The organism is Streptomyces sp. NPDC051909 (assembly GCF_040681095.1).
Classification (GTDB): Bacteria; Actinomycetota; Actinomycetes; order Streptomycetales; family Streptomycetaceae; genus Streptomyces.
The window spans coordinates 54,284-108,666 of record NZ_JBFAYA010000001.1; the positions used below are offsets into that span (position 1 = coordinate 54,284).

59 protein-coding genes (2 of these 59 running past the window's edge) are annotated in these 54,383 nt (G+C 73.0%); 31 read left to right on the plus strand and 28 right to left on the minus strand.

Annotated features, from left to right (window positions below; genetic code table 11):
• Together AB0M18_RS00300 and AB0M18_RS00305 are read right to left on the minus strand one after the other, a co-directional pair.
• Positions 1–812, minus strand: the start of a protein-coding gene (locus tag AB0M18_RS00300) for a DNA repair helicase XPB (protein WP_365754221.1). It extends 835 nt beyond the left edge of the window; the window shows 812 of its 1,647 coding nt (coding positions 1–812); it begins with the start codon at positions 810–812; the stop codon falls past the left edge of the window.
• A 147-nt stretch (positions 813–959) separates the two neighbouring features.
• Positions 960–1,700: a GntR family transcriptional regulator gene (locus tag AB0M18_RS00305; protein ID WP_365755002.1), complete on the minus strand. Its 741-nt coding sequence runs from the start codon at positions 1,698–1,700 to the stop codon at positions 960–962.
• 218 nt (positions 1,701–1,918) lie between these two features.
• Between AB0M18_RS00305 and AB0M18_RS00310 the strand changes: the two genes are divergently transcribed.
• The 6 genes from AB0M18_RS00310 (at position 1,919) to AB0M18_RS00335 (ending at position 8,105) form a co-directional block, all read left to right on the plus strand.
• Positions 1,919–3,079 carry an extracellular solute-binding protein gene (locus tag AB0M18_RS00310; RefSeq protein ID WP_365754223.1) on the plus strand — a complete coding sequence of 387 codons (1,161 nt, stop codon included), beginning with the start codon at positions 1,919–1,921 and terminating at the stop codon, positions 3,077–3,079.
• The gene (locus tag AB0M18_RS00315) at positions 3,076–3,978 is read left to right on the plus strand and encodes an ABC transporter permease subunit (RefSeq protein ID WP_365754225.1); all 903 of its coding nucleotides are present in this window, start codon (positions 3,076–3,078) and stop codon (positions 3,976–3,978) included. The genes AB0M18_RS00310 and AB0M18_RS00315 overlap by 4 nt, the downstream gene beginning before the upstream one ends.
• Positions 3,966–4,817 carry an ABC transporter permease subunit gene (locus AB0M18_RS00320; protein ID WP_365754226.1) on the plus strand — a complete coding sequence of 284 codons (852 nt, stop codon included), beginning with the start codon at positions 3,966–3,968 and terminating at the stop codon, positions 4,815–4,817. Before AB0M18_RS00315 ends, AB0M18_RS00320 begins: the two co-directional genes overlap by 13 nt.
• 2 nt (positions 4,818–4,819) lie before the next feature.
• Entirely contained in the window at positions 4,820–5,899 is a 1,080-nt protein-coding gene (locus tag AB0M18_RS00325) for an ABC transporter ATP-binding protein (RefSeq protein WP_365754227.1), read from the plus strand.
• 35 nt (positions 5,900–5,934) lie between these two features.
• The gene (locus AB0M18_RS00330; protein WP_365754229.1) at positions 5,935–7,425 is read left to right on the plus strand and encodes an HAD-IA family hydrolase; all 1,491 of its coding nucleotides are present in this window, start codon (positions 5,935–5,937) and stop codon (positions 7,423–7,425) included.
• Positions 7,426–7,526: 101 nt separating this feature from the next.
• A complete protein-coding gene (locus AB0M18_RS00335) occupies positions 7,527–8,105 on the plus strand; it encodes a Uma2 family endonuclease (protein ID WP_365754230.1) in 579 nt (192 codons plus the stop codon).
• Between the two features lie 18 nt (positions 8,106–8,123).
• On the opposite strand, the gene AB0M18_RS00340 is transcribed toward AB0M18_RS00335, so the two are convergent.
• The gene (locus AB0M18_RS00340; RefSeq protein WP_365754232.1) at positions 8,124–10,637 is read right to left on the minus strand and encodes a helicase C-terminal domain-containing protein; all 2,514 of its coding nucleotides are present in this window, start codon (positions 10,635–10,637) and stop codon (positions 8,124–8,126) included.
• Positions 10,638–10,724: 87 nt separating this feature from the next.
• Here AB0M18_RS00340 and AB0M18_RS00345 point away from each other — a divergent pair, with 87 nt between their 5' ends.
• The gene (locus tag AB0M18_RS00345; protein WP_365754233.1) at positions 10,725–11,549 is read left to right on the plus strand and encodes a hypothetical protein; all 825 of its coding nucleotides are present in this window, start codon (positions 10,725–10,727) and stop codon (positions 11,547–11,549) included.
• Between the two features lie 331 nt (positions 11,550–11,880).
• Here AB0M18_RS00345 and AB0M18_RS00350 read toward each other — a convergent pair whose 3' ends face one another.
• The 3 genes from AB0M18_RS00350 to AB0M18_RS00360 are packed head-to-tail and all read right to left on the minus strand — an operon-like array spanning position 11,881 to position 14,803.
• Positions 11,881–12,711 (minus strand): ABC transporter ATP-binding protein, encoded by an 831-nt coding sequence (locus AB0M18_RS00350; protein ID WP_365754235.1) that lies wholly within the window; start codon positions 12,709–12,711, stop codon positions 11,881–11,883.
• A complete protein-coding gene (locus AB0M18_RS00355) occupies positions 12,708–13,793 on the minus strand; it encodes an iron chelate uptake ABC transporter family permease subunit (RefSeq protein WP_365754237.1) in 1,086 nt (361 codons plus the stop codon). The genes AB0M18_RS00350 and AB0M18_RS00355 overlap by 4 nt, the downstream gene beginning before the upstream one ends.
• Positions 13,790–14,803 (minus strand): iron ABC transporter permease, encoded by a 1,014-nt coding sequence (locus tag AB0M18_RS00360; protein ID WP_365754239.1) that lies wholly within the window; start codon positions 14,801–14,803, stop codon positions 13,790–13,792. The genes AB0M18_RS00355 and AB0M18_RS00360 overlap by 4 nt, the downstream gene beginning before the upstream one ends.
• A gap of 91 nt (positions 14,804–14,894) precedes the next feature.
• Here AB0M18_RS00360 and AB0M18_RS00365 point away from each other — a divergent pair, with 91 nt between their 5' ends.
• Complete coding sequence (locus tag AB0M18_RS00365; RefSeq protein WP_365754241.1) at positions 14,895–15,539, plus strand: HAD family hydrolase; 645 nt, start codon at positions 14,895–14,897, stop codon at positions 15,537–15,539.
• A 9-nt stretch (positions 15,540–15,548) separates the two neighbouring features.
• Here the strand turns inward: AB0M18_RS00365 and AB0M18_RS00370 are convergent, their stop codons facing one another.
• Positions 15,549–15,827, minus strand: a complete 279-nt coding sequence (locus tag AB0M18_RS00370) for a hypothetical protein (protein ID WP_365754242.1) — start codon at positions 15,825–15,827, stop codon at positions 15,549–15,551.
• Positions 15,828–15,938: 111 nt separating this feature from the next.
• Between AB0M18_RS00370 and AB0M18_RS00375 the strand changes: the two genes are divergently transcribed.
• Entirely contained in the window at positions 15,939–16,589 is a 651-nt protein-coding gene (locus AB0M18_RS00375; RefSeq protein WP_365754243.1) for a recombinase family protein, read from the plus strand.
• An 80-nt stretch (positions 16,590–16,669) separates the two neighbouring features.
• On the opposite strand, the gene AB0M18_RS00380 is transcribed toward AB0M18_RS00375, so the two are convergent.
• Positions 16,670–16,849 carry a hypothetical protein gene (locus AB0M18_RS00380; RefSeq protein ID WP_365754245.1) on the minus strand — a complete coding sequence of 60 codons (180 nt, stop codon included), beginning with the start codon at positions 16,847–16,849 and terminating at the stop codon, positions 16,670–16,672.
• Between the two features lie 108 nt (positions 16,850–16,957).
• Between AB0M18_RS00380 and AB0M18_RS00385 the strand changes: the two genes are divergently transcribed.
• From AB0M18_RS00385 to AB0M18_RS00395, 3 genes are all read left to right on the plus strand, one after another.
• Positions 16,958–17,185, plus strand: coding sequence for a DUF6415 family natural product biosynthesis protein (locus AB0M18_RS00385; RefSeq protein WP_365754247.1), 228 nt, complete (start codon positions 16,958–16,960; stop codon positions 17,183–17,185).
• The gene (locus AB0M18_RS00390; RefSeq protein WP_365754249.1) at positions 17,182–17,379 is read left to right on the plus strand and encodes a hypothetical protein; all 198 of its coding nucleotides are present in this window, start codon (positions 17,182–17,184) and stop codon (positions 17,377–17,379) included. Before AB0M18_RS00385 ends, AB0M18_RS00390 begins: the two co-directional genes overlap by 4 nt.
• 116 nt (positions 17,380–17,495) lie before the next feature.
• Positions 17,496–17,879 carry a cold-shock protein gene (locus AB0M18_RS00395; RefSeq protein WP_365754251.1) on the plus strand — a complete coding sequence of 128 codons (384 nt, stop codon included), beginning with the start codon at positions 17,496–17,498 and terminating at the stop codon, positions 17,877–17,879.
• Positions 17,880–17,886: 7 nt separating this feature from the next.
• On the opposite strand, the gene AB0M18_RS00400 is transcribed toward AB0M18_RS00395, so the two are convergent.
• From AB0M18_RS00400 to AB0M18_RS00415, 4 genes are all read right to left on the minus strand, one after another.
• On the minus strand, positions 17,887–18,768 hold the full coding sequence (locus tag AB0M18_RS00400) for a 1,4-dihydroxy-6-naphthoate synthase (RefSeq protein ID WP_365754253.1): 882 nt from the start codon (positions 18,766–18,768) through the stop codon (positions 17,887–17,889).
• Entirely contained in the window at positions 18,756–19,568 is an 813-nt protein-coding gene (locus AB0M18_RS00405; protein ID WP_365754254.1) for a futalosine hydrolase, read from the minus strand. The genes AB0M18_RS00400 and AB0M18_RS00405 overlap by 13 nt, the downstream gene beginning before the upstream one ends.
• Before the next feature lie 7 nt (positions 19,569–19,575).
• Entirely contained in the window at positions 19,576–20,058 is a 483-nt protein-coding gene (locus tag AB0M18_RS00410) for a DUF2771 domain-containing protein (RefSeq protein WP_365754256.1), read from the minus strand.
• Between the two features lie 268 nt (positions 20,059–20,326).
• The gene (locus AB0M18_RS00415; protein ID WP_365754258.1) at positions 20,327–21,724 is read right to left on the minus strand and encodes an MFS transporter; all 1,398 of its coding nucleotides are present in this window, start codon (positions 21,722–21,724) and stop codon (positions 20,327–20,329) included.
• 384 nt (positions 21,725–22,108) lie between these two features.
• Between AB0M18_RS00415 and AB0M18_RS00420 the strand changes: the two genes are divergently transcribed.
• Together AB0M18_RS00420 and AB0M18_RS00425 are read left to right on the plus strand one after the other, a co-directional pair.
• On the plus strand, positions 22,109–23,047 hold the full coding sequence (locus tag AB0M18_RS00420; RefSeq protein ID WP_365754260.1) for a DUF3027 domain-containing protein: 939 nt from the start codon (positions 22,109–22,111) through the stop codon (positions 23,045–23,047).
• A gap of 174 nt (positions 23,048–23,221) precedes the next feature.
• Positions 23,222–26,380, plus strand: coding sequence for a molecular chaperone Hsp90 (locus AB0M18_RS00425; protein ID WP_365754261.1), 3,159 nt, complete (start codon positions 23,222–23,224; stop codon positions 26,378–26,380).
• A 14-nt stretch (positions 26,381–26,394) separates the two neighbouring features.
• Here the strand turns inward: AB0M18_RS00425 and AB0M18_RS00430 are convergent, their stop codons facing one another.
• Positions 26,395–27,282, minus strand: coding sequence for an LPXTG cell wall anchor domain-containing protein (locus AB0M18_RS00430; RefSeq protein WP_365754262.1), 888 nt, complete (start codon positions 27,280–27,282; stop codon positions 26,395–26,397).
• Positions 27,283–27,483: 201 nt separating this feature from the next.
• Between AB0M18_RS00430 and AB0M18_RS00435 the strand changes: the two genes are divergently transcribed.
• Complete coding sequence (locus AB0M18_RS00435) at positions 27,484–27,900, plus strand: SRPBCC family protein (RefSeq protein WP_365754263.1); 417 nt, start codon at positions 27,484–27,486, stop codon at positions 27,898–27,900.
• A complete protein-coding gene (locus tag AB0M18_RS00440) occupies positions 27,900–28,331 on the plus strand; it encodes a MarR family transcriptional regulator (protein WP_365754265.1) in 432 nt (143 codons plus the stop codon). The genes AB0M18_RS00435 and AB0M18_RS00440 overlap by 1 nt, the downstream gene beginning before the upstream one ends.
• A gap of 112 nt (positions 28,332–28,443) precedes the next feature.
• Here the strand turns inward: AB0M18_RS00440 and AB0M18_RS00445 are convergent, their stop codons facing one another.
• The 3 genes from AB0M18_RS00445 to AB0M18_RS00455 all read right to left on the minus strand — a co-directional run bounded on the left by AB0M18_RS00445 (position 28,444) and on the right by AB0M18_RS00455 (position 31,556).
• Positions 28,444–28,746, minus strand: coding sequence for a hypothetical protein (locus AB0M18_RS00445; RefSeq protein WP_365754267.1), 303 nt, complete (start codon positions 28,744–28,746; stop codon positions 28,444–28,446).
• 22 nt (positions 28,747–28,768) lie between these two features.
• A complete protein-coding gene (locus tag AB0M18_RS00450; RefSeq protein WP_365754269.1) occupies positions 28,769–31,198 on the minus strand; it encodes a cation-translocating P-type ATPase in 2,430 nt (809 codons plus the stop codon).
• 88 nt (positions 31,199–31,286) lie between these two features.
• Entirely contained in the window at positions 31,287–31,556 is a 270-nt protein-coding gene (locus AB0M18_RS00455; protein ID WP_365754271.1) for a DUF2530 domain-containing protein, read from the minus strand.
• A gap of 141 nt (positions 31,557–31,697) precedes the next feature.
• On the opposite strand from AB0M18_RS00455, the gene AB0M18_RS00460 reads away from it, so the two are divergent.
• Positions 31,698–33,155 carry an NCS2 family permease gene (locus tag AB0M18_RS00460; protein WP_365754272.1) on the plus strand — a complete coding sequence of 486 codons (1,458 nt, stop codon included), beginning with the start codon at positions 31,698–31,700 and terminating at the stop codon, positions 33,153–33,155.
• On the opposite strand, the gene AB0M18_RS00465 is transcribed toward AB0M18_RS00460, so the two are convergent.
• Positions 33,125–33,349, minus strand: coding sequence for a ribbon-helix-helix protein, CopG family (locus AB0M18_RS00465; protein ID WP_362523300.1), 225 nt, complete (start codon positions 33,347–33,349; stop codon positions 33,125–33,127). The two genes, AB0M18_RS00460 and AB0M18_RS00465, sit on opposite strands and share 31 nt — an antisense overlap.
• A gap of 131 nt (positions 33,350–33,480) precedes the next feature.
• Between AB0M18_RS00465 and AB0M18_RS00470 the strand changes: the two genes are divergently transcribed.
• From AB0M18_RS00470 to AB0M18_RS00480, 3 genes are all read left to right on the plus strand, one after another.
• Positions 33,481–33,924, plus strand: coding sequence for a MarR family transcriptional regulator (locus AB0M18_RS00470; RefSeq protein WP_365754274.1), 444 nt, complete (start codon positions 33,481–33,483; stop codon positions 33,922–33,924).
• Between the two features lie 32 nt (positions 33,925–33,956).
• Positions 33,957–35,312 (plus strand): MFS transporter, encoded by a 1,356-nt coding sequence (locus AB0M18_RS00475; RefSeq protein WP_365754276.1) that lies wholly within the window; start codon positions 33,957–33,959, stop codon positions 35,310–35,312.
• Between the two features lie 168 nt (positions 35,313–35,480).
• Positions 35,481–35,978 (plus strand): lamin tail domain-containing protein, encoded by a 498-nt coding sequence (locus AB0M18_RS00480; protein ID WP_365754278.1) that lies wholly within the window; start codon positions 35,481–35,483, stop codon positions 35,976–35,978.
• A 27-nt stretch (positions 35,979–36,005) separates the two neighbouring features.
• Here AB0M18_RS00480 and AB0M18_RS00485 read toward each other — a convergent pair whose 3' ends face one another.
• A complete protein-coding gene (locus AB0M18_RS00485; RefSeq protein ID WP_365754280.1) occupies positions 36,006–36,518 on the minus strand; it encodes a GNAT family N-acetyltransferase in 513 nt (170 codons plus the stop codon).
• 33 nt (positions 36,519–36,551) lie between these two features.
• Here AB0M18_RS00485 and thpR point away from each other — a divergent pair, with 33 nt between their 5' ends.
• Together thpR and AB0M18_RS00495 are read left to right on the plus strand one after the other, a co-directional pair.
• Positions 36,552–37,136 (plus strand): RNA 2',3'-cyclic phosphodiesterase, encoded by a 585-nt coding sequence (gene thpR, locus AB0M18_RS00490; protein ID WP_365754281.1) that lies wholly within the window; start codon positions 36,552–36,554, stop codon positions 37,134–37,136.
• Positions 37,137–37,303: 167 nt separating this feature from the next.
• Entirely contained in the window at positions 37,304–38,296 is a 993-nt protein-coding gene (locus AB0M18_RS00495; RefSeq protein WP_365754283.1) for an aldo/keto reductase, read from the plus strand.
• 31 nt (positions 38,297–38,327) lie between these two features.
• Here AB0M18_RS00495 and AB0M18_RS00500 read toward each other — a convergent pair whose 3' ends face one another.
• Positions 38,328–38,873, minus strand: a complete 546-nt coding sequence (locus AB0M18_RS00500) for a MarR family winged helix-turn-helix transcriptional regulator (RefSeq protein ID WP_365754284.1) — start codon at positions 38,871–38,873, stop codon at positions 38,328–38,330.
• Positions 38,874–38,903: 30 nt separating this feature from the next.
• Here AB0M18_RS00500 and AB0M18_RS00505 point away from each other — a divergent pair, with 30 nt between their 5' ends.
• Positions 38,904–39,329 (plus strand): carboxymuconolactone decarboxylase family protein, encoded by a 426-nt coding sequence (locus AB0M18_RS00505; RefSeq protein ID WP_365754286.1) that lies wholly within the window; start codon positions 38,904–38,906, stop codon positions 39,327–39,329.
• 7 nt (positions 39,330–39,336) lie between these two features.
• Here AB0M18_RS00505 and AB0M18_RS00510 read toward each other — a convergent pair whose 3' ends face one another.
• From AB0M18_RS00510 to AB0M18_RS00525, 4 genes are all read right to left on the minus strand, one after another.
• Positions 39,337–40,029 (minus strand): GDSL-type esterase/lipase family protein, encoded by a 693-nt coding sequence (locus tag AB0M18_RS00510; protein ID WP_365754287.1) that lies wholly within the window; start codon positions 40,027–40,029, stop codon positions 39,337–39,339.
• Positions 40,030–40,103: 74 nt separating this feature from the next.
• A complete protein-coding gene (locus AB0M18_RS00515) occupies positions 40,104–40,550 on the minus strand; it encodes an ankyrin repeat domain-containing protein (RefSeq protein ID WP_365754289.1) in 447 nt (148 codons plus the stop codon).
• Between the two features lie 22 nt (positions 40,551–40,572).
• On the minus strand, positions 40,573–40,758 hold the full coding sequence (locus tag AB0M18_RS00520; RefSeq protein ID WP_365754291.1) for a DUF397 domain-containing protein: 186 nt from the start codon (positions 40,756–40,758) through the stop codon (positions 40,573–40,575).
• Positions 40,755–41,564, minus strand: coding sequence for a helix-turn-helix transcriptional regulator (locus tag AB0M18_RS00525; RefSeq protein ID WP_365754292.1), 810 nt, complete (start codon positions 41,562–41,564; stop codon positions 40,755–40,757). The genes AB0M18_RS00520 and AB0M18_RS00525 overlap by 4 nt, the downstream gene beginning before the upstream one ends.
• Before the next feature lie 151 nt (positions 41,565–41,715).
• Between AB0M18_RS00525 and AB0M18_RS00530 the strand changes: the two genes are divergently transcribed.
• Entirely contained in the window at positions 41,716–42,705 is a 990-nt protein-coding gene (locus AB0M18_RS00530; protein WP_365754294.1) for a WD40 repeat domain-containing protein, read from the plus strand.
• A gap of 66 nt (positions 42,706–42,771) precedes the next feature.
• Here AB0M18_RS00530 and serC read toward each other — a convergent pair whose 3' ends face one another.
• Entirely contained in the window at positions 42,772–43,890 is a 1,119-nt protein-coding gene (serC, locus tag AB0M18_RS00535) for a phosphoserine transaminase (RefSeq protein WP_365754295.1), read from the minus strand.
• A gap of 51 nt (positions 43,891–43,941) precedes the next feature.
• Between serC and AB0M18_RS00540 the strand changes: the two genes are divergently transcribed.
• Complete coding sequence (locus AB0M18_RS00540; protein WP_365754296.1) at positions 43,942–46,779, plus strand: FAD-binding and (Fe-S)-binding domain-containing protein; 2,838 nt, start codon at positions 43,942–43,944, stop codon at positions 46,777–46,779.
• Positions 46,780–46,793: 14 nt separating this feature from the next.
• On the opposite strand, the gene AB0M18_RS00545 is transcribed toward AB0M18_RS00540, so the two are convergent.
• Genes AB0M18_RS00545 through AB0M18_RS00555 form a run of 3 tightly spaced genes read right to left on the minus strand, consistent with a single transcriptional unit; the run spans position 46,794 to position 49,294 of the window.
• Positions 46,794–47,591, minus strand: a complete 798-nt coding sequence (locus tag AB0M18_RS00545; protein ID WP_365754298.1) for an ABC transporter permease — start codon at positions 47,589–47,591, stop codon at positions 46,794–46,796.
• Positions 47,588–48,592, minus strand: a complete 1,005-nt coding sequence (locus tag AB0M18_RS00550) for an ATP-binding cassette domain-containing protein (protein WP_365754300.1) — start codon at positions 48,590–48,592, stop codon at positions 47,588–47,590. The genes AB0M18_RS00545 and AB0M18_RS00550 overlap by 4 nt, the downstream gene beginning before the upstream one ends.
• Positions 48,593–48,622: 30 nt before the next feature.
• Entirely contained in the window at positions 48,623–49,294 is a 672-nt protein-coding gene (locus tag AB0M18_RS00555; protein ID WP_365754301.1) for a DUF4097 family beta strand repeat-containing protein, read from the minus strand.
• 286 nt (positions 49,295–49,580) lie between these two features.
• On the opposite strand from AB0M18_RS00555, the gene AB0M18_RS00560 reads away from it, so the two are divergent.
• Positions 49,581–50,324, plus strand: coding sequence for a helix-turn-helix domain-containing protein (locus AB0M18_RS00560; protein WP_365754302.1), 744 nt, complete (start codon positions 49,581–49,583; stop codon positions 50,322–50,324).
• 98 nt (positions 50,325–50,422) lie between these two features.
• On the opposite strand, the gene AB0M18_RS00565 is transcribed toward AB0M18_RS00560, so the two are convergent.
• The gene (locus tag AB0M18_RS00565) at positions 50,423–51,322 is read right to left on the minus strand and encodes a LysR family transcriptional regulator (RefSeq protein ID WP_365754304.1); all 900 of its coding nucleotides are present in this window, start codon (positions 51,320–51,322) and stop codon (positions 50,423–50,425) included.
• A gap of 210 nt (positions 51,323–51,532) precedes the next feature.
• On the opposite strand from AB0M18_RS00565, the gene AB0M18_RS00570 reads away from it, so the two are divergent.
• The 5 genes from AB0M18_RS00570 to AB0M18_RS00590 form a co-directional block, all read left to right on the plus strand.
• Positions 51,533–52,426 carry an EamA family transporter gene (locus tag AB0M18_RS00570; protein WP_365755004.1) on the plus strand — a complete coding sequence of 298 codons (894 nt, stop codon included), beginning with the start codon at positions 51,533–51,535 and terminating at the stop codon, positions 52,424–52,426.
• 45 nt (positions 52,427–52,471) lie between these two features.
• A complete protein-coding gene (locus AB0M18_RS00575; RefSeq protein WP_365754305.1) occupies positions 52,472–52,654 on the plus strand; it encodes a DUF1272 domain-containing protein in 183 nt (60 codons plus the stop codon).
• Positions 52,655–52,728: 74 nt separating this feature from the next.
• Entirely contained in the window at positions 52,729–53,310 is a 582-nt protein-coding gene (locus AB0M18_RS00580; protein WP_365754307.1) for a DinB family protein, read from the plus strand.
• A 240-nt stretch (positions 53,311–53,550) separates the two neighbouring features.
• A complete protein-coding gene (locus tag AB0M18_RS00585; RefSeq protein WP_365754308.1) occupies positions 53,551–54,366 on the plus strand; it encodes a TIGR03084 family metal-binding protein in 816 nt (271 codons plus the stop codon).
• On the plus strand, positions 54,363–54,383 hold the 5' end (the start) of the coding sequence (locus tag AB0M18_RS00590; RefSeq protein WP_365754309.1) for an acyclic terpene utilization AtuA family protein. The gene runs 1,689 nt beyond the window's last position; 21 of the gene's 1,710 nt are visible here — the first part of the coding sequence; its start codon is at positions 54,363–54,365; its stop codon lies off the right edge, out of view. Before AB0M18_RS00585 ends, AB0M18_RS00590 begins: the two co-directional genes overlap by 4 nt.

The following is a 54,383-nucleotide window of genomic DNA, read 5'->3' on the forward strand; positions in this document are numbered from 1 at the left end:
ACCTGGTAGGTGGCGATGGTGACCGGCCGGATCTCCTTCTTCGTGCCGCTGTACTCGCCGATCTCGTCCTCGGTCAGCGAGGTGCGTTTGACCAGCTCGTGCTTCCACTGGCGGGCGGAGACGGTGTTGGTGACGAGGATCAGCGTGGTCGCCTTGGCCTGGGCCATCGCCCCGGCGCCGACCAGCGTCTTTCCGGCGCCGCAGGGCAGCACGACGACGCCGGAGCCGCCGTGCCAGAAGCCCTCGACGGCCTGCTGCTGGTACGGGCGCAGGCTCCAGCCGTCCTCGGCGAGGTCGATCGGGTGCGCCTCGCCGTCCACGTAACCGGCGAGGTCCTCGGCCGGCCAGCCCAGCTTCAGCAGGGTCTGCTTGATCTGGCCGCGCTCGGAGGGGTGCACGGCGACGGTGTCGGGGTCGATGCGGGCCCCGACCAGCGGCTGGACCTTCTTCGAGCGGAGGATCTCCTCCAGGACCGGCCGGTCGGTGGTGGTGAGGACAAGCCCGTGGGTGGGGTGCTTGCTGAGCGTGAGCCGCCCGTAGCGCGCCATGGTCTCGGCGACGTCCACGAGCAGCGCGTGCGGCACCGGGTACCGCGAGAACTCCACGAGCGCGTCCACGACCTGCTCGGCGTCGTGCCCGGCCGCCCGCGCGTTCCACAGCCCGAGCGGCGTCACCCGGTACGTGTGGATGTGCTCGGGCGCCCGCTCCAGCTCGGCGAACGCCGCGATGGCCCGCCGGCAGGCGTCGGCCTGCGGGTGGTCGACCTCCAGGAGGAGCGTCTTGTCGCTCTGGACGATGAGTGGACCGTTCACGTTGCGTTGCATCCCCTTCCGCGCGGCCGGACTACCAGGCCGGGTAGCCAGGCCAAACATCCAGTCTGCCTGATGCGCGGAGAAGTGGCCCTACCCCCGCCGTCGTCACCCCGCCGTCGTCACCCCGCTGTCGTCACCCCGCTGTCGTCACCCCGCTGTCGTCCGCATCAGCGGGTTGTGGCCGATCGCGTTGTGGACGGTGAAGCTGACCGCGTCGGGGCGGTAGCGGTCGTCGGACCACTCGACCGGGCGGCCGTCGTGGGTCGTGGTCACGCGGCGGACGCGGAGCAGGGGGCTGGTGCGGCGGACGGCGAGCAGGGCGGCGTCGCGGGCGCCGGCGGAGATGGCGTCGATGACGTGCTCGCCGTGGGCGAAGACCAGGCCGGTGTCCTCGTAGAGGCGCTGGGTGACGGAGGCGCAGTCGGGGTCGATGGCCTCGACGGCGGGGGAGATCCAGTCGGCGTAGACGGTGCGCTCGACGAGCACGGGCTCGCCGTCGAGGCCGCGCAGGCGCAGCACGTTGAGCAGGGGGGTGCCCTGGGGGAGGTGGAGGCGGGCGGCGTCCTCGGCGGTGGCCGGGCGGTACTCCTGGGCGACCACCCTGCCGGTGGCGGTACGGCCCATGGCCTGGGCCCACTGGGCGAAGCTGCGCAGCTCGGCGAAGCTCTGGCTGCGGCGCGGGGCCAGGACGACCCGGCGGGCGCCCTGGCGGGAGCCGATGAGGCCCTCGGCGGCGAGGGCGGCGACGGCCTGGCGGACGGTGCCGCGCGAGACGCCGTACCGCGCGGCGAGCTCGGTCTCGGCGGGCAGGTGCGCGCCGACCGGGTACTCCTCGCGGTGGATCGCCCGCCGGAGCTCCGCGGCGATCTGCTCGTGGCGCGCGGTCATCATTCCCCCAGGTCACGTCGGATGTCGCTGCCGCTGTGTGCAGTTCGTTCAGCGTAGACCAGCTCTGAAGTGGCTGGAAACGATCCCGAACAGGCTTGATTGTGCAGGGAATGGCGGGGATCCGTTCCGTCTCCGTTCACCTTCAAGTCATCAGCGCCCGGCGTACTGAGGCCGACTTGTTCAGACAAGTTCTCGCCCCCGAAGCTCCTGGAGAAGCCGTGCCCGTCCCCGCGACCCTCCCGAGAAACGCCGTCCTCGGCGGCTCCCTCGCCGTCCTCGCCGCGCTCGCCCTCACCGCCTGCGGTGCCGCGCCCGAGGGCACCACCACCGCCGACGGCAAGAACGCCGCCACCGCCACCTCCGCCGCCGACTTCGGCGGCCTGGACGCCCTCGCCGCGGCGGCCAAGAAGGAGGGCACGCTGCACGCCATCGCGCTGCCGCGCGACTGGGCCAACTACGGCGCCCTCATCGACGGTTTCCAGAAGAAGTACGGCATCAAGGTGGAGGTCGAGAACCCCGACGCCTCCAGCCAGGACGAGATCAACGCCGTCACCTCCCGCAAGGGCCAGGACCGCGCCCCCGACGTCCTCGACCTCGGCAGCTCCTTCGCGCTTCAAGGCGCCCAGCAGGGCCTGTTCGCCCCGTACAAGGTGACCGCCTGGAACGACATCCCCGAGGGCCAGAAGGACCCGAAGGCCCGCTGGTACAACGACTACGGCGGCTACGTCTCCATCGGCTGCGACGCCAAGCGGGTCAAGAACTGCCCCACCACCTTCGCGGACCTCCTCAAGCCCGAGTACAAGGGCCAGGTCGCCCTCAACGGCAACCCCACCAAGTCCGGCTCCGCCTTCGGCGGCGTCTACGCGGCGGCCCTCGCCAAGGGCGGCTCCTTCGACGACATCCAGCCCGGCCTGGACTTCTTCGCCGAGCTGAAGAAGAACGGCAACTACACGCCCGTCGAGTCCACCCCGGCCACCGTCGAGAAGGGCGAGACGCCCATCTCCATCGACTGGGACTACCTGAACGCCGGCTACGCCGAGGAGTTCAGGTCCAAGGGCCTCGACTGGAAGGTCGCCGTCCCCACCGACGGCCGCTACGCCCAGTACTACTCGCAGGCGATCAACAAGGACGCGCCGCACCCGGCCGCCGCCCGCCTCTGGCAGGAGTACGTCTACAGCGCCGAGGGCCAGAACCTGTGGCTCAAGGGCTTCGCCCGCCCCGTCCTGATGCCCGCCATGGACAAGGCCGGCACCCTCGACAAGGACGCCGCCCTCAAGCTGCCCGCCGTCTCCGGCGTCCCGGCCTTCCCGACCGAGGCCCAGCAGGCCAAGGCCAAGACGACGCTGGCCCAGGGCTGGGGCAAGGCCGTCTCCGGATGACCGCCTCCGCAACCGTCGTCGTCGTCGCCGCCGAGCCAGCCCGGGCCCGGCGGCGGCGCCGCCGCGCCCCCGCCTGGCTCGCCGCCGTCCCGCTGCTCGCCTTCACCGCGATCGCCTTCGGCGTCCCGGCCGTGGCCATGCTCGGCGGCGCCCTCACCGTCGACGACCCGGCGACCGGCATCAGCTCGTACGGTACGGAGAACCTGACCGCCTCCCTCCAGGGCGCCTACCTCACCGCCCTGCTCGGCAGCGTCAAGCTCTCCGCGACCGCCGCCGGGCTCGCCGCCCTGCTCGGGCTGCCGCTCGCCCAGGCGATCGTGTCCTCCGGCTCCCGCGCCCTGCGCGAGGCCGTGCTCACCGCCTCCGGCGTGCTCGCCAACTTCGGCGGCGTCCCGCTCGCCTTCGCGTTCGTCGCCACCCTCGGCAACTCCGGCGTGCTCACCCGGCACCTCGGCCTCGCCGAGAAGGGCTGGAGCCTCTACAGCTTCTGGGGCCTGGTCCTCGTCTACCTGTACTTCCTGATCCCGCTGATGGTGCTCACCATCACCCCCGCCCTCGACGGACTGCGCACCCAGTGGCGCGAGGCCGCCCGCAACAACGGCGCCACCGCCGTCCAGTACTGGCGGCACGTGGCCCTGCCCGTACTGCTGCCGAGCCTGCTCGGCGGGCTCGTGCTGCTCTTCGGCAGCGCGTTCGCCGCGTACGCCACGGCCGCCGCGATGGTCGGCAGTGCCGTCCCGCTCGTCACCCTGCAGATCTCCGACGCCATCTCCGGCAACGTCCTGGTCGGCCAGGAGAACGTGGCGCTCGCCCTCAGCCTCGACATGGTCGTCGTCGCCGGGCTCGTCATGGCGGTCTATCTGCCCCTGCAACGCCGGAGTTCGCGATGGCTCGCCTGATCCGTACGGACAACACCTGGCGCTGGGCGGTGCTCGGGCTCGCCGGGCTCTACTTCCTGGTGCCGCTCGCCGCCTCCGTGATCTTCACCGTCGACGTGCCCGGCCAGGGCCTCACCGTCGACGCGTACACGAAGATCATCGGTACCGAGGGCTTCACCACCAGCCTGCTGCTCTCGCTCGGCCTGGCCGCCGTCACCATCGCCGTCGTCCTGCTGCTCATGGTGCCCGCGCTCGTCGCCCTGCGGCTCGGCGCGCCCCGCCTGAAGCCCCTCGTCGAGGCGGTCTGCTCGCTGCCGCTGGTCGTGCCGCCCATCGCGTTCGTCGCCGGCATCGGCACCGTCCTGAAGTGGGGCCCCGAGCACCTCGCCCGCACGCCCCTCTTCCAGACCTTCGTCGCCCTGCAGAACCCGGCCTTCCCCGTCGTCCTCGTCCTCGCGTACGTGGTGATGGCGCTGCCCTTCACCTACCGCGCCCTCGACGCGGGCCTCCAGGCCGTCGACGTCCGCACCCTCGTCGAGGCCGCCCGCAGCTGCGGCGCCAACGGGACCCAGGCGCTGGTCAGGGCCGTCCTGCCCAATCTGCGCGGCGCGCTGATGAACGCGGCCTTCCTCACCCTGGCCCTGGTCCTCGGCGAGTACACGGTCGCCCAGCTGCTCGGCTTCCGGCCCTTCGCCGTCTGGATCGTGAACATCTCCGGCTCCCAGGCCCAGATGTCCGTGGCCGTCTCCGTCCTCAGCCTCCTCGTCACCTGGGTGCTGCTGCTGGCCCTCTCCGGGGCCGGTGGACGGGCCCCCGGCGCCGCCCGCCGTACTCGTATCTCCAAGGCTTCCAAGGGATGACCATGACCGTGACCGCCCCCCTCGCACCGCGTACGGACACGGACGCCGCAACCGTCGAATTCCGCGGGCTGCGCAGGCAGTTCGGCGCCACCACCGCCCTCGACGGGCTCGACCTGACCGTGGCCCCGGGCGAACTTCTCGCCCTGCTCGGCCCGTCCGGCTGCGGCAAGACCACCGCGCTGCGGATGCTCGCCGGTTTCGAGCAGCCCGACTCGGGCGCGGTCCTCGTCGACGGCGCCGACATCACGCACGTGCCCGCGCACCGGCGCGACGCGGGCATGGTCTTCCAGTCGTACAGCCTCTTCCCCCACCTCGACTGCCTCGACAACGTCGCCTTCGGCCTGCGCATGCGCAAGGTCGCCAAGGCCGCGCGCAAGGCGCAGGCCGCCGAGCTGCTCGACCTCGTCGGCCTCGGCGACAAGGGCGGCCGCTACCCCCACCAGCTGTCCGGCGGCCAGCAGCAGCGCGTCGCGCTCGCCCGCGCCCTCGCCCTGCGCCCCCGCGTCCTGCTGCTCGACGAGCCGCTGTCCGCGCTCGACGCCAAGGTGCGGCTCAGCCTCCGCGAGGAGATCCGCCGCATCCAGCGCGAACTCGGCATCACCACCCTCTTCGTGACGCACGATCAGGAAGAGGCGCTGTCCATGGCCGACCGGGTCGCCGTGATGCGCGCCGGCCGCCTTGAGCAGTGCGCGCCGCCCGCCGAGCTGTACGGGCGGCCCGCGACCGCGTTCGTCGCGGAGTTCGTCGGGACGATGAGCCGGATCCCCGGGGACCTCGACGGCAGCACCGTCGAGGTACTCGGCCTGCGACTGCCGGTGGACGGCGAGGCGCCCGCGAGTGGTCCGGTCGACGTGCTCGTGCGACCCGAGGACGTGCGGGTCTCGACGGACGGTGCCTGCTCGGCCCGGGTCGTCGCGACGGCCTTCCTCGGCGCGACCACCCGGCTCACCGTGCGGCTCGCCGACACCACCGAGGTCAAGGCCGATCTGGCCACGCACGAGGCGGCCGCCTTCGCCGCGGGGGATGCTGTGACGGTGACCCTGCGGGAGCGTCCGGTCCTCGTCGCCGAACGCCGCCCGTAGCCGCGCGGCGCCCGAAAAAACGGAAAGTGACGTACGTGAACCCCGAACGCCCGCTCCACGCCGTCCTGTTCGACATGGACGGCACGCTCGTCGACACCGAGGGACTGTGGTGGGAGGCGGTGGAGCAGGTCGCGGGCCGACCGCTGACCGACGCCGACCGGCCCGACGTCCTCGGCCGGCCGGTCGAGCACACGGCCGCCTGGCTCGCCGCCGAGGACGGCGGTGGGGGCGGGCGTGGCGCCGAGGTGCTGGCGGCCGAGCTGCACCGGGAGTTCGCCGACCGGGTCCGGGCGGGCGTCGTGCCCCGGCCCGGGGCGCTCGACCTGCTGACCGCGCTGGCCGGCGAGGGCGTCCCCACCGCCCTCGTCACCGCCTCGCCCCGGGCCGTCGCCGACACCGTCGTGGCGGCGCTCACGGCCCTCGGCGCGCCCGGGTTCACGGTCACGGTCACCGCGGACGACACGGCCACGACCAAGCCCGAGCCGGAGCCGTACCTCGCCGCCTGCGCCGCCCTCGGCGTCGAGCCCGCGCGCTGCGTGGCCGTCGAGGACACGCCCACCGGCGTCGCCTCGGCGGAGGCGGCGGGCTGCGCGGTGCTCGCGGTCCCGTCCGTCACCCCGATCGCCCCGGCGCCCGGTCGCACCGTGCGGGACGGACTCACGGGCGTCACGCCGGAGTTCCTGACGGGTCTGACGCAGCGCCAACTCACCGTCATGAGCTGGAACCTGTGGCTCGGCGGCGGCCTCGTCGAGGACTACCGGGCCAAGCAGCTCGCCGTCCTCCGTACCTCCGGCGCCGACGTCGTCGGCTTCCAGGAGACGGGGCGGCTCGCCACCCAGGAGCTGGCCGCCGAACTCGGCTGGCACCACCACACGGCGGGCGAGAACCTCGGCATCCTCAGCCGCCACCCCGTCGTCGCCCGGCTCGGCGACCCCGAGGTCGGCTTCTACGGGGCGGCCGGCGTCCGCATCCGGATCGACGAGACCGGTCGTGAGGTCGACGTCTGGACGGCGCACCTCCACTACACCCCGTACGGGCCGTACGAGTCCGCCTTCGACGGGCTCCCGGCGGAGGAGCTGATCGCCCACGAGGAGATCCGGCTCGCCCAGATCCAGGACACGCTGGCCCGTATCGCCAAGGAGGCGGGCGAGGGCGGCCGGTCGGTCGTCCTGGTCGGCGACTTCAACGCCCCCTCCCACCTGGACCGGCCCGACGTCCCCTGGCCGGTGACCAAGGCCGCCGAGGCCGCCGGCCTGCGCGACTCCTACCGCGAGGCCCACCCCGACCCCGTCCGGGACCCCGGCCACACCTGGTCCCCGATCCACCCCGTCCACCCGGAGGAGGGCCCCCACGCGGGCGCCCCCGAACCCCAGGACCGCATCGACTTCGTCCTCCACAACGCCCACGGCCTGCGCACCCTCACCTCCCGCACCCTGGTCACGGGCACCCCGTCCCCGTGGCCGGACTTCGCGGCGAACGAGTGGCCGTCGGACCACGCGGCGGTGGTGACGACCTTCGCGCTGTGAGACGGCGCTGGGCAGGCCCCGCCCGGCCTGTGGATAACCGCCCGGTGTCGGCGGGTTCTGCCAGACTGGACGGGACGGACAGCCGAGAGGGAGGTGGCGAGATGAGCGTCGCACACGATCCGCACTTTGGGCCCTGGACGATAGAGCAGGTCCTGGCTCTGGGGGAGGACCGCGGTGAACGTCGTGAATTGATGGGGGAAGCTCTCTTGATGTCTCCGGCTCCGGGTTTCAAGCACCAGCGGGCGTCGTTCCGGCTGGCCACCCTGCTGGATGCCGCGATCCAGGCCTCAGGCGTGTCGGCCGAGGTGCTCGAAGCGGTGAATGTCGTGCTGCCCGACGGGCTCTTCATCCCCGACATCGTGGTGGTCGAGGGCGCCGCCGCGGCCGAAGACCCGATCACGGTCGACGCCGAGGCGGTCCTGCTCGTCGTCGAGATCGTCTCGCCCTCGTCGTCCGGCCGCCGCACCGACCGGCTCCTGAAGCCGCCGTACTACGCGGACGCGAACATCGAGCACCTGTGGCGCCTTGAGCTGGAGCCGACACCCGCGCTGGTTGTCTCGGAGCTGGTCGAAGGCCGCTATGTGGAGCGCACCGTGGCCGAGGCGGGCCGGGAGACGTCGATCGACGCCCCGTTCCCGCTGAAGGTCGACCCGGGCCGTCTCGTCAGCCCGCGCACGTAGGCCCGGTCCAGACCGGCTCTAGCCCTCCTCCTCCACCAGCTCCGCCACGCCCGTGATCCGGTGCAGCGGGTACGTCCGCACCTCGTCGGCCGTGTGGTCGTAGCCCGTCACGAAGCCGCCCTCCACCCGCACCGGGGCGATGACCCGCTGGCTGGCCGCGCCCTCGGCGTTGACGTAGCCGATCCAGACCGCCGAGCCGGTGAGGGCGGCGGCCTGGACGGTGGCCAGGGTGTCGGCGGGGGAGGTGCGGGGAAGTTCGCCGGCCGTGAGGGGGGTCGCGGTCGCCGGCTCCTTCCGGACCGCCGTCGCCGCGTGGTCGCCGGCGCGGATGGCCCGTACCGCCGCCTTGAGGAGGGTGGCGTCGGGGGCCGGGGGGCCGTCGGGGACGGGGGCCGGGGCGGTACGGGGCGGGGTGCGGTAGGCGTCGGCGCGGGTGACGAGGACATCGCCCTCCGCGGACTCGGCGGCCGGGGCGTAACCCATCGCCCGCAGGCCCTCCAGGAGCGAGGCCGGGTCGGCCTGGGCGGCGAGGACGGTCGGGGCGAGGCGGCGCAGACGGAGGGCCGCCGCGCGCCGGTCGGCGAGGATCTCGCCGAGCACGGTGTCGTCGTCGCAGCGCACGTACGCGGACGCGGCCCCCACCCGCAGGTGCCCGTGGCGGCGGGCCACGTCGTCGATGAGATACGAGAGGGGCTGCGGCACCGGGGTGCGCGAGTGGGCGGTGAGGAAGTCCTTCAGGTCGGAGGCACTGCGCCCGGCGTCGAGCGCCCGCCGTACGGAGCCGGGCGTGAAGCGGTAGACGGTCGCGCCGCCCTTCGACTCGACGTCCGCGAGCACGGCGAGGGTGTCGGCGAGCGGCCGGCGCAGCGGCCCCGGCGCGACGGCCGTCAGGTCGGCCTGGAGCAGGACGTGGTCCACGGCCTCGGGGAGCAGCGGCGCGAGCAGGGTCGCCGCGCGGGAGGCGGCGACGGACGGCTCGCAGTCGTGCCCCTGGAACGCGTCGTCCGCGGCCGCCTCGGCCAGCGGCAGGTTGAGCAGTGCGCGGGCGGGCGTGGCGAGGGCGCCGCGGCCGGTGACGCCGAGGAGTTCGGCCTCGTCGAGGGTCCAGGCGGCGAGCTGTTCGCGCAGGTCGGCGAGCGGCCCGCCGCTGCGCAGCGGCCGGTCCCAGCGCAGCCGGGCGAGCAGTGCCTCCCGGTCGGCGGCGGCGCCCGGCGGCAGCGCGGCCTGCAGGGCGAGCACCCGGCGGCGCACCTCCGGGGCCTGCGCCCGGTCCAGGCCGGGGCCGAGCGCGGACAGGGTGCGGCCCTTGGCGTCCTGGCCGCCGACCACGCCCGGGGTGCGGGTCGCGGCCAGCCAGGTGACGGCGAGCGCGGCCCAGCGCTCGGCGGGCGGCAGGTCGAGCCAGTCGTCGTAGGCGGGGGTCGGCGCGTACCGCTCGTCGGCCTCGCCGTCGGAGGCGAGCAGCCCGGCCCCGTGGACGAGCTCCAGCCAGAACGCGGCGGCGGGTTCCGAGACGTCGAGCGCGGCGGCGGTGCGCTTGAGGTCCCGTACGGACAGACCGCCGGCCCGCAGCACCTGCGGCCCACCCTGGTCCCAGGACTTGAGGAGTTCCTCGACCGTCGCGAGCGCGGTGTGCGCCTGGCCGGCCGCCGCGTTGTCCACGACCTGTGGACGGTACTCGCGGGCCGTCGTCACCTCCGGCGCCACCGGCTCCGGCGTACGGTGCGCCCGCCCGCCGCGCAGATGCAGCGCCGCCTCGCGCGGCAGCACCACGGTCCGCGTCGACACCGGAAGCAGCAGGCCCCGGTCGCGCAGCCAGCGCACCGGCGGCGCCGGATCGGCCGTCACCTCCCCGTACGGCGGCCCCCACACCAGCCGGTCCAGGACCGCGAGCGCGTCGGGCGGCGCGGTGTCGAGCAGCGCCGCCATCCTCGTACGGTCCGTGAACAGCTCCGTCAGCGCCGCCACCGCCGACACCGGGTCGTGCGTCGCGGGCAGTCCGGCGTTCGCGATGATCTCCTGGAGCCGTCCCGGCGACATACCGGCCGTGGCCTCGGCGACGCTCGGGCCGAGGCCGGTGGGGGAGGGGTGCTGCGGCGAGGGCGCGAGCAGCTCGCGCGCGGTGCGCACCAGCCGCAGCCGCTCGTCGTCGCCCCACACCAGGGCCTGTTCGCGCAGCACGGCGACGGCGCGCGGCAGCGCCGCCTCGACGGCGGCGTCGACGTCCGCGTCGATGTCCGCCGCGGTGCCGTCCCCGGCGAGGAGGGCGAGGAGCACGGGGTACGGGGCGGGGTCGGGGGCCACGGCGAGCGCCTCGGCCGTCTGCAGGGCGAACCGGTCGAGCCGCTCCAGGGCCCGTACGACGGAACCGCGGGTCCCGGCGCGCGTCGCCAGCTGCGTCAGGTCGTTCGGCACCGGCGAGAGGAGGTCCGGCCGCGCCCGCAGCAGCGCGGCGAGCCCTTCGTCCCCGCCGGCGCGGAGCGCCTCCGCGAGCGTCCGCGGCGCCGCGCCGCCGCCGGTCTCCTTGGGCACGTGCGCCTCCCGGTCGAGCTCACCGATCCCACCGATCGATCCCCATCCGGACCACGTTAGCCCCTGTGCAGGCGCTACCGTCGTGCCGTGGGGATCGAGAACGACCGGTTGGTCTTCGACTATCTGAGCCGAATCGGGGACCTGGCGCAGCAGCGACAGGTCCCGGCGGCCGAGCGCCGCGAGCTGGTCTCGGGCCTGCGCGACGAGATCGAACGCCGGCGCGCCGTGCAGGGCGAGGGGGTGCGGGGCATCCTCGGGGACCTGGGTACGCCGGACGAGGTGGTGGGGCGGGTGGTGCCGGGGGCGCCGGTGGTGCCGGTGGCGCCCGCGGAGGTCCCGGATGCGGAGGTTCCGTCTCCGCGCACGCCGCGTTCGCCGCGTACGCCGCGTACGGCGGACTGGTGGCAGGCCGAGTCCCTGGACGCGCAGGACCCCACCGGCAGGGTCGCCGGCTTCATGGGCGGCGTGGAGATCCCGGAGATCCTGAAGCCCCCGCCGGAGGAGGACGAGGACGAGGACGAGGCGGCGGAGGCGGAGGCGGCGGAGGCGGAACCGGCTCCGGACGAGAAGCGGACGTTCCGCGTCCCGCGCTTCGGCAGCCCGCTGCTCCTGTCGGCGGCCCTCCTGCTCCTCGCGGGCGCGGCCCTCGGCTCCGTACTCCCCGTCGCCGCCGGCTGGCTCCTCGCCTACCTCTCCCGCGAGCGCCGCATCGCAGCCATCACCCTCCCCGGCGTGGTCGCCGCCGCCGGCGCGATCTGGCTCTGGGGCCGCGTCGAGGGCCGCTGGGGCACCCCCATCCCACCCGGCGAGGCCGCCATGGGTGCCGCCCTCTCCGCCACCTGGCCCTGGACCCTGCGCGCCGCCGCGATCGTCTCGGCGCTGTATCTGCTGTGGCGGGCGCGCAGGGCCTGAGTGGCCCCTGGGCGCGGCCGGCCGCGCGCGGCACGCCGAAGGCGGCGGCTGAGCGGCGCCCCGGCCGGTGCCATTGCACAGGGCGGAGTGCTCGGAATACGAGGCCGGCCGCGCGCGGCACGCCGAAGGCGGCGGCTGAGTGGTTGCGCCGGGTCGGCGCGACCCGGGCCCGCGCCCCTGCGCGGAGTTCCCCGGGCCTCTTCTCCGGCTTCGCCCGGCGTACGAGGCCGCGGCCCGGCCGGGCCACTCGGCGAGGCCCGCCGCGCGGCGGGCCTTCCGGCCCGCGCCCCCCGGCCCCGCGCCCCCGGGCCCGCGCCCCCGGCCCCGCGCTCTACCCCCGTACCGCCTCGTCCCGTTCCGTCTCTTCCGCGCCGTCCGGCGACCACGGCGCGCCCGGCACCACCAGCGGGGAGCCCGTCACCGGGTCGGGGATCACGACGGACTCCAGGCCGAAGACGTTCCGTACGAGCTCGGCCGTGACGACCTGGGCCGGGGGGCCCTCGGCGACGACGCGGCCGGACTTCATCGCGACCAGGTGGTCGGCGTAGCGGGCGGCCTGGTTGAGGTCGTGGAGGACGAGGACGATCGTGCGGCCGCGGGCGCGGTTGAGGCGGCGGACCAGGTCCAGGACCTCGACCTGGTGGGCGATGTCGAGGTACGTGGTGGGCTCGTCGAGCAGGAGGAGGTCGGTCTCCTGGGCGAGGGCCATCGCGATCCAGACGCGCTGGCGCTGGCCGCCGGACAGCTCGTCCACGGAACGCCCGGCGAGCGCGGTGACGTCGGTACGGGCCATCGCGTCGACGACCGCGCGCTCGTCCTCCTCCGACCACTGCCTCCACCACGCCTGGTGCGGCTGCCGGCCGCGCGCGACCAGGTCGCCGACCGTGATCGCCTCGGGGGCGACCGGGGTCTGCGGGAGCAGGCCGATCTTCTGGGCGATGCGCCTGGTCGGGAGCTTGGCGAGCTCGTCGCCGTCGAGCAGGACGGCACCGCCCTTCGGCCGGAGCAGCCGCCCGAGGGCCCGCAGCGTCGTCGACTTGCCGCACGCGTTGGGGCCGACGATCACCGTCACCCTGCCGTCCGGGATCGCCAGGTCGAGCCCGTGGACGACGGTCCGCTCCTCGTACGCGAGCGTCAGCTCACGGGTCCTCAGCCTGCTCAACGCCCACCTCCGGCGCGCGAACCGCGCACGATCAGCCAGATCAGATACGGGGCGCCCACCGCCGCCGTCAGAACGCCCACCGGCAGTTCGGTGGGCGCGAAGAGCCGCCGGCCCAGCACATCGGCGGCGACCACGATCAGCGCGCCGAGCAGCGCCGAGCACAGCAGCGGGATCTGCGCCGTCCGGGTCACCCGGCGCGCGATCTGCGGCGCGAGCAGCGCCACGAAGTCGACCGGCCCGGCGACGCCCGTCGCGACCGACGCGAGCACCACGCCCACCGCCACCAGACCCAGCCGCACCCGCCCGAGCCGCACCCCGAGAGCCGTCGCCGTGTCGTCGTCGAGCGACACCGTGCGCTGCGCCCGCGCCGCCCACAGCACCGTCGGCAGCATCACGAGCAGCGTCCAGCGCAGCGGCGCCGCCTCGTCCCAGCCGCGCCCGTTGAGCGAGCCGGTCATCCAGATCTGCGCCTGCTGGGCGACCAGATAGTCGCCCTTCGTCATGAAGAGGTGGGTCAGCGAGCGCAGCGCGATGGCGAAGCCGATGCCGATCAGCACGAAGCGCGTCGCGTGCAGCCCGCCGCGCCACGCGAACACGTACACGAGCGCGGTGGCGATGACGCCGCCCGCGATCGACACGTACGGGATCACGCTGTACGACGCGAGCCCGAAGGTCATCGCGGCGACCGTGACCGCCCCCGCGCCCTGGCTGATGCCGATGACGTCGGGGCTGGCCAGCGGGTTGCGGGCGACGGTCTGGATGAGGGCGCCCGCGACGCCGAAGGCCGCGCCGACCATCAGGCCGGTCTCCAGGCGCGGCAGCCGCAGCTCCTCGACGATCAGGGACTCCTCAGGGCCCAGGAGCACCCGCAGGACCTCGCCGGGCCCGATGAACCGCTCGCCGACGCACAGCGACACGACCGCGACGGCGGCGAGGAGGACGAGGAGCAGGGCGCCGGCCACGGCGGAGCGCCGGTGCACGAGGAAGGAGGCGCGCCCGGCGCGTACGAGCCCATAGCCGTGGGGCCGGAGCCGGGGCCGGAGCCGGGGCCGGGGCCGGGTCCTGACCGTGGTCGTACTCACGCCGGCACCGCCTTCCGGCGCACCAGCGTCACCAGGAACGGCACGCCGATCAGCGCGGTCATCACACCCGCCGGGACCTCGCCCGGCGGGAACAGGATCCGCCCGAGCACGTCCGACACGAGCAGCATCACCGGCCCGATCAGCGCCGCCATCGGCAGCAGCCGGCGGTGGTCGCCGCCGACCACGGCGCGCGCGATGTGCGGCACGGCGAGGCCGACGAAGGCGACCGGCCCGGCGGCGGCCACCCCGGCGCCGGTCAGCACGGTCGCGCCGACCCCGCCGACGATCCGCACGGTCGCCACCCGCTGCCCGAGCCCCTTGGCGACGTCCTCGCCGAGCGCGAGCGCGTCCAGGCCGCGTGCCACGGACACCACGAGTACCGCGCCGAGCAGCAGGAAGGGCCAGATCCGGCCGACGACCTGGGCGTCCCGGCCGTCCAGCGAGCCGATCTGCCAGAACCGGAACTCGTCGAGGGCCGAGGCCCGCGTCGTCAGGACGCCGGTGGTCACGGACAGCAGCAGCGCGTTGATCGCCGCGCCGCCGAGCGCCAGCTTCACGGGCGTCGCCCCGCCCCGGCCGCTCGACGCGATCGCGTACACGGCGACGGACGCGAGCGCCGCGCCGGCGAAGGCGAACCACACGTACCCGGTGAGGGTGTGCACCCCGGCGAACGCGATGGCGAGGACGACCCCGACCGACGCGCCCTGGCTGATGCCGAGGATGCCGGGGTCGGCGATCGGATTGCGGGTGATGCCCTGGAGCGCGGTCCCGGCGAGCGCGAGCGCCGCGCCGACCATCAGACCGATCAGCGTGCGCGGCACCCGCAGCTGCCGCACCACCTCGGCGTCGTCGCCCGTGGCGCCGTGCAGCAGCGCGTCGACCACGGTGGACGGCGGGACGGCGCGGGCGCCGACCGCGAGACTGAGCAGGACGGCGGCCAGGAGGGCGACGACGGCCGCCGTGATCGCGACGACGCGCCGGGTGGCGCGTCGGGTACGTGCAGCGGACATGGAGATGAGGTTAGCCAAGGCTTCGCTAAGTCAGACCGGCGGCCCGGTCCGTCAGGACACCGGCCCCGTCCGTTTCGAACACCTGGGCGCAATGGCCGGCATGGAATCCCGCAGCCCCGCCACTCCCACCGTCGGCTTCGACCTCGATCTGACCCTCCTCGACACCCGCCCCGGCATCAAGGCCGCCTTCGAGGCGTTCTCCGCCGACGTCGGCGTCCCGATCGACGCCGACCTGGTCGTCTCCCGGCTCGGCCCGCCGCTGTACCAGGAGCTCGCCCACTGGTTCCCCGAGGACCGGATTCCGGAGATGGTGAAGCGGTACCGCGAGTTCTACGGGGAGTACGCCATCGAGCCGACCGTCCCGATGCCCGGCGCGCGGGATGCGATTCAAGCCGTTCGGGAGGCCGGTGGCCGGACCGTCGTGGTCACCGCGAAGAACGAGCCGCACGCCAAGCTGCATCTCACCCACCTCGGCATGGAGCCGGACGCGCTCGCCGGCGACCTGTGGGCCGAGGGCAAGGCGGCGGCGCTGCGCGCGCACGGCGCGACGGTGTACGTCGGCGACCACGTCGGCGACGTGCGCGGGGCGCGTACCGCCGAGGCCCTCTCGGTCGCCGTGGCCACCGGCCCCTGCGCCCCGGAGGAGCTGCGGGCGGCCGGCGCGGACGTGGTCCTGACCGACCTGACGGACTTCCGCCCCTGGTGGGAGGCGTACGTGCGGGACCTGCGCGGCTAGCGCGAGCGCCTAGCGGGCCTGCCCGGCCGCCGCCTGCACGGCCCGCGCCCGGCGCCGTCCGGCGGCGATCGACCGCAGCACACCGGCGCCGGCGACGAGGAAGCCGACGCCCATCAGCATCGACACCAGGTAGGCGACGGTCGGGAACGGATCGGTCCCGAGGAACAGCGGAGCCACCGTGACCAGGGTCGCGACCGCCCCGACGCCGAAGAGGATCACACCGGCCCGGACGAGCCCGTCACCGGGCGCACTGTCGTGCGCCGGTGCCTTGGGGGTTTCGTTACGCATTTTGCCAGGGTAGTTCCAAGGATTCGACCGCCAGAGTCCGAGGGCGTCAATGTGCCTACCGATAGATCCAAGTCGGTCACCTAGGCACGAGAAGAGCGCTACGTTCCCGCCATGACACCCGGACTGCGCTACCTCGCCTGTCTCCGTCTGTCGGCCGACGCTGACGGCTCCACCTCCATCGAGTGGCAGCGTGGCGTCGTCCGTCACCACGTCAGCTCCCCTCATCTGTCCGGCACGCTGGTGGGAGAGGCGGAAGACATCGACGTCTCTGGTTCCATGAGCCCCTTCAAGCGACCCGTCCTGGGACGCTGGCTCACGTCCCGAGCCGACGAGTTCGACGTCATCATCGCGGCCAGGATGGACAGGCTCACCCGTCGTTCCATGCACTTCAATGAACTGTTGGACTGGGCGCAGCAGAACGGGAAGTTCATCGTCTGCGTGGAAGAGGGTTTCGACCTCTCCACCCCTCAGGGGAAGATGATGGCCCGGATGACGGCCGTCTTCGCCGAGGCCGAGTGGGACACCATCCAGGCGCGCGTCCTGAACGGCGTGCAAGGCCGCCTGGAAAACCGTTCGTGGCTGACGGGTGCTCCGCCTACCGGCTACCGCATCAAGGCTGTGGAAGGCGGCAGGAGGAAGGTTCTGGAGATCGACCAGGACTTCCATCCGTACGTCGAAGAGATCTTCCGACGCGTCCGCGAGGGGCAATCCACTCATCGGATCCGGGATCTCGCCGGCGCTGTCGGCGAGGCGTGCGCTTGAGAAGAACTGCGGAGCAACGTGGCCTGTAGCGGCTACGAGTCCACCCCGAACTGGCGCGACACCTGACCGCCCGCCGGCGGTCAGGCTTCGTAGGGCCAGACCATGACGGTGTCCGGTGCCACGCGGACCTCGACCCACGACCCATCGACACCGTCCGGCAGAGGCGGGTCGGCGAGATCGAACAGGATCGCCGTGCCGCCCACGTCCAGGGCCGCCCCTCCGTCCTCGTCGGGACTCAGCAGGCCACGCAGAACCAACACCCAGTCATCATCCTCGATGGACTCACCAAGCACTTTCGCCGGGACAAAGCGCTCTTCAAGGAAGCAGAACTATGACGTTGCGTCCCTGTGTGCAGACCGCGTCCCTTGATGTGCAGGCGATGCGGGGGACGGCCCGACGGCTGCTGGGTTGAGGACGCGCAGAGCCTGTCCGTTGGAGAGGTGGACAGTCTGACCCAGGCTCTCCGAGGGATGATCATGATCGCCATCCCCGAGGTCGCCGCGGCCGCGGACAGGCATCTCAAGGGCGATATCCCCCGCGTCTGCGCCCTGGTCGGCCTCACCGACCAGTACGTGAACCTCGGTGGCCGGACGTGAGCCGGACGATCTACTTCTGTCGTGCATGCGAAGGAGTGATCACCGAGGAAGCCGACGTGGTGTTCCTCTGGCACGAGCCGGGCAGCAGTGGCCCGGGACGAGACGTCTATGCCCACCGTGAGCAAGCGCGCCTGGCGCGCATCCTCGTTCGGCGTCTGACCTCTCCGGATGCCGAGTGGCGTAAGGCCCTCTGATCCTCCCTCGGGCTGGATTAACCCTGTCTGTCCCTGGGGAGAGCCCCAGTAAGGTGGGCGAGGGCATTTCCCCCGGCGCCCTGGAGCGTCCGGGACCGATCGAGGGAGCGTGTGCTTTGCCGACTGGCAAGGTCAAATGGTTCAACAGCGAGAAGGGCTTCGGCTTTCTCTCCCGCGACGACGGCGGCGACGTCTTCGTGCACTCGTCGGTGCTGCCCGCCGGAGTCGACGCCCTGAAGCCGGGTCAGCGCGTGGAGTTCGGCGTGGTCGCCGGGCAGCGCGGTGACCAGGCGCTCTCCGTCACGGTCCTCGACCCGACCCCGTCCGTCGCCGCGGCGCAGCGCCGTAAGCCCGACGAACTGGCGTCCATCGTGCAGGACCTGACCACGCTCCTGGAGAACATCACGCCGATGCTGGAGCGTGGCCGTTACCCCGACAAGACGCACGGCAAGAAGATCGCCGGCCTGCTGCGGGCGGTCGCCGACCAGCTCGACGTGTAGCCGCCCGTCAGGGGAAACGCAGCGCGTCCGGGCCGAGGGGCGGGACGAGTCCCTCGGCCGCGGCGCGGGTGAGCAGGCCGCGGACCGCCGCGTAGCCGTGCTCGCCGAGGTCCGCGGTGAACTCGTTGACGTAGAGGCCGATGTGCTGGTCGGCCACCTTCGGGTCCATCTCCTGCGCGTGTTCGAGTACGTACGGGCGGGAGACGGACGGGTCGTCCCAGGCCATCCGCACCGATGCGCGCGCCGACTCGGCGAGCCGCCGCAGCATGTCCTCGCCCAGCGAGCGCTTGGCGACGATCGCGCCGAGCGGGATCGGCAGGCCGGTGGTGTGCTCCCAGTGCTCGCCCATGTCGGCGAGGGCGTGCAGTCCGTACTCCTGGTACGTGAAACGGGCCTCGTGGATGACGAGCCCGGCGTCGACCTTGCCGTCCCGTACCGCCGGCATGATCTCGTGGAAGGGCAGCACGACGACCTCGCCGACGCCTCCCCCAGAGCTTCGCCTGGGAGGTGCCCCCAGGACGCTGTCCGCCGCCCACAGCCGGAACAGCAGATAGGCCGTCGAGCGCTCGCTCGGCACCGCGACCGTCTTCCCGGCCAGGTCCGCCGGATCGCCCGCGTCCCGGGTGAGCACCAGCGGCCCGCAGCCGCGCCCCAGGGCGCCGCCGCAGGGCAGCAGGGCGTACTCCTCCAGGATCCACGGCAGCACCGCGTACGACACCTTCAGGACGTCGTACGGGGCGTCGCCGGCCTCCGCCCAGCCGTTGGTGAGGTCGATGTCGGCGAAGGTCACGTCGAGCCGCGGGGCCCCCGGGACCCGGCCGTGGGCCCAGGCGTCGAAGACGAAGGTGTCGTTCGGGCAGGGCGAGTAGGCGATCTTCAGCTTGGGCATGACGGGAACTCCGGCTCGACGAAGACGGTGTGGCTGAGCCGCCGGAAGGCGTCGCTCAGTGCGGCCAGGGCCTCGCCGATGCGCCAGGCGGAGCGGTCGCGCGGGCCGACGGCGTTGGACACGGCCCGTACCTCGACGACGGGCACGCCGTACGCGGCGGCCGCCTCGGCCACCCCGAAGCCCTCCATCGCCTCGGCCGCGGCGCCCGGGTGACGGGCCGCCAGCTCGGCGGCGCGCGCGGCGGTGCCGGTCACGGTGTTCACGGTGAGCACCGGGCCGACGACGGCGCCCGGCAGGGCGCCCGCGATCCGGTCGACGAGCGGCTTCGGTGCGGGGTGCGCGGAGCGGCCGAAGCCGAGTTCCTCGACGGAGAGGTAGCCGGCGGGTGCGTCGGGGCCGCCGGGGGTCTGCGCGCCGAGGTCGGCCGCGACGAGGCGGTCGGACACGACGACCGTGCCGATCGGGGCGTGCGGGAGGAATCCGCCGGCGATCCCGGCGGAGACGATCAGGTCGTACGGGCGGTCCTGGGCGTCCTTGCCGTCGTGGCCGTCGTGGCCGTCGTGGCCGTCGTGGGCGGTCGCGCAGGCGAGCGCCGTGGCGGTGGCCACGGCGGCGGCCGCCGGGCCCACGCCCCCGACGAGGACGTCCACGAGGGGACCGTCCACGCCGCTGTGGCGGCGCAACGCGAAACCGCCGGGGAGCCTCAGGGGCTCGGTCCCGGCGGGGGGTGTCGTGAGGCCGGCGGCGACGGAGTCCGCCTCCGCCGCCACGGCCGTCACGATGAGGATCCGGTGGATCACCGGTGGATCAGGATTCCTTCTTCTTCAGGTCGAAGTGCCAGATGCCGGTCACCGACTTGCCGGTGTTCTCGACGATCGTGACCTGCGTCTGGTCGGTCTCCTCGCCCGTCTGGGTGGAGAAGAAGGCGTTGGCCGGAATCGTCCGGTACGTCTTCTTGAACGGCTCCGGCTCGGCCGCCTGGCCGCCCAGGAAGATCGTCCAGCCGTTGTCGGCGATGTCCGGGTCGACGCCGAAACGGACCTTGTCGGACGGGTCGACCGAGATGGAGTCTTCGGCCTTCTTGTTCAGGCAGGCGGCGATCTGCTTCTCGGCGATGGGCTCGCCGTCGTTGTAGCAGGCGGCCTCGGAGCTCACCGACTTGGACCCGACCGTCACGGTCGCAACCGGGGTCGGCTTGTCACAGGCGGAGAGGACGAGGAGCCCCGCGGAGACGGCCCCGAGGGCCACGGCGGCCCGGCGGCGCTTACGGGTGAGGAACGCAACGGTCATGAGCCGAAGGCTATCGGGCCGTCGCGTCCGCGCCACGCGGGGGTACGGCGTGCCGCGCCGCCCGTCCCCGTTGTGGGCAATCGTCCCGCACCCGCCCACCCCCGTGTGGGCATTCGTCCCGCAGGGCGTGGGGGTCCCCCCGGCGAAGCCAGGGGGAGGGTGGGCTACACGGGACGGCGCCTTTGCGGGCGCGTTCCGCTTCCGGGCCCAGACCCGCACCCGTACGGACCAGCACCGGTACGGACCCGCACGGACAGCGCCCGCGGCACTACGCCACCTTCGCCTTCTGCGGCCCGCCCTTCCGCCCCGGCTTCCGGGCCGCCGCCACCAGGCCCCGTACGGCGAGCAGCCAGCCGAGCGCCAGGATGCCGGCCGCCACCGACATGCCCACCGTGCCGTTCAGCGGCAGCGAGATGCCGATCGCGCCGCCCACCACCCAGGCCATCTGCAGCGCCGTCTCCGAACGGGCGAACGCCGAGGTCCGCACCGCCTCCGGGACGTCGCGCTGGATCAGGGCGTCCAGGGACAGCTTCGACAGGGCCTGGGTCAGGCCCGCGACCGCGCCCAGGACCGCGACCATCAGGCCGCCGAAGAAGATCGCGGCGAGCACGGCTGTCCCGAGGACGATCGACAGCATCGTGGCGATGATCACTTCGGGCCCGTGCCCCCGCTCCCGCAGCAGCGAGCCGACGGCCGTCCCGCACGCGTTTCCGACGCCCGCCGCCACCGCCACCATGCCGAGCGACACCGCCGCGCTCTGCCCGGGCAGCGGGTGCACGCGCAGCAGGAAGGCCAGGAAGAAGATCAGGAAGCCGGACAGCATGCGCTGCGAGGCGTTCGCCTGGAGCCCGTGCAGGACCGCCGGGCCCACCGTCCGCAGGCTGGGTTTCTTCTCGCCGTGGGTGAGCAGGTGGGCCCGCCGCTCGCCCTTCGCCGAGTCCACCTTGTGCGGCAGCCGCAGCGCCCAGTACGTGCCCAGCAGGAACAGCGCGCACGCCCCGTACAGCGGCCAGCCGGGACCGACCGCCTGCAGCCCCGCGCCGATCGGGGCGGCGATGCCCGTGGCGAGCAGACCCGCGAGGGTCACGCGTGAGTTCGCCTTCACGAGGGAGAATTTCGGTGGCAGCAGGCGGGGCACGACGGCGCTGCGCACCACCCCGTACGCCTTCGAGGCCACAAGCACGCCGAGCGCCGCCGGGTAGAGCTGGAGCCCGCCGGTCGCGACCGCGCCGGACATCAGGACGGCGAGGACCGCCCGGGTCAGCATCGCGCCCGCCATCGCCGCGCGCCGGCCGTGCGGGAGCCGGTCGAGAAGCGGGCCGATCACGGGGGCGAGGAGGGTGAAGGGCGCCATCGTGATCGCGAGGTACAGCGCGACCCGGCCGCGTGCCTCGTCCGTCGGCACCGAGAAGAACACCGTGGAGGCGAGCGCGACGGTGATCATGACGTCGCCCGCGCCGTTCACGGCGTGCAGCTCGATGAGTTTCCCGAGCCCCGATTCGCCCGCCCCATGGGCGTGCGTGGCCCTTCTGATGCCCTTCGCCGTGCCCGTGAACGGCAGGTGCAGGGCGCGGCCCACCTTCCGGCCCGCTCGGCTGAGCGGCCCGGCATGATCGTGGGATCGTGCGGAAGACCGTGCGGCTGCCACTCCGTCATAGTGCCCCACGATGCGGGCGTACGAACCGTTGACAGGGCCCGGCGAGGGTCGGCGGGGTCCGTAGGTCGCAGTCGCGCGGGGGCCGCGCGGCGCGTGTCCGCGGTCCGCGATGCGGGCCACTTGGGGCGGGCAGGTGGGCTGAGAGCTGCGAACGGGGTAGCGTGCGTAGCGCGCCACCGGCGGATGTTCTCGGCCGCGCGCCTCTTCGGCATCCCGCAGAATGGATGACGATAGGTGTGCCCGAGACACGCGAGAAGCACGAGAGACATGCCGGGCGTGGACGTCGATGCGGCCCTCTGGTCCGCTCCGCCCACTGCCCCGCCCGTACCTCCCGCCCGCTCCCGCTCCTCGGCCGGCGCACCCGTGAGACGGCGTAGGAGAGAAGCGAGACCTGTGAGTGCTGCGACGACGCGAAGCCGTACCCCGCGAGCCACGCGTGCCCCGCGAGCCGTACGTACCCCCGACCGTCTGTGCGCCGAGGCGGTAGACCTCGCGAGGGAGGCCGCCGACGCGGCCGCCGCGCCGGGCGTGGTCGGCGAGCACGTGGAGGTCGTCGCCGAGGGCGACCGGGTCGTCACGCACTTCTTCGAGTCCAAGGAGCTCGGCTACCGGGGCTGGCGCTGGGCCGTGACCGTCACCCGGGCCTCCCGCGCCAAGAACGTCACGCTTGACGAAACCGTCCTGCTGCCCGGCCCCGACGCGCTGCTCGCGCCCGAGTGGGTGCCGTGGAGCGAGCGGCTGCGGCCGGGCGACATGGGCCCCGGTGACCTGCTGCCGACCGAGCAGGACGACCTGCGCCTGGAGCCCGGCTACTCGGGCGAGGACGCGCCGCCGCCGAACTCCGCCGTCTCGGAGGAGATGGTGGACCACCTCGACGAGGAGGACGCCGAGCTGACCTCGCGCACGCCCTCGCGGGGCGCGATCGCGGCGGTCGCGGAGGAGCTCGGGATGCGGCGGGCGCGGGTGCTTTCGCGGTACGGGCTGCATGTGGCGGCGGACCGCTGGGACGAGGCGTTCGGCGCGAAGACTCCGATGGCGCAGGCGGCGCCGGCGACGTGCGTGTCGTGTGCGTTCCTGATGCCGATCGCGGGCTCGCTGAAGCAGTCCTTCGGTGTCTGCGCGAACGAGTTCTCGCCGGCGGACGGCCGGGTCGTCTCGCTCTCCTACGGCTGTGGCGGCCACTCCGAGGCGGCGGTCATGCCGAAGCCTCCGCGTCCGGCGCCGCCGGTCCTCGACTCGATGGCGGCGGACGAGTTCCCGCTGCGCCCGGCGAAGGACTCGGGCTCGACGACGGAGCCGGACGGGGCGTCGGAGGACCTGGGGCACTCGTAGCGGGCCCCGCCCTCCCCCTGGCTTCGCCGGGGGGACCCCCGCGCCCAGCGGGACGAACGCCCACAACGGGAACGGCGAGGCGCCCCGCCGCGCGCACCCCGCTTCGCGCGGTACCTTCGGGCACCGGCCGGAACTCGGAACCGGTCGGTACCCCCGAAACGAACCGCCCGCAGAGTGGAGTCAGACGTGAGCGTCAGCGTCAGGACGTCGACCGACGGAACCGACCCCTTCGGTACCGCACGGCTCCGCAGAGGCGTGCTCGACGCGTGGGCGGCCGGTGGGGCGCGGTTCCGGGAGGACGCCAACGCCGAGGAGGACCTGGTCCTCGGCGGCTACCGGGACCGGCTCGTCGTCGAGCTGGCGCAGAACGCGTCGGACGCCGCCCGCCGCGCCGCCGTCACCGGCCGGCTCCGGCTCACCCTGCACGCCGCCGACGCCGACGGCCCCGCCGTGCTCGCCGCCGCCAACACGGGCGCCCCGCTGGACGCCACGGGCGTGGAGTCGCTGTCGACCCTCCGCGCCTCCGCGAAGCGCACGGAGCGGGACACGGACGCCGGGTCCGGGGCTGTCGGCCGGTTCGGCGTCGGGTTCGCCGCCGTGCTCGCGGTCACCGACGAGCCGGCCGTGCTCGGCCGCCACGGCGGCGTCCGCTGGTCGCTCGCCGAGGCCCGCGAGCTGGCCGCCGACGTGGCCCGGCACAGCCCGGGCCTGGGCGACGAACTGCGCCGCCGGGACGGCCACGTACCGCTCCTGCGGCTGCCGCTGCCCGCCGAGGGCACCGCGCCCGACGGGTACGACACGGTCGTCGTCCTGCCGCTGCGGGACGCCGCCGCCGAGGGCCTGGCGCAGCGGCTGCTCGACGCCGTCGACGACGCGCTGCTGCTCACCCTCCCCGGCCTCACCGAGGTCGTCGTCGAGACCCCGGAGGGCACCCGTACCCTCACCCGGGACGACCGCGACGGCTACACCCACATCGCCGACTCCGCCGCCGGCACCCGCCGCTGGCGCACCGTCAGCCATGCCGGCCCGCTCGACCCGGCCCTGCTGAAGGACCGCCCGACCGAGGAGCGGCTGCGCCCGCACTGGTCGGTCACCTGGGCCGTACCGGTGGACGGGGACGGCGCGCCGCAGTTCCCGCGCACCGCGCCGGTCGTGCACGCGCCGACGCCCACCGACGAGCCGCTGGGCATCCCGGCGCTGCTCATCGCGTCGTTCCCGCTGGACACCGCGCGCCGCCACCCGGCGCCCGGGCCGCTCACGGACTTCCTGGTGGAGAAGGCGGGCGAGGCGTACGCGGAGCTGCTCGCCGACTGGCAGCCGGTGAGCACCGGCACCCTCGACCTCGTCCCCGGCCCGCTCGGCAAGGGCGTGCTCGACGGGGCGCTGCGCGGGGCGGTCCTGGAGCGGCTGCCACGGGTCGCGTTCCTGGCGCCGGCCGCCGCGTCGGAGGAACTGCCCGCGCTGCGCCCGATCGAGGCGGAGGTCGTGGAGGGCGCGGGCGCGGAGACCGTCGCCGTGCTCGCGGAGGTGTTCCCGACGCTGCTGCCGGCGGGTCTGGAGCGCCGGGTCGAGCTGCGCACGCTGGGCGTCGGGCGGCTGCCGCTGACCGAGGCGATCGACCGGCTCGCGGGCGTCGAGCGGGCCCCGGACTGGTGGTGGCGGCTCTACGACTCGCTGGCCGGGGTCGACCCGGACCGGCTGACCGGCCTGCCGGTGCCGCTGCTCGGCGAGGCCGGGTCGGGCCGGGTCCGCACCACCGTCGGGCCCCGCCAGGTCCTGCTGCCGCAGGAGCACACCCCCGTCGACCTGGCCCGGCTCGGTCTGAAGGTCGCCCACCCGGACGCGGCGCATCCGGTCCTGGAGAAGCTGGGCGCCGTACCGGCGACGCCGCGCGCTGTGCTCACCACGCCGCAGGTGCGGGCGGCGGTCGCCGGCTCGCTCGACGCGGGGGAGATCTGGGACGAGGACGCCGACACGCTCGACGCGGACGAGCTCGCCGACACCGTGCTCGCGCTCGTACGGGACGCGGACCTGGCGCCCGGCGACGAGCCGTGGCTCGGGGCGCTCGCCCTGCCCGACGAGGACGGGGAGCCGGCCCCGGCGGGCGAGCTCGTCATGCCGGGTTCGGCCTTCGCGTCGGTGATGCGGGAGGACGAACTCGCCTTCGTGGACGCGGAGCTCGCCGAGCGCTGGGGCGAGCAGCCGCTCGCCGCGTGCGGGGTGCTCGCCGGGTTCCAGCTGGTGCGGGCCGCGGACCTGGTGCTCGACCCGGACGAGCTGGAGCCGCGCGAGGGCGACTTCGCGGAGCCGGACGACGCGGGGCTGCTCGACGCGGTCGACGTGTGGTGCGAGGACGTGCTCGACCGGCTGCCCGAGGCGCCGGTGCCGCCGGTGGCGACGGAGATCGTGGCGGTACGGGACCTGGACCTGGTCGACGACGACGCCTGGCCGCGGGCCCTCGCGCTGCTCGCGCAGCCGCCGCTGCGGGACGCGCTGACCCAGCCCGTACGGGTGCTGCTGCCGGACGGCACGACGGAGACGGTCCGCTCGTACACGGCGTGGTGGCTGCGCGACCACCCGGTCCTCGACGGGCGGCGGCCCGCCGGTCTGCGGGCGGCCGGCACGGATCCGCTGCTCATCGGTCTGTACGACTCGGCCGACGCGACCGGCTTCGAGGACGAGCAGGTGCTGCGGGCCCTCGGCGTGCGCACCTCGGTGTCCGCGCTGCTCGACGAGCCGGGCGGCGCGGCGGAGCTCCTGGGCCGGCTCGCCGACCCGTCCCGCGAGGTCTCCGGCACCCAACTGCACGCCCTCTACACGGCCCTGGCCGATCTCGACCCGGAGCAGGTGACGCTGCCGGACGAGCTGCGGGCGGTGGTCGACGGCGAGCTGGTGGTGGTCGACGCGGCCGACGCGCTGGTCGCCGACGCGCCCGATCTGCTGCCCCTCGCCGCGGGTCTGCCGCTGCTGCCGGTCGCCCCGGCCCGGGCCGCGGAGCTCGCCGAGCTGTTCCAGGTGCGCCGCCTGAGCGAGGCGGTCCCGGCCGAGGTCACCACGACGGGCGAGGAACACGAGGTCCCCTCCTCGGTCCACGCCCTCCTCGGCCCGGCCACCCCCGCCACGTACGTCGAACACGAGGAGCTCCGCGCCGCCGGCACCGAACTCGACTGGCGCCGCACCCCCGACGGCGTCATCCACGCCGCCACCCTGGAGGGCGTCGCCGCCGGCCTGGCCTGGGCGGCCGGCCAGTGGCCCCGCCGCTTCGAGGTCGCGGCCCTCCTGGAGGACCCGTCACGGACGTCGGAGCTGGCGCGGGACCGCTGGTTCGACTGAGCGGATCCGGTACGTCAGTTCTTGCGGAGGCGGCCGAGGAACACGGCGGCCGCGCCGAGGACGACGACCGCGCCGCCGATGACGGCGAGGGTGGTCGTGCCCGAGGAACCGGTGTCGGCGAGGTTCCCGCCGGCGGCGACGGCCGTCGGCGAGGACGAGCTCGACACCGTGGCCGAGGGAGTGGGTGTCGAGCTCGGGGCCGCGGTGGCCGTCGGGGGCGCCGTGGCAGTGGCGGTGGCCGTCGGTGCCGGCGTCCTGGTCGGGGTCTTCGTCGGCGTGGGCGTGGAGGTCTTCGTCGGCGTCGGCCGGATGTCCGGGTGCTTGATGCGGAAGGCGTCGTTGGCGTCGGCGGTCCCGAGGCAGTCGACCTCCTTGCCGGTGTCCGGGAAGCGGTAGACGTCCGCGAACGCACCCGAGAACGCGAACTCCGCCCCGGTGAGGTCGGCGGGGAGCTTGCCCTCCGCCTGGATGCGCAGGTCGTACGTCCTGGTCTCCCCGGCCTTGAGCAGACCGATCTCGTCGACGCCGGCAAGCCCCGTCCCCAGGTCGTGCCAGCTGCCGTCGGCTGCCTTCACCTGGGCCTTCACGTAGTCGCGCAGGTCGTACTCCGGGGACTCGACCTGACGCCACGGGTGGCCGCTCACCTTGACGCCCGTCAGGTCCTCGGCCCCGATGTTGGTCACCGTGCCCTTGACGGGCTGCCAGCCGCTGCCCGCGACCAGCGGATCGGCGATCACGTCCACCTTCGCCGTGAGCGACTTCTGCTCGTAGTCCCCGTGGGCGGTGGAGACATCCGTGCAGGAGGGCAGAGCCGCGGGGGGCTCCGCGGCATGTCCGGCGGGTACGGCGAGGAACAGCACGGCGGTGGTGCATGCCACGGTGGCGGCCGGGCGGAGTCTCATCGGAGGTTTCCTTCCATAGGTGTGCGCACTGGGAGGACAACCAGGAGGTTCGAACGGTTGCACTGTGCCCGGCGCGGGACCCGCAGGTCCGACCGAGGGGCCGCTCCCGGATTCCCCTTGCGCCGATAGTCTGCGCGCAGATAATCTCTGCATAGAGCAAGTCGCACGTACACGCACGCGTACGAACAACGGGAGACCACCATGTGGACGTACGAGCACTCCGTCGAGACCGACGCCGCTCCCGAGGCGATCTGGCGCCTGTGGGCCGATGTGGAGAACTGGGGCACCTGGAACGCCGACATCGCGGACGTCCGGATCGACGGCCCCTTCGTGCCGGGCGCCCGGATCGAGATGACCCCGGTCGGTGACGACCCGGTGCACCTGGTCGTCACCGAGACCGTCGACGGTGAACTGTTCGTGGACGAGGCGCGGTTCGGCGGACTCGTGCTGCGCACCGAGCACTGGATCGAGCGCGGCGAGACGCTGCCGACCCGCGTGACGTACCGCATGCGGATCACCGGCGACGGCGTCGGCGAACTCGGCCCGCGGATCGGCCCCGCAGTCACGGGGGACTGGCCCGAGACCGTGGCCGCGCTGATCGAGCGGGCGCGGGGCTGATGGCCCTCGGCCCGGGGGAGAGCCCCGGATTCCTGCTCTGGCACGCCACGCTGCGCTGGCAGCGCGACATCGCCGCGGCATTGGCGCCCCTCGGGCTCACGCACGTGCAGTTCGTCCTGCTCGCCTGCGCCTGGTGGCTGAACGCCCGCGGCGAACGGCCCAACCAGCAGACCCTGGCCCGCCAGGCCGGCACCGACGTCAAGATGACCTCGCAGGTCGTGCGGGCCCTGGAGGCCAAGGGGCTGATCGAGCGCGAGACCGACCCCGCCGACACCCGCGCGAAGCGCCTGCGCGTCACCGAGGCCGGCGCCGGACTCGCGCCCCGCGCCGTCGAGGCCGTCGAGGCCGTCGACGCGCGCTTCTTCGAGCCGGTCCCGGTCGAAGAGGCTGTGACCCTCCTTGGCCGACTGGCCCGCGTGGCGGAGGCCTGACGGGCCGGCGGCGGCGCTGACGCGGCCGGGCCGGGGCCGGCGGGCGGACCTCCCGCGCCGGTCGGCACTCATCCCGTCTGCCGGGCCGACCTGTACGCCTTCCTACGCCTTCCTACGCCTTCCGGGCCGGCGGTCCCATCGGGTTCGGGAAGGGGATGGTGCCCGAGTCGAGCACCTCGTCGGCCAGGACGCCCAGCAGCGCCACCGTCCGGTCGGCCTCGGCCGGGGAGAGCGCCGCCGCGTACGGGCGGGCGGCGAGGGTGTCGGTGCGGGACTCGATGTGGGTGCGCAGGGCGCGGGCCGCGGGGTTCGGCAGGCCCGCGGGGTCGAGGAGGCCGCGGGCGGCGAGGCGGGCGGCGGCGGACCGCCAGGCCCGTCGGGCGAACTCCGCGTTCATGGTGGCGTCGAAGGACATGGGGGACGCTGGGGCGTGTCCGTCACGCCGGGAAGCGCCGCCCCACCCACTGCCACGCGAACTCGAGCACCGCCGAGCCCGCCGCCGCGACGGCGACCGCCGTCCACGGCATCGTCACCCCGACCAGCTTCAGTGCGAAGAAGTCCTGCAGCCAGGGCACGACGAGGACGAGCAGGAAGGCGCCGCCCATGGCCGCGACCAGGGCGATGCGCCACCATGTGTAGGGGCGGGCGATGATCGCGAGGACCCACATGGAGACCAGGAAGAGGGTGAGGGTCGCGGCGCTGGTCTCGGCGTCGAGCGCGCCGGGGCCGGTGTAGTGGTGCCGGGCCAGGAGGTACGTGGCGAAGGTGGCCGCCGCCGCGATGACGCCGGCCGGGATCGCGTACCGCATCACCCGCCGTACGAAGTGCGGTTTGGCCCGCTCCCTGTTGGGGGCGAGGGCCAGGAAGAAGGCCGGGACGCCGATGGTGAGGGTGGACAGCAGGGTCAGGTGCCGGGGCAGGAAGGGGTACTCGACCTGGCTGACCACCACCAGGATCGCGAGCAGCACCGAGTAGACCGTCTTCGTCAGGAAGAGGGTCGCCACCCGGGTGATGTTGCCGATCACCCGGCGCCCCTCGCCGACCACCGACGGCAGCGTCGCGAACGAGTTGTTGAGCAGCACGATCTGCGCGACGGCCCGGGTCGCCTCGGAGCCGGAGCCCATGGAGACGCCGATGTCGGCGTCCTTGAGCGCGAGGACGTCGTTGACGCCGTCGCCCGTCATCGCGACCGTGTGCCCGCGCGACTGGAGCGCCGCGACCATCTCGCGCTTCTGCTGCGGGGTGACCCGGCCGAAGACGGTGCCCGCGTCGAGGGCCTTCGCCATCTCGTCGCGGTCGGTCGGGAGCGTGCGCGCGTCGACGGTGTTCTCCGCGCCGGGCAGGCCGAGCTTGCCGGCGACGGCGCCGACCGAGACCGCGTTGTCGCCGGAGATCACCTTGGCGGTGACGTTCTGCTCGGCGAAGTACGCGAGGGTGTCGGCGGCGTCCGGCCGCAGCCGCTGCTCCAGGACGACCAGCGCGGAGGCCCGCGCGTCCTTCGCCACGTCCGGCGAGTCGAGCTCGTGGGCGGTACGGGCGAGCAGCAGGACCCGCAGTCCCTGCTCGTTCAGCCGGTCGACCTCCGCGAGGGACGGGTCCCCGGCCGGGAGCAGCACGTCGGGCGCGCCGAGCAGCCAGGTCGAGTTCTCGCCGTCGCCCTCGCTGAACGCCGCCCCGCTGTACTTGCGCGCCGACGAGAACGGCAGCGACTCCGTACACCGCCAGTCCACCGAGTCCGGATAGGCGTCCACGATGGCCTGGAGGGAGGCGTTGGGCCGCGGGTCGGACTCGCCGAGCGCGCCGAGCACCTTCCGTACGTACGCCTCCTCCGAGCCGTTCAGCATGCGCAGCCCGGTGACGTCCATGCCGCCCTCGGTGAGCGTGCCGGTCTTGTCGAGGCAGACCACGTCGACCCGGGCGAGGCCCTCGATGGCGGGCAGCTCCTGCACGAGGCACTGTTTGCGGCCGAGCCGGATCACGCCGATCGCGAAGGCGACGGAGGTGAGGAGGACGAGCCCCTCGGGGATCATCGGGACGATGCCGCCGACGGTGCGGGCGACGGACTCCTTGAAGTCGTTGTCCTTGACGACGAGCTGGCTGATGACGAGCCCGAGCGCGGTCGGGATCATCATCCACGTCACGTACTTGAGGATGGTGGAGATGCCGGTGCGCAGCTCGGAGTGGACGAGGGTGAAGCGGGAGGCCTCCTCGGCGAGCTGGGCGGCGTAGGCCTCGCGGCCGACCTTGGTGGCGGTGAAGGCGCCGCCGCCGGCGACGACGAAGGAGCCGGACATCATCCGGTCGCCGGGCTTCTTCACGACGGGGTCGGCCTCGCCGGTGAGCAGGGACTCGTCGACCTCCAGGCTGTCGGCCTCGGCGACCGCGCCGTCGACGACGATCTTGTCGCCGGGGCCGAGTTCGATGAGGTCGCCGAGGACGATCTCGGAGGTGGAGACCTCGGCGGCGACGCCGTCCCGACGCACCGTCGGCTTCGCCTCGCCGATGACGGCGAGCCCGTCGAGGGTCTTCTTGGCGCGCAGTTCCTGGACGATGCCGATGCCGGTGTTGGCGATGATCACGAAGCCGAAGAGGCTGTCCTGAATCGGCGCGACGAAGAGCATGATCACCCACAGCACGCCGATGATCGCGTTGAAGCGGGTGAAGACGTTGCCGCGGACGATGTCGGTGGTGGAGCGGGAGCTCCGTACGGGTACGTCGTTGACCTCGCCGCGCGCGACCCGCTCGGCGACCTCGGCGGCGGTCAGGCCGTGCGGGCGGTGCACGACGGCGGTGCCGGCCGATGGTCCCGCCGTCGCCGCTGCCGGGACCTCGCCGTCGTCCGTGTCGATCTTCGCCCGCTGCGTCATGGTTTCGACGGTACGACCGGACGCGGCCGCCCACCCGCCGAGAAGTCCGAAGATCAGACCGGGGGAGGAGGGGAAAGGTCCTCAGGTACTACGCGTCGTCGTCGGACGCCTGCCGGGCCGCGTGCCGCTTGATCGCCGCGTCCCGCTTCCGTACGTACCAGATGCCGATCAGGCCGAGACCGGCGCCGGCCAGGCAGGTCCACACCCACGAGGTCAGGTCCCGGTCGGCGAACCAGCCGTAGAACGGGATCTGGACGAGGAACAGGACGAACCAGAGGATCGTGCCGCCCGTGATGGTGGCGACGACGGGCCCCTCCAGGGGCTCGGGTGCCTCGTGCTTCGGTGTCCACTTCGCCATGGGAGGCAGTCTAGGCGCCGGAATCAGGGGTCTACGCGCGGAGATGGACTCCCCCTCGTTCATGTGTTCATACTGAAACGGTTTGCCTCTGGCGGGTTCCCTTCGTATGAACCGCCAAATTTGACCATACGAGGACAACCCATGAGCACCACGGCCCCCGCCAAGGCCACTTCCCCGGAACCGTCCGCGCCGCAGGACCAGCGGCCCGTCTCCGGTCTCGACCGCTTCTTCAGGATCTCCGAGCGCGGCTCCACCGTCGCCCGTGAGGTTCGCGGCGGCTTCGCCACCTTCTTCGCGATGGCCTACATCATCGTGCTGAACCCGATCATCCTCGGCAGCGCCAAGGACATGTACGGGCACCAGCTCGACAGCGGCCAGCTCGTGACCGCGACCGTCGTGACGGCCGCCTTCACGACCCTCCTCATGGGCGTCATCGGCAACGTGCCGATCGCGCTCGCCGCCGGCCTCGGCGTGAACACCGTCGTCGCGCTCCAGCTCGCGCCGAGGATGTCCTGGCCGGACGCCATGGGCATGGTGGTCCTGGCCGGCATCGTGGTGATGCTCCTGGTCGCGACCGGTCTGCGCGAGCGCGTGATGAACGCGGTCCCGGTCGGTCTGCGCAAGGCCATCGCGATCGGCATCGGCCTCTTCATCATGCTGATCGGACTGGTCGACTCGGGCTTCGTCTCCCGGATCCCGGACGCCGCCCACACCACCGTCCCGCTGCAGCTCGGCGGCGACGGGCACCTCATGGGCTGGCCGGTGCTCGTCTTCATCCTGGGCACCCTGCTCACCCTCGCGCTGATCGTCCGCAAGGTGCCGGGCGCCATCCTCATCTCGATCGTCGTGATGACCGTGGTCGCGGTGGTCGTCAACGCCGTCGCCGACATCCCCTCCTGGGGTCTGACCACCCCGGAGTGGCCCGGCAACCCGGTCGCCAGCCCCGACTTCGGCCTCTTCGGGCAGTTCAGCCTGTTCGGCGGCTTCCACAAGGTCGGCGTGCTGACCGGCGTCCTCTTCGTCTTCACCGTGCTGCTGTCCTGCTTCTTCGACGCCATGGGCACGATCCTCGGCGTCGGCGACGAGGCCGAGCTGATGGACGAGGACGGCAACTTCCCGGGCATCAACAAGGTCCTGCTGGTCGACGGCCTCGCGGTCGCCTCCGGCGGTGCCACCTCGTCCTCGGCCACCACCTGCTTCGTGGAGTCCACGGCCGGTGTCGGCGAGGGCGCCCGCACGGGTCTGGCCTCGGTGGTGACCGGCGCGCTGTTCTCGGTCGCGCTGTTCCTCACGCCGCTCGCCACGATGGTGCCCTCGCAGGCGGCGACCCCCGCCCTGCTGGCGGTGGGCTTCCTGATCCTGGCCGGTTCGGTCAAGGAGATCGACTGGAGCGACTACACCATCGCGATGCCGGCCTTCCTGGCGATGGTGATGATGCCGTTCACGTACTCGATCACCAACGGCATCGGCATCGGCTTCATCGCCTTCAGCGTGCTGCGGCTCGCCGCGGGCCGGGGCCGCGAGGTCCCGGTGGCGATGTACGTCGTGTCGGCGGTCTTCGTCTTCTACTACGCGATGCCGGCGCTGGGCCTGACCTGATCGCGGGGCGCGTCGGAGGCCCCGTAGAACTTCTCCGTCTCGTCGACGGCGGTCTTGAACCGTTCGTCGAAGTCTTCGCGAATGAGCGTCCGGACGACATAGTCCTGGACGCTCATTCCGCGTTTGGCGGCGTGGGCGCGGAGCCGTTCGAGCAGCTCTCCGTCGATGCGCAGGCTGAGCACGGTCGAATCCATGCCCGTCAGGTTCGCGCCACGGAAGGCCTTCGCGCGTCACTTTCCGGATCGCTCTCACTCATTTGGGTGACAGATTGCGACGGAAGGTTTTCGATTGGTCTTTAGAGAGAGTAATGAGTTACGCTAAGGACATGCCTGACCTGTCCCCTGGCACCGCCGAGGATGCCGCGGCCGTGAACGCGCTCCGCAGCGCTGTCATGCGCCTTGGCCGACGCCTCAAGCACCAGCGCGTCGACGAATCGCTGAGCCCCACCGAGATGTCGGTGCTCGGCACCCTGTCGCTCTGCGGCTCGGCCACCCCCGGTGAGCTGGCCCGCAAGGAGCACGTCCAGCCGCCGTCGATGACGCGCATCGTCGCGCTGCTCGAGGCCAAGGGCCTGGTCAAGCTGGAGCCGCACCCCGACGACCGCCGGCAGAAGGTGGTCAGCCAGACCGAGCAGGCCGAGGCCATGCTCGAGGAGTCCCGCCGCAAGCGGAACGCCTGGCTGGCCTCCCTCGCCGAGGGTCTGGACGAGGACGAGTGGGCGAAGCTGCGCGCCGCCGCTCCGGTCCTGGAGAAGCTCGCCCACCTGTAGACCAACCCGAGGCGCCAAGGAGGCGACGCACTTTGAGTACGGGACCCGGAGCAGACTCCGCACCCGTCCACAAACCCACCACCGACCCCCGTCGGGGCGACCGGAGCAAGGGGACCTTCTCCTCGCTCGGGATCCGGAACTACCGGCTGTTCTTCACCGGAGCGATCGTCTCCAACACCGGTACGTGGATGGCCCGGATCACCCAGGACTGGCTGGTCCTGAGCCTCACCGGCTCCGCCGCCGCCGTCGGCATCACGACGGCCCTCCAGTTCCTGCCGATGCTGCTGTTCGGCCTGTACGGCGGCGTCATCGCCGACCGCCTCCCGAAGCGGCGCCTGCTCCTGGTCAGCCAGGCCGCGCTCGGCCTGTGCGGACTGACCCTCGCCGTACTGACCCTGACCGGACACGTCCAGGTCTGGCACGTCTATCTGATCGCCTTCCTGCTCGGCATGGTCACCGTCGTCGACAACCCGACCCGGCAGTCGTTCGTCTCCGAGCTGGTCGGCCCGGCGCAGCTGCGCAACGCGGTCTCGCTGAACTCGGCGAACTTCCAGTCCGCCCGGCTCGTCGGCCCCGCCGTCGCGGGTCTCATGATCGCCTCGATCGGCAGCGGCTGGGCCTTCCTGATCAACGGCCTCTCCTTCCTCGCGCCGATCGGCGCCCTGCTGCTGATGCGCACGAGCGAGCTGCACAAGGTGGAGCGCGTCCCGCGCGGCAAGGGCCAGCTGCGTGAGGGTCTGCGCTATGTCGCCGGGCGGCCGGACCTGATCTGGCCGATCGTCCTGGTCGGCTTCATCGGCACCTTCGGCTTCAACTTCCCGATCTGGCTGACCGCCTTCTCGGAGGAGATCTTCCACGTCGGCGCCGGTACGTACGGCTTCCTCAACACGCTCATGGCGGCCGGCTCCCTGGTGGGCGCGCTGCTCGCGGCCCGGCGCGGCTCGACCCGGCTGCGGATGCTGGTGATCGCGGCGGGCGTGTTCGGCGTCCTGGAGATCGCGGCGGCGCTCTCGCCGTCCTTCTGGCTGTTCGCGCTGCTGCTCGTGCCGATCGGCATGATCGGCCTGACGGTCAACATCAGCGCCAACTCGGCCGTCCAGATGGCGACGGACCCGGCCATGCGGGGCCGGGTGATGAGCCTCTACATGATGGTCTTCGCCGGCGGCACCCCGATCGGCGCCCCACTGCTCGGCTGGGTCACCGACACCTTCGGCCCCCGGACCGGCTTCGCCACCGGCGGCCTCGTCTCCCTCGCCGCGGCGGCCGCCATCGGCCTGATCCTGGCCCGCGTCGGCGGCCTCCGCCTCTCGATGCGCTGGCACCACGGCCACCCGAGCGTCCACTTCGTCCCGCAGGAGCGCCGGGAGAGCCTGGCGACGGCGGCGTAGCCGTTTCTGTGCGAACGGGCGGACCGGCCTCGACGGCCGGTCCGCGCTTCTGCGTATCCCGCGTCCGCGGTCGTATCGATCTGTGCATTCGCCGGATGAAACGTGAAGATCCTGTGTACATTGAGCGCCGCTCAAGCATCAGGCATCAAGCGTCACAGGAGATCTCCCTTGCGCAAGCGCTCCGCCGCCATAGCCGTCGCCCTCGCCGCCGGCACCCTGGCCGCCCTCACCACCGCACCCGCCCAGGCCACCGAGTACTCCTCGGCCCTGAAGATCAAGGGCGTCCAGTACGACGCCCCGGGGCGGGACGACAACCGGTGCTCCGGCGGCAACACCGCCGCCGAGTACGTCACCATCAAGAACTACTCCCGGACCGCCACGGTGAATCTCAAGGGCTACGTGGTGAAGGACGCCGTGGGGAACACGTACGTCTTCCGGATCAACCACTACCTCCAGCCGGGCGACTACGTGCACCTGCGCGGCAACTACGGCACCGAGTCCGACGCCAAGAACGTCGCCTACCGCAACAACTGCAACTTCATCTGGAACAACGACCGCGACACCATCAAGCTGATCAAGCCGGGCGGCGCCTACGCCGACACGCACTCGTACACCAAGAGCGGCAACGACCGCGACGGCAACGGCTACATCACCTTCCACGGCTGATCCGGCCAGGTGGGTACGAGCGGCGGGTCAGACCCGCCGCTCAAGCACCTGGCCCGGCCAGGTGCCGACCGTGAAGGCCTCCGTGCGGGTGAAGCCCTGGCGTTCGTAGTAGCGGATCAGGCGGCCCTCGGTGCCCGCGAAGCAGTCGACGCGGAGGAGGGAGACACCCGCCCGGCGGGTCTCCTCGGCCGCGTGGGCGAGGAGGGCGGCGCCGACGCCGTGGCCGTGGCGGAGGCCGTCGGTCGCCAGGTAGCGCACGTACCGCTCCGGCTCGTCCGCGCGGGCCACGTACGAGCCCGGGTGCGGCGTGAGGGTGAGCGTCCCGACCGGGGCTCCGTCGATCTCGGCGATCCACGGGGTGCCCTCGGCCACCACCCGCTCGACGGCCTCCACGGTCTTCGGCCGGGCGCTGAACGGCTCGGTGCCCCACTGGGCGGTGATCCCCTGGGCGTTGAGCCAGGCCACCGCGCTGTCGAATATCGCCAGCATCGCGGGCACGTCCGCCGGCCCGCCCTGCCTGATCTTGATCCCGGTATCCATCCGGCCGAGGTTAGTCCCTGTCAGACTCGCCTCATGAGGCTTTTCGCTGCCGTCATCCCCCCGCCCGCGCAGCTCGCCGAGCTCGCCCGCGAGGTCGACCGGCTCGGCCGGCTGCCCGGCGCCGACCGGCTGCGCTGGACCGCGCGGCCCGGCTGGCACTTCACGCTCGCGTTCATGGGCGAGGTCGGTGAGGAGCTGCTCCCGGACCTGCGCGCCCGCCTCGGCCGGGCCGCCCACCGCACCGCGCCCTTCCCGCTGCGGCTGCACGGCGGCGGCCGATTCGGGCGGGCGGTGCTGTGGACCGGCGCGGCGGGCGGCCTGGACGAGCTGCGGCTGCTCGCCGAGCGGGCCGACGCCGCCGCGCGCCGCGCCGGCGTCCCGATGGACGAGCACCGCGCGTACCACCCGCACCTCACCGTCGCCCGCTCCCGCGCCGCCGACACCGACCTGCGCCCCTTCGTCACCGAGCTCACCGACTTCGAGGGCACCCGCTGGCAGGTCACCGAGCTCGCCCTGGTCCGCAGCCACCTCCCCGGCGGCGGCCCGCCGGGGAAGCAGCCTCGCTACGAGACGATCGCCACGTGGCCCCTGGGCGGAGCGGCCGAACAGGGGCGTTAACCTCGAATGGTGGACCCGAAAACCCGTAACCGGATCATGGCCGGTGTGCTCGTCCTGATGTTCGCGATCATCGCGGTGACGTCGTTGGTGGGCGGCCGGTAGCCCGTTCCGTCGCCGCTCGCCGCGGCCCTTGCCTCGAGTGGACTCCAGGCAGTTGGCTTGAAGCCATGGAGTACACGCAGCTCGGACGCACGGGACTCAAGGTCGGCCGGCTCGTCCTCGGGACGATGAACTTCGGCCCGCAGACCGACGAGTCCACCAGCCACGCGATCATGGACGCCGCGCTCGACGCGGGCCTCAACCTCTTCGACACGGCGAACGTCTACGGCCAGACCGCCGGCAAGGGCCGCACCGAGGAGATCATCGGATCCTGGTTCGCGAAGGATCCGGCGCACCGCGACAAGGTGGTGCTCGCCACCAAGGTCTACGGGAACATGGCCGACGGCACCGGCCCGGTCTGGCCCAACCACGACAAGCTGTCGGCGGTGAACATCCGGCGGGCCGTCGAGGCCAGCCTCAAGCGGCTCGGCACCGACTACATCGACGTCTACCAGTTCCACCACATCGACCGCCTGACCCCTTTCGACGAGATCTGGCAGGCCGTCGACACCCTGATCGGGCAGGGCAAGATCCTCTACGCCGGCTCCTCCAACTTCCCCGGCTACAAGATCGCCCAGGCGAACGAGGCCGCGGCCCGGCGCGGGATGGTCGGCCTGGTCAGCGAGCAGTGCCACTACAACCTCTACGAGCGGCGCGCCGAGATGGAGGTGATCCCGGCGGCCCGGGAGTACGGGCTCGGCGTCATCCCGTGGTCGCCGCTGGCCGGCGGGCTGCTCGGCGGCGTGCTCCGCAAGGAGGTCCAGGGGGGGCGCCGGGCCGGCGGGCGGACCGCCGAGCGCCTGGCCGACCCGGTGGAGCGGGCCCGGATCCAGGCGTACGAGGACCTGCTCGACAAGCACGGTCTGGACCCGGCCGAGACGGCGCTCGCCTGGCTGCTCACCCGTCCGGGCGTGACGGGCCCGATCGTCGGCCCGCGCACGCCCGAGCAGCTGGCCGGCGCGCTGCGCGCCCTCGAGCTGAAGCTGGGCGAGGAGGTCCTCACCGGCCTCGACGAGATCTTCCCCGGCCCGGGCCCGGCGCCGGAGGCCTTCGCCTGGTGACCGACCTGACCGACCCCGCCCCGTAGCCGGGTCAGACCCCGCCGAGCCAGCTGGTCGCGTCCAGGCGGAACGCGGTCTCGGCGGGGACGACCGCCCGCAGTGCGTCCTCCAGGTCGCGGAGCCGGTCCGCGCCGAGGCGGGCCGCCCAGTCGGCGCGCAGCTCGTCGAAGACGGCGGCCGAGCGGGCGAGCGCGTCGATCCCGTACGGGGTGAGGCGGACGAGTTTGCGCCGGGCGTCGCCCGGGTCGTCGGCGCGCTCGGCGTAGCCGAGGGTGAGCAGCCGGTCGACGGTCTTGCCCGCGGCCTGCTTGGAGACCCCGAGCCGCCGCCCGATGTCGCTGGCGGTCGCCCCGTAGGGGCCGGCGGCGATGGCCTGGAGGGCGAAGCCGTGCGCCGGGCGCATCTCGGGGTGCCCCTGCCGGGCCAGCTCGGCGTGCAGCCGGTCGATGAGGGTCCGGAAGCCGGCGAAGAGGAGCAGGGGCAGCTCGAAGCCGGGGGTGTCGGCGCGCCTGTCCGGAATCCCCTTGCGGCTATCGACAACCTGGTTTACGTTTTCCTCGTCGGCATGGTCAACCATGTTGTCTACTCTATCGCCAGGGGGACCGCCATGACGCTCGACGCTCTCGACCTTCCCACCCGTATCCAGCGCGCCGCCGCAACCCTCAAGGAGACCTCCCCGCACACCCTCGAAGGCTTCCTCAAGCTCAAGGAGATCTTCGATTCGACCACCCTCGACCCGCACGCCCGCGAGACCGTCATCCTCACCGTCGCCGCCCGCAACCAGTGCCACCTCTGCCTCGACATGCACGAGGCCGAGCTGGCCGCCCTCGGCCCGGCGCCCGCGCCCGAACGACTCGACGCCGTACGCCGGTTCACCCTCCAGGTGCTCGCCTCCTCGGGCGCGGTGAGCGACGCCGAGCTCGACGCCTTCCTCGCCCACGGCTACACCCGCCAGAACGCGCTCGAAGTCGTCCTCGGCATCGGCACCTACACGGTCTCGACCCTCGCCAACCGACTCGTCCGCGTCGCCTGAGGGACGTTCAGGCCCGGGGTGCGTACGGGCCGCCCACGCCCCACGCCTGGTGCAGCGCGTCCGCGAAGGCCGCGGCGAGTTTGTGCTCGCCCGTCGGGCCCGGGTGGGTGCCGTCGTAGGTGTCCGCGTGGATGTCGTACGACTCCGGGATCGTGCCGAGCAGCAGCGGCGAGGCCGCCGAGTCCAGGTCCGCGACCGTCTTCGCGAGCAGCTCGTTGAAGCGGGTGCACTCGGCGGCGAACGGCGCGTCGTACTCGGCCCGCACGTTCGGGATGACCGGCAGCATGACCGCCCGGACGTGCGGGTTCGCGGCCCGCGCGGCGGCCAGGAAGGCGCGGACGTTGTCCGCCGTCTGGTCGCTGTTGGTGTAGAAGCCCAGATCGATCAGGCCGAGTGAGACCAGCAGCACGTCGACGCGGCTCGCCGCCACCGCCTCCCCGATCAGCGGCGCCATGTGCAGCCAGCCCTCGCCCCAGCCGGCCAGATGACGGCGGGCGGCGGCCGGGAAGGCCGGGTCGGCGTAGGCGTCGGAGGTCGCCGCGTCCTCGGCCGGCTCGTACAGCGCGGTGCGCGGGCCGGTGATCTCGTACGCGCCGGGCCCGGGCAGCACGGATTCGAGGTGCTGCCACATCCGGTACCGCCAGGTGAAGTCGCCGGCGCGTCCGATGGTCATGCTGTCGCCGACGAACAGAAAACGCATGGCGCTCATTCTCGCCGAGCCCGGTGACGTCGGTAGAGGTCGGCGACGTGATCCCGGACACCGGGGGAGTCCGGCTACGAGCCCGGGCCGGTCACACTAGTCGGCGGAGCCCAGGAGGAAGTCGCGTCCTCGCCCAGGAGGCGGGCAGCCACGTCGTGGTTGGTGATCCGTCCGGCCAGGGACCGCGGGCTCACACCATGAGCGTTGACTCGGTCGGGGTCGGCGCCGGCTTCCAGCAGCCGCCGGATCGCCGTCCCTTCGCCCTGCGAACAGAACACCGCCCTCCACAACGGCGTATTGCCGTGACCATCCACGGCATCAACCGACGCGCCCGCGGCCAGGAGGACCTCGATGGCCTGCGGTGCCAGGGCCTGGGCGGCAAAATGCATCGCCGTCCAGCCCGCGGCGTCGACTGCCTCGGCGTCGGCGCCCCCGGCCAACAGCGCCTTCAGGCCTTGCGCGTCGCCGTCGGCAGCCGCGTAGTGCGCCGCGGTCCGCCCCAACCGATCCCGATCCGTCATGCGCCCCGCCCCGAGTACGGAGTCACGCGTGCAGATCTTCCAGGGACCGGGCGAACCGCACCCAAGAGGCGGGGGACAGGGTGAGGGAGCGGAAGGTGGGGTTCTTGGAGTCGCGGACATGGATGGTGGCGGTGGTGAGGGCGACCTCGACGCATTCGCCCTCGCTGCCGCTGTAGCTGCTCTTGAACCATGTGAGTTCGCTGCTCATAGTGCCTCTGCCACCTGTTCGATCAGCCTCGCGGACTCTTCCGGGGTAAGCGCCTGCGCCCGCAGGATGCCATATTTGCCGATGAGATCCGCCAGGTCAGGCTGCTCACTGACGAAGTAGCCGCCGCGGTGGCCTTCGACGTACGCGAGCTGCTGCCGCTTGGCTGTCTCCAGGATGATCAGCGGTCCGTTCAACCCGGCGTGGGTTTCGCGGTCATGGGGCATGACCTGGATCTCGACGTGGCGAAGTTGCTGGATGCCCAGGATGTGGTGCAGCTGCTGTTTGAGAACCGCCGCACCGCCGATGGGGCGCGTCAGGGCGCTGTACTCCACGACGAAGCTGACGTTCGGCGCCGGTTTGCGGTGGAAGAGTTGCTGTCGCTTCAGCCGGGCCACCGACTGCTTCTCCACCTCCTCGTCGTCATACGTCGGGTACCTGTTGCTCGTGTACACCGCCTGTGCGTACGCCTTGGTCTGTAGTGCCCCCGGAACCACATGGTTCTGGTACGCGTGCAGGGCGACCGCCTTCGCCTCCTCCTCCAGGTAGTTCTCGGTCCACTGGCGGAGTCCGTTCTCCGGGAACTCCTGCTTGGCCAGGGCGATGAGCGCGCCCTGTGCGCGCAGGACGTCGTCCGAGAGCGGTACGAACTTTCCCCTCGGGCGGCGGTCTCCCCGTTCCACCATTGCCACCTGTGACTTGGAGAACCCGAGACGCGCCCCCAACGCCTCCTGCGTCATCTCCGCTCTCTGACGGAAGAACCGCAACAGCGCCCCGAAGCCCTTGGAGCCCCGCTCCCCGACCTGCACGTCGACCTCCCCTGGTGTACAGACCCACACGAATCGCCCGCGGTGCCGGTCACATTGAACCCTGGCGTGGAATCGCCCGAACCGGAAAACGGGAAAGAAGCGTCGATCGAGTGCGCGAGCCCGTCCCGGCGGCCCGTGGCAGGCTGGTGGAATGCGATCACTGCTCGCCGTCTCCGGGGCCGCCGCTCTCGTCCTCCTCTCGGGGCCCGTCGCCGCCGCCGACGGGCCGGCCGACCGGGACTTCGTCATCGAGGACCCCCGGGTCACCGAGTCCAGCGGGCTCGCCGCGAGCCGCGCCCACCCCGGGATCTACTGGACGCACAACGACCAGGACGCGCCCCTGATCTACGGCATCGACTCCCGTACGGGGAAGACCGTCGCGACCCTGACGATGAAGGGCGTCGGCACGCCCCGGGACATGGAGGCGATCTCTGTCGGCCCGGACGGGGCCGTCTACGTCGGCGACATCGGCGACAACCTCGACGGCTCGTGGAACCACGTCTGGATCTACCGCTTCCCCGAGCCGAAGGAGCTCAGGGACCAGACGGTCAACGCCACCCAGTACGACGTGAAGTACGCCGACGGCGCGCGCAACGCCGAGGCGCTGATGGTCCATCCGAAGACCGGCCGGGTCTACATCGCCAGCAAGAACGAGGACGGCGGCGGACTCTACGCCGGCCCCGAGCGGCTCGACGCCTCCCGCACCAACGTCTTCCGTCGCATCGGGGAGGTCCCCTGGGTGACGGACGGCGCCTTCTCGCCGGACGGCGGGCGGCTGGTTCTGCGCGGCTACCTGCTCGCCAAGGAGTACGCGTGGAAGGACGGGCGCCTCGGCGACGCCGGCACGCCCGTCGGCGCGCCCTTCCAGGGCCAGGCGGAGTCGGTCACGTACACGACGGACGGCTCGGCGCTGATGTTCGGCGCGGAGGGGAAGGGCAGCCGGGTGGTGCGGGTGGAGCGGGCGTCCGGGCCCGGGCATCCGTCGGCGAAGCCGACCGGGGCGGCGCCGGGCGGCACGCCCGAGTCCCCGGCGGCCCCCGCCACCGAGGCCGGGAAGGGGAACTTCACGGTCGGCGTGATCGTGCTCGGCCTGGCGACCCTCGTCGTCGTCGGCCTGAAGCGCGTGTTCCGCAAGAGCTGAACGCACGAGGGCCCCGCACCGGACACGACCGGTGCGGGGCCCTCGTACACGTGAGAACCGCCGCGGTTACAGCTGACCGATCACGTGGTCGATGCACGCCGTCAGCGCCCGCACGTCCGCCGGGTCGATCGCCGGGAACATCGCGATGCGCAGCTGGTTGCGGCCCAGCTTGCGGTACGGCTCGGTGTCCACGATGCCGTTGGCGCGCAGCGCCTTGGCGATCGCGGCCGCGTCGATCTCGTCCGCGAAGTCGATCGTGCCGATGACCTGCGAGCGCTTCGCCGGGTCCGTCACGAACGGGGTCGCGTACTTGGACTCCTCGGCCCAGCCGTACAGCGCGTCCGAGGACTCCTTCGTACGGGACACGGCCCAGTCCAGACCGCCCTGGCCGTTGATCCACTTCAGCTGCTCGTTGAGCAGGAAGAGGGTCGCGAGCGCCGGGGTGTTGTACGTCTGGTTCTTCAGCGAGTTGTCGATCGCCGTCGGGAGCGAGAAGAACTCCGGGATGTGGCGGCCGGACGCGTGGATCTTCTGGGCGCGCTCCAGGGCGGCCGGCGAGAAGGCCGCGAGCCACAGGCCGCCGTCGGCGGCGAAGGACTTCTGCGGGGCGAAGTAGTAGACGTCGGTCTCGGTGATGTCGACCGGCAGACCGCCCGCGCCCGAGGTCGCGTCCACGAGGACGAGCGCGCCCTCGTCGGCGCCCGCGACCCGCTTCAGCGGGGTGGCGACACCGGTGGAGGTCTCGTTGTGGGTGAAGGCGTAGACGTCGACGCCGGCCTCGGCCACCGCCTCCGGGTGGGTGCCCGGGTCGGCGGAGATCACGGTCGGCTCGGCCAGCCACGGGGCCAGCTTCGCGGCCTTCGCGAACTTGGACGAGAACTCGCCGAAGGTGAGGTGCTGCGACTTGTTCTCGATGAGACCGTGCGTCGCGATGTCCCAGAAGGCGGTGGAGCCGCCGTTGCCCAGGATCACCTCGTAGCCCTCGGGCAGCGAGAAGAGGTCACGGATCCCGGCACGCACCTCGCCGACCAGGTTCTTGACCGGAGCCTGGCGGTGGGAGGTACCGAGGAGAGAGGTGCCGGTGGCGGCCAGGGCGTCCAGCGCCTCCGTACGCACCTTGGAGGGGCCCGCGCCGAAACGGCCATCGGCGGGCTTCATGTCAGCGGGAATCTGGATATCGGCCACGAGGCGGAGCGTATCGGGTCGGGGCGGCCGGGGAAGACGCCTGTCCGCCGGATGAGACGAAGACTGAGACACTGGGTAGTCGTGGGATCACACGAGGCACGCGAGGCACGCGCGGTACACGAGGCGCGCGAAGCAGACAGGGGGGCGGGGCCCGGCGCGGCCGGGGACCTCGCGGCGGCGCTGCGCTCCGCCGTCGCCGGCGACGTGGACTTCTCCGTCACCGCCCGCGCCCTGACCACCATGGACGCCTCCAACTACCGGCGCGTCCCGCTCGGCGTCGTCGCCCCGCGCGACGCCGCCGACGTGGCCGCCGCGCTCGCCGTCTGCCGCGAGCACGGGGTGCCGGTGGTCGCCCGCGGCGGCGGCACCTCGATCGGCGGACAGGCCACCGGAACGGGTGTCGTGTTCGATTTCACCCGCCACCTGGACGACGTCGTGTCCCTCGACCCGGAGGCCCGGACCGCCGTCGTCCGCCCCGGGCTCGTCCTCGACCGGCTGCGGGCCGCGGCCCGCCCGTACGGGCTGACCTTCGGCCCCGACCCGTCCACGCACTCCCGCTGCACCCTCGGCGGCATGATCGGCAACAACGCGTGCGGCGCGCACTCCGTCGCCTGGGGCACGACGGCCGACAACGTCCGCGCCCTCGACGTCCTCACCTACGACGGGCGGCGGCTGCGCCTCGGACAGGACGGGCAGGGCGCGCCCGCCGGCCTCACGGAACTGGTCGCGCGGAACCTCGCGGCGCTGCGCACCGGCTATCCGGCAGGCCTGCCGCGCCGCATCTCCGGTTACGCGCTCGACGCGCTGCTGCCCGAGCGCGGCGCGGACGTGGCCCGCTCCTTCTGCGGCAGCGAGGGGACGCTGGGGGTGGTGACGGAGGCGGAGGTGCGGCTCGTGCCGCTGCCCGCCGAGCCGGTGCTCGTCGTCCTCGGGTACGCGGACGAGAGCGCCGCGGCCGACGCGGCGGCGGGCCTGCTGCCGTACCGCCCGCTGACCGTGGAGGGCATGGCCGCCGATCTCGTACGGGGGGCTGCCGGGCTCCCGAGGGGCGCGGCCTGGCTGTTCTGCGAGGTGGACGGGACCGGCGCGGCCCGGGAGCTGGCGCGCGCGGCGGACGCCCTGGACGCGGTCGTGGTGACGGACCCGGCCGGGCAGCGGGCGCTGTGGCGGATCCGCGAGGACGCGGCGGGCACGGCGACCCGGATGAGGGACGGGGGTGAGGCCTGGCCCGGGTGGGAGGACTGCGCGGTGCCGCCGGCCCGGCTCGGGGCGTATCTGCGGGAGTTCCGGGGCCTGCTGGCCGAATTCGGCCTCCGGGGGATCCCGTACGGGCACTTCGGCGACGGCTGTGTGCACGTACGGATCGACTTCGACCTGTGGGAGGGGAAGGGCGACGGTGTACGGGTCTTCCGGCGCTTCTCGGAGGCGGTGGCCGACCTCGTGGTCGCCCACGGCGGCTCGCTCTCCGGCGAGCACGGGGACGGCAAGGCGCGGGCCGAGCTGCTGCCGAAGATGTACGGGGACGCGCTGGTGGGCCTGTTCGGTGAGGTCAAGGACCTGTGGGACCCGGACGGCGGCCTGAACCCGGGGATGCTCGTGCGGCCCGAGCCGCTGGACACCGGGCTGAGGTTCGAGGGGCTGCCGCTGGTGGGCCCGGCCGCGGGGCTCGGGCGGGAGGCTGCGCGGTGTGTCGGGGTCGCCAAGTGCCGGGTGGCGGGCCCGGGTTCGGGGCCGGGCGTGATGTGCCCCTCGTACCGGGCGACGGGGGAGGAGCGGCACTCCACGCGCGGCCGGGCGCGCCTGCTCCACGAGATGGCGCTCGGCGAGGTGATCACGGACGGGATGCGCTCGGAGGAGGTGCGCGACGCGCTCGACCTGTGCCTGTCGTGCAAGGGCTGCCGCAGCGACTGTCCGGTGGGCGTCGACATGGCCGCGTACAAGTCCCGTTTCCTGGAGGGGTATTACGCGGGCCGGTCGTGGCGGCGGCCGCGTTCGCACTGGACGATGGGCGGGCTTCCGCGCCTGCTCGACCGGTTCGGGGCGGGGCTCAACACGGCGCGTCGGCTGCCGTTCGCGGCCCGGCTCGCGGGGGTGACGCCGGAGCGGGAGCTGCCGTGGGTCGCGGAGCGCTCGTTCGTGTCGTGGTTCGGGGAGCGGGCCTCGGACCGCCCGCCCGCGCTCACCCTGTGGCCGGACACCTTCACCGACCACCTCGCCCCGCAGGTGGGCGTCGCGGCGGTACGGGTCCTGGAGGCGGCCGGTCTGGGGGTGGCGCTGCCGCCGGGCCGGGTGTGCTGCGGGCTCACGTATGTGTCGACGGGCCGGCTGGGCGCGGCGCGGCGGGTGATGCGGCGGACGCTGGACGTGATGGGGGAGGCGGTGACGGGGGAGGGGGCCCGGCCTGTGGTCGTCCTCGAACCCTCCTGCGCGGCTGCCCTGCGCACCGATCTGCCCGAGCTGCTGCCGGACGACCCGCGGGCCGCCCGACTCGCCTCCTCCGTACGGACGTTCGCGGAGGCCCTGGAGGAGCTGGCGCCCGACTGGGACCCGCCCCGCGCGGACCGCCCGGTCACCGGTCAGACCCACTGCCACCAGCATGCGGTCCTGGGTGATGCGGCTGACCGGAGGCTGCGCGAACGGGCCGGTCTGGAGGGGGAGTTGGCGGGAGGCTGTTGCGGGCTGGCCGGCAACTTCGGATTCGAGCCGGGGCACTACGAGGTGTCGACGGCCTGCGCCGAGGACCGGCTGCTGCCCGCCCTGCGGTCCGCGCCCGCGGACGCGGTCGTCCTGGCCGACGGCTTCTCCTGCCGAACGCAGATGGCGCACCTGGCACCGGAGTACCACGTGCGCCATCTGGCGGAGGTTCTTGCGGAGGAGCTGGACCGGTGAAGGTCACGGAGGGCCTACCGTGCGTCTCCGTCGAACCTGGCCGTCGACCAGACGTAGCCGAGGACCGCGAGGCCGACGCACCAGCCGACGGCGAGCCAGCCGTTGTGCCCGATCTCGGTGCCGAGGAGCAGCCCGCGCAGGGTCTCGATGGCGGGGGTGAAGGGCTGGTACTCGGCGATCGGCTGGAACCAGCCCGGCATCGCGTCGACCGGGACGAAGGTGCTGGAGATCAGCGGCAGGAAGATCAGCGGCATCGCGTTGTTGCTGGCGGCCTCCGCGTTGGGGCTGATCAGCCCCATGCCGACGGCGATCCAGGTGAGCGCCGTGGCGAAGAGGACGAGCAGACCGAACGCGGCGAGCCATTCGACCGGGCTCGCGTCGTGGGAGCGGAAGCCGATGGCCACGCCGACGGCGCCGACCAGGACCACGCCGGCCACCGACTGGAGCACGCTGCCGACCACGTGCCCGACGAGCACGGAGCCGCGGTGGATCGCCATGGTGCGGAAGCGGGCGATGATGCCCTCGCTCATGTCGTTGGCGACGGAGACCGCGGTGCCGATCGTCGTGCTGCCGATGGTCATCAGGAGCAGACCGGGCACGAGGTAGGCGATGTAGCGGGCGCGGTCGGCGCCTCCGCCGCCGATGCCGGCGCTCATGGTGTCGCCGAAGATGTAGACGAACAGCAGGAGCAGCATGATCGGCGTGAGCAGCAGGTTCAGCGTGAGGGACGGGGAGCGCCGGGCGTGCAGGAGGTTGCGCCGCAGCATGGTGGAGCAGTCGCGCGCGGCGAGGGAAAGGGTGCTCGTGCTCATCGGGCGTTCTCCTTGTTCGGAGCGGGCTGGGCGGGCTGGGCGTGCTGGGCGTTCTGGGCGGGGATGTCGGCGCTGCCGCCGCCGGTGAGGGCGAAGAACACGTCGTCGAGATCCGGGGTGTGCACGGTGAGTTCGTCGGCCTCGATGCCGGAGGCGTTCAACTCGCCGAGCAGGGCGTGGAGTTCGCGCTGGGTGCCGTCGCTGGCGATCTGCAGGGTGAGGGACTGGTCGTCGCGCGCGGCCCGGGGCAGGGCGCCGGCGGCGGCCCCGTACGCCTCCGGGTCGGTGAAGCGGAGCCGTACATGCCCGCCGGGGACGATCCGCTTGAGCTCCTCGGCCGTCCCCTCGGCGACGATCCGCCCGCCGTGGAGCACGGCGATCCGGTCGGCGAGTTCGTCGGCCTCCTCCAGGTACTGGGTGGTGAGGAAGACCGTGACGCCGCCGGAGACCAGCTCCCTGATGATCTGCCACATGTCGTGCCGGGAGCGGGGGTCGAGTCCGGTGGTCGGCTCGTCGAGGAAGATGATCCGCGGGCTGCCGACCAGGGTCATGGCGATGTCGAGGCGGCGCTTCATGCCGCCGGAGTAGGTGGAGGCCGGCTTCTTCGCGGCCTCCGTGAGGTCGAAGCGGGCCAGCAGGTCGGCGACGACCTGCCGTCCCTCGCGCCTGGAGAGGTGGTGCAGGTCCGCCATGAGGAGCATGTTCTCCTCGCCGGTGATCAGCCCGTCCACGGCCGAGAACTGTCCGGTGACCCCGATCGCGGCCCGTACGGACTGCGGGGCGGTGGCGAGGTCGTGCCCCCCGACGCGGATGGAGCCGCTGGCGGGGTCGGGGGACGCGAGGGTGGAGAGGATCTTGACCGCGGTGGTCTTGCCGGCGCCGTTGGGGCCGAGCAGGGAGAAGATCGTGCCTTCCGGGACGGCGAGGTCGACCCCGTCGAGGACGGTCTTGTCGCCGTAGGACTTGCGCAGCCCGTTCGCCGCGATGGCCAGGTCGGTCATGGTGCGTACTCCTTCGGGGTCGGTCCGGTCTCAGAGGCTGCGGGCGGTGATGTCGCCGTAGGAGGTGGTGGCGCGGACGGTCAGCGCGGAGTCGGCGCCGTCGCTGTTCTTCAGGGAGTTGTGGATCCGGCCGTACGAGGTGCCGGCGTCCAGCGAGGCGGAGACGCCGCGGGCGGCGCCGACGGTGATGTCGCCCTTGCTGGTGCGCAGGGAGACGGCGCCCTGGACGGCCTCGGCGATGTGGAGGGCGCCCATCTGGGTGCTGATCTCGGCGTCACCGCCGAGGCGTCCGACGGTGATGTCGCCGGCCTGGAGGGTGATCCGCGCGCTCGCGGCCTCGTCGAGCTTGACCGGGCCCTGCGCGGCCTCGCACGCGACGTCGCCGAGGCGGCCGACACCGCGCAGGTCGAGGGCGGCGCCCTTGGCGGCGACGCGGGAGCCGGCCGGCACCTGGACGGTGACCTCGATCGAACCGGACGGGCCGAAGGCCTGGTTCCTGCCCTCGGGGGCGGTGATCCGCAGGACGCCGTCGGCGAAGGCGACCTCGGTCTGCTCGGCGGCCTTCACGTCGCGGCTCTTCCCGGCGTTCTCGGGCCGGACCTCGACGGTGGCGTCGGCGCGGTCGGCGGCGATGAGGCGGACGTGGCCGGCGGGGACGGTGAGGACGACGGAGACGGCGGTGGTGGTGGCGAACTTCTGCATGGTGAGCTCCTGGATTCGTTGCTTCTTCGGGTGTCGGTTGCTGTTTCCGACATCGAGAACGCTACGTTGCGTTCATGGTTGTGGCAACAAGGATGATGCCGTGGATCCCAGTAATCGCAGGCCAGATGGGGGAAATCATTGCAACGATGCTGACGTCTAATGCAACGTCAGGGCGTGAGCTCGTTGCAATGAGTTGAGTGCGAACGCTAAGGTGGGGGCGTTACGCGGACGAAGCGGACGTGAACGCGGACGCGGACGCACCGGAAGACGGAAGAAGGAGGGCGCGATGCCCGGCGGCAGGCTCACCCAGCAGGAACGGCAGCAGATCGCGCTGGGGCTCGCCGACGGCCTCGCCTACGCGGAGATCGCCCGGCGCCTCGACCGCCCCACCTCGACCGTCACCCGCGAGGTCATGCGCAACGGCGGCCCCACCGGCTACCGCGCCGACGCCGCCCAGCGCGCCACCGGCCACCGCGCCCAGCGCCGCCACCAGCCGGCCGCCGCGCCGCGCGACCCGCAGGCCGCGCCCGAGCAGCCGTACGGCCGCGACGCGGCGGAGGTGCGCGCGTACGAGGAGACCTTCACCGGCGTCCTCATGGCCTCGGGCATGAACCGCATGTCGGCCCAGGTGCTTGGCTGTCTGCTGCTCAGCGACGCGGAGGGCGTCACCGCGGCGGAACTCGTCCAGCGCCTCAGGGTCAGCCCGGCCTCCGTCTCCAAGGCCGTCGCCTTCCTGGAGGAGCAGGGCCTGGTGCGGCGGGAGCGCGACGAACGGCGCCGCGACCGCTACTTCGTGGACGCCGACGTCTGGTACGAGTCGACGATGGCCAGCGCCCGCGCCAACACCCGGCTCGCCGAGACCGCGCGGCAGGGCGTCGGCGTCCTCCGGGCGGGCACTCCGGCGGCCGCGCGCCTGGAGAACGTCGCGCGGTTCCTCGACTTCATCTCGGAGAGCATCACCCGTGCGGCGGAGCAGGCGCGGGACATCCTGCATGTGCAGCCGCCGGAGCGCTCACCGGGCGGCGAGTGAGGGGACCGGCTCAGGCGGAGGCCGCGGCCTCGGCCCCGGCCTCCTGGTGGCGGGACCGCGCGCGGCGTCCCGCGGCGTCCCGCAGCGTACGGCGGGCCTCACCGCGGGCGGGCGATCTCGCGCGCGAGGGCCAGGAGTGCCGGTGTCGCCGGGTGGGGGGCCGCCGGGCGCCAGGTGAGGAGGACGGGGAGGGGTGGGGCGTCGCGGAGGGGGCGATAGGTGACGCCCGGGTGGGGGTGGAGGGAGGCCGTCGAGGCGGAGGAGACGCCGATGCCGCGGCCCGCCGCGATGGCGGCGAGCCAGTCGTCGGTGTTGGCGACGGTCAGGGTCGCGCGGGGGCGGTGGTCCGGGGGCCAGAGGTCGAGCGTGGTGGTGCCGGAGACCGTGTTGAGGACGGCGGTCTCGTCCGCCAGGTCCGCGAGCGTCAGCTCCGGGCGCGCGGCCAGCTCGCTGTCCGCCGGCAGCGCCGCCACCCGCGCCTCCCGCAGCAGCTCCTCGGTCGCCAGGCCCGGGACGTCCACCGGCCCGCGCAGCAGCGCCGCGTCGACCTCGCCGCGCAGCAGACCGGCGGTGCGGTCGTCGATGCGGAGGAGTTCGAGCGGGGTCTCGGGATGTTCACGCTGCCAGCGGCGCAGCAGGGGCGTGGTGTACGGGCCGAAGGCCGACCAGGCGTGGCCGAGCCGCAGCGGGCGGTGGTGCGGGCGGCCCGGCGCCACGGCCGCGTCGAACGCGGCGACCGCCGCCGTCGCCCGCTCCCGGAACGCCCGCCCCTCCGCCGTGAGCGCCAGATGGTGCGTGGAGCGGTCCACGAGCCGGACGCCGAGGTGTTTCTCCAGGGCGGCCAGGGTGCGGGAGACCGCGGGCTGGGTGAGGTGGAGCCGGGCGGCGGCCCGGGTCAGATTGCCCTCCTCGGCGATGGCGAGGAAGCAGCGCAGATGGCGGAGCTCGATGTTCGTGCGGCTCATGCGTGCGGAGCATAACCGCAGTGCAATCGGCATTTCCGGTGCCGCGCGGAGGCTCGTAGCGTGAAGCGGAGGAGGCCGAACCGAGAGGGTGGGCTCCGGATTCGGCCGCGGAGTCCACTACTCTGGACTTCGGAGTTCACTACTGTGGACTCGCGTGGCGCCGCAGTCCCGCAGCACCGCACCGCAGCAAGGAGTACGCCGGTGGACAGCCCGGTCAAGGACATAGCCGCGCCCCCCACCCCGGTGGCCGCCCCCGGCGTCGCCGCCGCCCCCTCCCGAGCCACCCGCCTCGGCCCCGTCGCGCTCGTCGTCGCCGGCGGCCTCTCCGTACAGTTCGGGTCCGCCGTCGCCGTCCTGCTCATGCCCCGGGCCGGCGCCCTCGGCGTCGTCACCCTGCGGCTCATCCTCGCCGCCGCCGTGCTGCTGATCGCCTGCCGGCCCAAGGTGCGCGGCTACAGCCGCGCCGACTGGGGCACGGTCCTCGCCTTCGGCGCCGCGATGTCCGGCATGAACATCCTCTTCTACCTCTCCGTCGACCGGATCCCGCTCGGCGCCGCCGTCACCCTCGAGGTGCTCGGCCCGCTCGCGCTCTCCGTCCTCGCCTCCCGCCGCCTGATGAACCTGCTCTGGGCCGCTCTCGCCCTCGGCGGCGTCGCCCTCCTCAGCGGACTCGGCGACGGCGGCCTCGGCCGGCTCGACCCGGTCGGTGCCGGGTTCGCGCTCGCCGCCGGCGCCATGTGGGCCGCGTACATCGTCTTCAGCGCCCGCACCGGCCGCCGCTTCCCGCAGGCCGACGGGCTGGCGCTCGCGATGGCCGTCGGCGCGGTCATCAGCCTGCCGTTCGGCATCGTCTCGGCGGGCGACAGGCTGCTCGTGCCGTCGACCGTCGGGCTGGGACTCGCGGTCGCCCTGATGTCCTCCGTGCTGCCCTACACCCTCGAACTCCTCGCCCTGCGCCGTCTGCCCGCGCCCACCTTCGCCATCCTCATGAGCCTGGAACCGGCCATCGCCGCCACCGCCGGCTTCCTCGTCCTCCACCAGTCCCTCGGCCTGACCGACGCGCTCGCCATCTCGCTCGTCATCGCCGCGAGCATGGGCGCCGTCCGCACCCAGGTGGGCGGCCGCGCCAAGCCCTGAACCCCGCCCGACCGCACGCGTGCGGCCATGGGTCAGGATGACGCCATGGCCCTTGAGATGCGCGAGCGTTGCGAACGCTGCGAGACGACCGTCCTTGCCCTCGACGATCCCGCGCGGATCTGTTCGTACGAGTGCACCTTCTGCGTCCCCTGCGCGGACGCGATGCACGACCTCTGCCCCAACTGCGGCGGCGAACTGGTCGCCAGGCCCCGCCGCGCCACCGCCTGAGTCACCCCGACCAGCGCCCGTCGCCGACAACAACTCGGTGGCGGGCGCGGGCCGTTGCGTACCACGATGCAGGCATGACCGCACGCGAATTCGAATCTCCCGAGGTCCCCGAGCGCTGGACGACGGCCACCGTCTACCCCGACATGTGGGTCGACCCCGACGACGACCCCCGCGACAAGCAGGGCCCCGGGCCCGAGGGCGAGCTCGCGACCCTGCAGGACTTCCTCCGCGACTACCGCCTCACCCTCCGCATGAAGTGCGAGGGCCTGGACGCCGAACAGCTCGCCCGCCGTTCCGTGCCGCCGTCCACCATGTCGCTCCTCGGCCTCGTACGGCACCTCGCCGAGGTCGAGCGCGACTGGCGCGGCTGGCTCGGCGACGACAAGCGGCAGCCGAAGCTGTACGGGGCGCGGGACGCCGACTTCCACGGCGCGGTCGCCGACCCGGCCGTGGTCGCGGAGGCCTTCCGCGACCTGGAGCGCGAGCAGGCGGAGACGGACGCGGCGCTCGCCGCGTACACCGACCTCGGCGAACGGGTCGGCACCGACGAGATCGCGGTCCGCGAGCTGATGGTGCACCGCATCGACGAGTACGCCCGCCACTGCGGGCACGCGGACCTGCTGAGGGAGTGCGTCGACGGGCGCGTCGGGCAGTAGGGCGCCGGCAGGGCGGCAAGGCCCTGAGGGGCGCGAGCGAGGAGGGCCGTGGGGTGGTCGGAACCCCCGGCCCTCCTCTCGCTCTCCGAACCTCGCGCCCTCCGAACCGCGTTCTCCGGACCTCGCGCCCTCCGAAACCGCCCGCAGATTCTAAAGCAAGCACGCTTGATTGTTTCTGGCCCGGCTGCCATGCTCCTCACGCACCTCCGTGACCCGCCCGTCCCCCGAGGGGAGCGCACCGTGTCCGACCCCGCCGCCGTCCTCGCCGACCTGCGCGCCGAGAGTGAGGAAGTCGACGCCCTGGTCGGGGAGTTGACCGACGAGCAATGGGCCCTGCCCACGCCCGCGCCGCGCTGGACCGTCGCCCACCAGATCGCCCACCTCGCCTGGACCGACGCCGCCGCGCTGCTCGCCGCGACCGACCCCGAGGCCTTCGCCGCCGAGACCGGGAAGGCGCTCGCCGCGCCCGACCGCTTCGTCGACGACGGCGCCGACGAGGGCGCCGCCCTGCCGCCCGCCGCGCTGCTCGCCCGCTGGCGCGAGGGCCGCGAGCGGCTGCACCGGGTCCTGGCCGAGGCGCCGCCCGGGACGCGATTCCCCTGGTACGGCCCTGCCATGAGCGCCGTGTCGCTCGCGACCGCCCGGCTGATGGAGACCTGGGCGCACGGCCAGGACGTGGCCGACGCCCTCGGAGTCGTCCGCACGCCGACCGCGCGGCTGCGGCATGTGGCCTGGATCGGGCTGCGGGCCCGGGACTACGCGTACCTGGTGCGCGGCCTCACCCCGCCCGCGGAGCCCTTCCGTGTCGAACTCACCGCGCCGAACGGAGAGTTGTGGGCGTACGGGCCCGAGGGTGCGGCTGGGGTCCCCCATGCCGAAGGCCAGGGGAGGATCACCGGCCCGGCCCTCGACTTCTGCCTGCTCGTGACCCAGCGCGCCCACCGCGACGACACCGCCCTGACCGCCGTGGGCGCCGACGCCGAGGAATGGCTCGGCATCGCCCAGGCCTTCGCGGGCCCGGCGGGCGGCGGGCGCGCCGCCAAGGGGGCCGCGTGAAGCGCGTCCTCCGTATC

Bases quoted from the DNA above. Each gene is read 5' to 3' on its own strand.
- AB0M18_RS00305 (WP_365755002.1), bottom strand. From the start codon at position 1,700: ATGACCGCGCGCCACGAGCAGATCGCCGCGGAGCTCCGGCGGGCGATC.
- AB0M18_RS00315 (WP_365754225.1), top strand. From the start codon at position 3,076: ATGACCGCCTCCGCAACCGTCGTCGTCGTCGCCGCCGAGCCAGCCCGG.
- AB0M18_RS00320 (WP_365754226.1), top strand. From the start codon at position 3,966: ATGGCTCGCCTGATCCGTACGGACAACACCTGGCGCTGGGCGGTGCTC.
- AB0M18_RS00325 (WP_365754227.1), top strand. From the start codon at position 4,820: ATGACCGTGACCGCCCCCCTCGCACCGCGTACGGACACGGACGCCGCA.
- AB0M18_RS00335 (WP_365754230.1), top strand. From the start codon at position 7,527: ATGAGCGTCGCACACGATCCGCACTTTGGGCCCTGGACGATAGAGCAG.
- AB0M18_RS00360 (WP_365754239.1), bottom strand. From the start codon at position 14,803: ATGTCCGCTGCACGTACCCGACGCGCCACCCGGCGCGTCGTCGCGATC.
- AB0M18_RS00365 (WP_365754241.1), top strand. From the start codon at position 14,895: ATGGCCGGCATGGAATCCCGCAGCCCCGCCACTCCCACCGTCGGCTTC.
- AB0M18_RS00370 (WP_365754242.1), bottom strand. From the start codon at position 15,827: ATGCGTAACGAAACCCCCAAGGCACCGGCGCACGACAGTGCGCCCGGT.
- AB0M18_RS00375 (WP_365754243.1), top strand. From the start codon at position 15,939: ATGACACCCGGACTGCGCTACCTCGCCTGTCTCCGTCTGTCGGCCGAC.
- AB0M18_RS00385 (WP_365754247.1), top strand. From the start codon at position 16,958: ATGTGCAGGCGATGCGGGGGACGGCCCGACGGCTGCTGGGTTGAGGAC.
- AB0M18_RS00400 (WP_365754253.1), bottom strand. From the start codon at position 18,768: ATGCCCAAGCTGAAGATCGCCTACTCGCCCTGCCCGAACGACACCTTC.
- AB0M18_RS00410 (WP_365754256.1), bottom strand. From the start codon at position 20,058: ATGACCGTTGCGTTCCTCACCCGTAAGCGCCGCCGGGCCGCCGTGGCC.
- AB0M18_RS00430 (WP_365754262.1), bottom strand. From the start codon at position 27,282: ATGAGACTCCGCCCGGCCGCCACCGTGGCATGCACCACCGCCGTGCTG.
- AB0M18_RS00435 (WP_365754263.1), top strand. From the start codon at position 27,484: ATGTGGACGTACGAGCACTCCGTCGAGACCGACGCCGCTCCCGAGGCG.
- AB0M18_RS00440 (WP_365754265.1), top strand. From the start codon at position 27,900: ATGGCCCTCGGCCCGGGGGAGAGCCCCGGATTCCTGCTCTGGCACGCC.
- AB0M18_RS00445 (WP_365754267.1), bottom strand. From the start codon at position 28,746: ATGTCCTTCGACGCCACCATGAACGCGGAGTTCGCCCGACGGGCCTGG.
- AB0M18_RS00450 (WP_365754269.1), bottom strand. From the start codon at position 31,198: ATGACGCAGCGGGCGAAGATCGACACGGACGACGGCGAGGTCCCGGCA.
- AB0M18_RS00455 (WP_365754271.1), bottom strand. From the start codon at position 31,556: ATGGCGAAGTGGACACCGAAGCACGAGGCACCCGAGCCCCTGGAGGGG.
- AB0M18_RS00460 (WP_365754272.1), top strand. From the start codon at position 31,698: ATGAGCACCACGGCCCCCGCCAAGGCCACTTCCCCGGAACCGTCCGCG.
- AB0M18_RS00465 (WP_362523300.1), bottom strand. From the start codon at position 33,349: ATGGATTCGACCGTGCTCAGCCTGCGCATCGACGGAGAGCTGCTCGAA.
- AB0M18_RS00470 (WP_365754274.1), top strand. From the start codon at position 33,481: ATGCCTGACCTGTCCCCTGGCACCGCCGAGGATGCCGCGGCCGTGAAC.
- AB0M18_RS00485 (WP_365754280.1), bottom strand. From the start codon at position 36,518: ATGGATACCGGGATCAAGATCAGGCAGGGCGGGCCGGCGGACGTGCCC.
- thpR (WP_365754281.1), top strand. From the start codon at position 36,552: ATGAGGCTTTTCGCTGCCGTCATCCCCCCGCCCGCGCAGCTCGCCGAG.
- AB0M18_RS00495 (WP_365754283.1), top strand. From the start codon at position 37,304: ATGGAGTACACGCAGCTCGGACGCACGGGACTCAAGGTCGGCCGGCTC.
- AB0M18_RS00500 (WP_365754284.1), bottom strand. From the start codon at position 38,873: ATGGTTGACCATGCCGACGAGGAAAACGTAAACCAGGTTGTCGATAGC.
- AB0M18_RS00505 (WP_365754286.1), top strand. From the start codon at position 38,904: ATGACGCTCGACGCTCTCGACCTTCCCACCCGTATCCAGCGCGCCGCC.
- AB0M18_RS00510 (WP_365754287.1), bottom strand. From the start codon at position 40,029: ATGCGTTTTCTGTTCGTCGGCGACAGCATGACCATCGGACGCGCCGGC.
- AB0M18_RS00515 (WP_365754289.1), bottom strand. From the start codon at position 40,550: ATGACGGATCGGGATCGGTTGGGGCGGACCGCGGCGCACTACGCGGCT.
- AB0M18_RS00520 (WP_365754291.1), bottom strand. From the start codon at position 40,758: ATGAGCAGCGAACTCACATGGTTCAAGAGCAGCTACAGCGGCAGCGAG.
- AB0M18_RS00530 (WP_365754294.1), top strand. From the start codon at position 41,716: ATGCGATCACTGCTCGCCGTCTCCGGGGCCGCCGCTCTCGTCCTCCTC.
- AB0M18_RS00540 (WP_365754296.1), top strand. From the start codon at position 43,942: ATGAGACGAAGACTGAGACACTGGGTAGTCGTGGGATCACACGAGGCA.
- AB0M18_RS00545 (WP_365754298.1), bottom strand. From the start codon at position 47,591: ATGAGCACGAGCACCCTTTCCCTCGCCGCGCGCGACTGCTCCACCATG.
- AB0M18_RS00550 (WP_365754300.1), bottom strand. From the start codon at position 48,592: ATGACCGACCTGGCCATCGCGGCGAACGGGCTGCGCAAGTCCTACGGC.
- AB0M18_RS00555 (WP_365754301.1), bottom strand. From the start codon at position 49,294: ATGCAGAAGTTCGCCACCACCACCGCCGTCTCCGTCGTCCTCACCGTC.
- AB0M18_RS00560 (WP_365754302.1), top strand. From the start codon at position 49,581: ATGCCCGGCGGCAGGCTCACCCAGCAGGAACGGCAGCAGATCGCGCTG.
- AB0M18_RS00565 (WP_365754304.1), bottom strand. From the start codon at position 51,322: ATGCCGATTGCACTGCGGTTATGCTCCGCACGCATGAGCCGCACGAAC.
- AB0M18_RS00575 (WP_365754305.1), top strand. From the start codon at position 52,472: ATGGCCCTTGAGATGCGCGAGCGTTGCGAACGCTGCGAGACGACCGTC.
- AB0M18_RS00580 (WP_365754307.1), top strand. From the start codon at position 52,729: ATGACCGCACGCGAATTCGAATCTCCCGAGGTCCCCGAGCGCTGGACG.